The organism is Kiritimatiellia bacterium, from assembly GCA_018001225.1.
Lineage (GTDB): Bacteria > Verrucomicrobiota > Kiritimatiellia > CAIQIC01 > JAGNIJ01 > JAGNIJ01.
Genome location: JAGNIJ010000005.1, coordinates 57,672 through 115,342, shown reverse-complemented (window position 1 = coordinate 115,342; position 57,671 = coordinate 57,672). Strand labels below are relative to the sequence as shown.

Genomic DNA, 57,671 nt, shown 5'->3' with positions numbered 1-57,671 from the left:
GAACAGGCTGCTGTCATCGAGGTCCGTCACATTCGTCAGGGCCGTCCAAGCGGGGATCGTACCGGTGGATGCGTACAGCAGGCTGGAGCCAGCTCCCGGATTCGAACCGGGGACCCACTGATTACAAATCAGTAGCTCTGCCACTGAGCTAAGCTGGCGCGATTCGGTCGACACGGCTTCAGTCTAGCACGGCGATTGACGCGCGCAAATCCCTGCTTCAGGGCGCGGGCGATTCCGGTTCGGGATTGGCCGCGGGCGCTTCCGCGGGAGGGTCGGGGATCTCCAGCCGCGTCGCCTCGACGGGAGCCCCGAGCCCGGCAGCTTCCTCGCTCGCGGGAGGCTCGGCGGCCCGGCGCTTCTGCTCCGCCTTCTCCGCGGCCGCCGCGGCTTTCTTCTGGCGGGCCAACTCGCGGCGCTCCGCCCGGGTCAGGCGCCTGGGCTTTTCCTCCACGGGCGGCTCGACGGTCGCGGACGGCTCGGCCGGGGCCGGCGCGGGCGCTTCCACGGCCGGAGACTCCGGCGCGGACGGCTCCGCCGCCGGGGCTACGGCCGCCTCCGCCGGCTTCGCCGATGCCGGGTGACGGGCCACCAGCATCTGGAACAGGTACTCGGCCAGCATTTCCGAGGCCGTCAACTTGATCTTCTGCTCCTGCGCCATGATCGTGCTTCGCATCAGGCCGAGCGCCTGCCCATAGTGCGGCGAGCGGGGATCATACAACTCGGCCAGCGCCACGCCCTTCTCCTCCGCGTAGGCTACGTGCGCGCTCTCGGCAAGGGTCAGGATGTCGAAGACCGGCCGCAGGGCCTGGTTCTTCATGTACTCGGCCGGCGAGCCGGCGATCTGCGACCAGTCGAGCGTCAGCTCGCCCGCCTCCAGCGAGGCGGACACGCCGCGGACAATGATGTAGAAACGCCGCCCGTACTGGATCACCGTGCCGAGGAACTGGTACCGGCGGTCCAGCGGCAGGTCGTTCAGCGCGTTCACCAGTTCCGCCGCCACGTAACACTTGCCGGCCGTGACCGTGGAAAAAGATACGTAGCGCCGGTCGTCGAGCTTGACCAGGCCGCCGGCCGGATGCGTCCTCAAGGTGTCGGCGAAGACGAAGCTCCGGGCCCAATATTTCTGCGGGCTGCGGATCAGTTCGGCGGCTTCGACGGGCTTGGTGTCCTCCTGGGCCCGCGCCGGGAGAATGCCGCACAACACCGCCGCGAAGGCCATCGCTATCATCTTGTTCATTTCGGAAATCCTCTTCGCGCCATCCGCAGCGCATCCGCCAGCCTGCATAACCCGCCCCCCCGCAAAACGCAAGGAAAACCGGCCTCCAGCCGGTCGGCTCGGACCGAAACCGGAGTCACCGCCATCACACCTTCCCGGCTGACGGGCACAGGTCCCGGACCGGGCACCGCGGGCACTCCGGCTTCCGGGCATAACAGCAGCGCCGCCCATGGAAGACCATCGCGTGCGACCAGGCCCCCCAGTCCTTCTCCGGCACGATGGCCTTGAGGTCGAACTCGATCTTGTCGGGATCCTCGTGGTCGGTGAATCCCAGCCGCGCGGACAGCCGCTTGAAATGCGTGTCGACGATAATCCCGGGCCTGCCGAACGCGGAGACCAGCAGCAGGTTGGCGGTCTTCCGCCCGATCCCGGGCAGCGTGATGAGCGTGTCCAGGTCTTCGGGCAACTTGCCGCCGAACTGCTTCGCCAGCGCGGCGCCCAGCGCACGGATGTTCTTCGCCTTGTTGCGGTAGAACCCCGTGGAGCGGATCTCCTTCTCCAGGGTCGCCTGCGGCGTCCGGGCCCAGTCGGCCGCCGACCGGTACTTCCGGAACAGCGTCGGGGTGACCAGGTTGACCCGCTTGTCCGTGCACTGGGCAGACAGGATCGCGGCCATCACGAGTTCCAGGGGATTCGAGAAGTCCAGCTCGCAGTCCGCGTCGGGATATTCCGCGAGCAGGCGCTTCAGCACCTCGGCGGCGCGCCGCTTGAGTAACGCGGTGACTTTCATGATTCGAGCCTCGAGAACAGGGGAACAACCACAGAGGACACAGAGGCACGGAGGATGAACGGAGACGATCAGCGGCTGGATAGGCTGCTCTCTCCGTGTTCTCCGTGCCCTCCGTGGTTCAACCGTTTCCGGATCAGGACTTGGCGTCCTTCTCCTCGAGGGCGGCCTTGCGGCTCAAGCGGATCTTGCCGCTCTCGTCGACGCTCAAGCACTTCACCCAGACCAGGTCGCCGACCTTGACGACGTCCTCGGTGCGCTTGACGCGGAAGTTGGCCAGTTCGCTGATGTGCACCAGGCCCTCCTGGCCGGGCAGGATCTCGACGAACGCGCCGAATTCCTTCACGCCCGTGACCGTGCCCTGGTAGAGCTTGCCCGGCTCGGCTTCCGCCGTGACCATCGAGACCTCGCGCACGGCCGCGTCCATCGCGTCCTTGTCGGCGCTGAAAATATGGACGCTGCCGTCGTCCTCGATGTCGATCTGCACGCCCGTGGTGTCGGTGATGCGGCGGATGTTCTTGCCGCCGGGACCGATCAGGGCGCCGATCTTCTCGGGGTTGATCTTGAGCACGGTGATCCGCGGCGCGTACGGGGACAGGTCCGGCCGCGGCTTCTCGATCGCGCCCTGCATGATGTCCAGGATCTTCGACCGCGCGGCCCTGGCCTGGGCGAAGGCGCCCGCGACCAGTTCCCACGTCAGGCCGGGGATCTTCAGGTCCACCTGGAAGCCCGTGATGCCGTCCCGCGTGCCGGCGACCTTGAAGTCCATGTCGCCGCAATGGTCCTCGGCGCCCAGGATATCGGTGACCAGCTGGGCCTTGCCCGGGGCCGTGAACAGGCCGATCGAGATGCCGGCGACCGGCTTGGTCAGCGGCACGCCCGCGTCCATCAGCGCCAGGGTGCCGGCGCAGATGCTGGCCATGGAGGAGGAGCCGTTGGAGCCCATGATCTCGGAGACCACGCGGACCGTGTACGGGTAATCCTTGGGCATCATGGGGGCGATGGACCGCTCGGCGAGGGCGCCGTGGCCGATCTCGCGGCGGCCGACGCCGCCGAGGCGGCCGACCTCGCCCACGCTGTAGGGCGGGAAATTGTAGTGCAGCATGAAGCGCTTCTCGTCCGGGCCGCCGGTCAGCGCGTCCATCTCCTGGGCGTCGGACCCCGTGCCCAGCGTGATCGTCGCCAGGGCCTGGGTCTCGCCGCGGCTGAACAGGGCCGAGCCGTGCGTGCGGGGCAGCAGGCCGACCTCGGCATGCAGCGGGCGCAGCTGGTCGAACGCGCGGCCGCCGATGCGGCGGCCCTTGTCGAGGACCAGCGACCGGACGCATTCGATCTCCAGGGAGTCGAAGGTGCGCTTCCAGGTCACGTCGTCCAGGTCCGGCTTTCCTTCGAGCAGCTTGGCCTTGAGGGCGTCGCCGATCTCCGCGAGGCGGGCGCCCCGGGTCTGCTTGTCGTCGATGTCCAGCGCCTGCGCGATGTCCGCGGCCGCCAGTTCGCGGGCCTTCTGCAGGATATCCTCCGGCACGGGCTTGTCCTGGATCTTCTTCTCGGGCAGGCCGAACAGCCGGCGCAGCTCGAGCTGGGCGTCCACCAGCTTGACGACGGCCTCGTGGCCGAACTTCATGGCGGCGACGATGTCCGCGTCGCTGATCTCCTGGGCGGTACCCTCGATCATCAGCGGCAGGTCGCGCGAGGCGACATAGATCAGGTTCAGGTCGCTCTTCTCGATTTCGCTGTGCGTCGGGTTCAACACGAACTGGCCGTCGATGCGGCCGACGCGCACGGCGCCGACCGGCCCCCGGAAGGGCAGCTCGGAGAGCGTCAGGGCCGCGCTGGCGGCATTGATGCAGGGGATGTCCGACTCGTTCTCGCCGTCGGCGCAGAGCATGGCGTTGTTGACCTGGACCTCGTCGAAGAACCCCTCGGGGAAAAGCGGGCGGATCGGCCGGTCGGTCATGCGGGCCGTCAGGATTTCCTTCTCGGACGGCCGGGCCTCGCGCTTGAAGTAGCCGCCGGGGAAGCGGCCGGCCGCGTAGGTCTTCTCGCGGAACTCGACCTGCAGCGGGAAGAAATCGATCCCCTCGCGCTTGCTCTTGCCGGTCGTGACGGCCGAAAAGACGACGGTATCGCCGAGGCGGCACGTCGCGGCGCCCGCGGCCTGCTGGGCCAGTACGCCCGATTCGAACCGGATGGTCTTCCCGCCGACGGCGACGTCCACGTGTTTCTGTTGCTTGATGTTCATGTTCTCCTTGTCTTTCTACAGGGCTGGAAGGGCGGGCGGAGGCCCCGGGCCGGGCCTGAAAAGACCCCGGGCCGGGTTCGACTCGGGAATTCCATTACGGAAGGGGCTACCGACGCAAGCCAAGGCGCTCGACGAGCGTCTTGTACCGGTCCTCGTGCGTTCGCATGAGGTAATCCAGCAAGCGCCGCCGCTTGCTCACCATGACGATCAGGCCCCGGCGCGAGCTGTGATCCTTCGAATGGCTCTGAAGGTGCCCGGTCAGATCCTTGATCCGCTTGGAGAGCAGCGCCACCTGCACTTCCGCGGACCCGGTGTCCTTGTCGTGCAGCTGGTACTCTTGCTTGATTTCCGCCTTGATTGCGCTTGCCATAACCTTATTCCAGACCTGTTCTGGTTGTTACTTTCTTCTCTTTCCTTTTGCTTTTGTCGGGCACACCATACCGGCGCACTTGGAAGGTGTCAAAGGAAAAAGCATCCGGGAGAAGGAGTATGGCATGGACCGAATCCTGACGCTGGGCATCCTGGCCTTCCTGGGGCTGGCCCTGGTGGCGGCGCCGAGTCGCGGCGGCGAGATCGAGGATCCGTCTCCCTGGGTGCTGGTCTGGCACGACGAGTTCGACGGGCGGGCCCTTGACGGGGCCCGGTGGGACCACGACATCGGCAACGGGTATTACTCCTACGACGCCAACCAGTGGATCAGCGGCTGGGGAAACGCCGAACTCCAGTACTACACCCGCGAGCCCTCCAACGCGTTCGTGGAGGGCGGGCGGCTGCACCTCCGCGCGCAGAAGGAGTCGCTGCACGGCTGCGGCTACACGTCCGCCCGCGTGAAGACCCGCCGGAACGACGGCACGGCGCTGTTCAATCAGACGTACGGCCGGTTTGAATTCCGCGCCCTGCTGCCGACCGGCCAGGGCCTCTGGCCGGCCCTCTGGATGATGCCGCAGGACGACACCTACGGCACGTGGGCCGCCTCCGGAGAGATCGACATCATGGAGGCGCGGGGACAGGAGCCGCGCACGGTGCTCGGTGCCGTCCATTTCGGGGCTCGATGGCCCGCCCACACACAGGCGAGCTGGGAGTACAAGCTGCCGGACGAACAAACCATCGGGGAATTCCATGTCTACGCCATCGAATGGGAGCCCGGCGTGATCCGCTGGAGCGTGGACGGGCACACCTGCGCAACACAGGCGTTCTGGTGGAGCAGCAGCCAGACCGACGGAAGCAAGGGCGTGAGGCCCAGCCGCGAGGCGGACCTCAATCCATGGCCCGCCCCGTTCGACCGGCCGTTCTACATCATCATCAATCTGGCTGTGGGAGGGCACTTTGCGGGGAACCCGGACAGGAATACCCGTTTCCCCGCCGAAATGCTGGTGGATTACGTGCGGGTCTACAGGAAAAAAGCGGGCGAAGGGCCCCTCCCGGCGCGCGGGGAGGGCGAACTCCCCTTCCATGCCGGGAACGAATGACGCGGCGCGTTCGGGGGAACCCGGCCCGTGCGCCGGCGGCGGGGGCGGCTGAAGGATCAGGGCGGCGTCAGAGTCCAGGCGGGATCTGCTGCACGCTTTCCGGTCTCGCGTCTCCGCGCGCATGCAACATCTCCAGCGCGCTCCGCAGCACGAGGTCCGGGGAGATATGCCGCAGGCAGGCGAGGTCCTCGCGTTCGCAGGCCCGCTTGTAGCACGGGCGGCAGGGGCAGTCGTCCGCGAGCAGGACCCGGTGCATCGGCCCGTAGGGGCCGGTTCGGGCGGGATCGGTCGGCCCGAACACGGCGAGCACCGGCCGGCCCAGGGCGGCGGCGATGTGCATCGGCCCGGAATCCACGGAGATCACCAGGTCCATGCCGGCCATCCAGCCGCCCAGTTCGACCAGCGACGTGCGGCCGCACAGGTCGGCGATGTTTCCGGACAACCCCCGCTCGATCGCCGCGCAGGTGGCCTGGTCCTCCGGCGAGCCGAAGAGGAAGACCGACGCCCCCTGCTCCTGCAGGCCGCGCGCCACATCGTAGAACAGGTCCGGCGGCCAGTTTTTGGTCGGCCAGCGCGAGCACGGCACCAGCGCCACGCGCGGGCCGGGCAGGGGAAAATCGACCGGCGGGAACCGAACCGGGAAAACCGGAGTGGAGACCGGCAGGCCGAGATGCCGGGCGAGGTCCAGCCCCTGCTCCACCGCGTGGCGCGACCGGTCGGGCGGCCCGGCGCGCTCGGTGTAGAGGCGCGCCGAACCTTCACGGCCGCACGCCGGCCCGATGCGCCGCGGAGAGCGGGCCAGCCACGCGACCATCGCGCTTTTCAGCAGGCCCTGGAAATCCAGGACCATGTCGTAGGAGCGCTCGCGCAGGGCCCGGAGAAAGGTCAGCCCGCCGCGCGGGAATTCCCGGCGCGGGAAAGGGATCACCCGTTCGACGTCCGTGAAGCAGCGGACCAACTCCGCGTACTCGGTTTGGGTCACCCAGTCTACGCGGGCGTCCAGCCCCTCGCGGATCGCGCGGACCGCCGGCAGGGCGTGGAACAGGTCCCCCAGCGAGCTCAATTTGACCACGAGGACGCGGGGGGAGGCCATGCGGGGATCAGTCCTTTTCCCCGGCACCGCGCTTGCGCTGCTCCATCAGTTTGATCATGACCGCTTTCTGGATGTGCAGCCGGTTCTCGGCCTCGTCGAACACCACCGACTGCGGCCCGTCGATGACCTCGGCCGTCTGCTCGTATCCGCGAAGCGCCGGCAGGCAGTTCATGAAGATGGCGTCCTTGCGGGCCCGCTTCATCAGGGCGGCGTTGACCTGGAACGGCGTGAACTTCTTCACCCGCTCGTCGAGCTGGTGGGGAGGGACGTGGTAGCTCATCCAGGAATCCGTGTACACCACGTCGGCGTCGCGTATCGCTTCGCCCGGTTCGTGCGTGATCTTGACGGTGCTCTTCGATTTCCGGGCGATCTGGACGGCGTCCTTCACCACGCCCGCGTCCGGGCTGTACTCCTTGCCCGCCGGGCAGCCGACCCGGATGTGGAGCCCCATCTTGGCGCAGCCGTAGAGCAGCGAGTGCGTCACGTTGTTGTTCCCGTCGCCCAGGTAGGCGAGGGTCAGCCCCTTGAGCGTTTTCTTCTTCTCCTGGATCGTCATCAGGTCGCCCAGGATCTGGCAGGGGTGCGCGAAATTAGTCAGGGCGTTGATGACGGGCACCGTGGCCTGCCGGGCCATTTCCTCGATCTTGGCGTGCTCGAACAGCCGCGCCATGATCAGGTCCACGTACCGGCTGACGGTCTTGACCGTGTCGTAGACGCTCTCCTTGCCCGCGCCGAGGGGCGAGGTGCTGGTGTCGTAGAAGATCGCGTGGCCGCCGAGCTGGGTCATGCCGGTCTCGAACGAAACCCGCGTCCGCAGGCTGGGCTTCTCGAAGATCATGAGAAGGGTCTTCCCCTCCAGCGTCTTTGCGAACCGCGACGGGTTCTTCTTGATTTCCCGGGCCAGCGCGATGACGTCCAGGATCTGCGCCGGCGTCCACTCCTTCAATGTGATCAGGTTCTGCATGCCCGCCTCTCTGAAATAAATGCCCGTGTCTGCTACCCCGGCCTGCCGTTTTTGGCAAGCTGTTTCCTCAACAAACGCCGCCGGCCGGCCCGCCTTTTTTTATTCTCACACTTTTCGAAGTGTGAGACTAAACTTCATATAGTCATTTGCAGCTGTTCATTTGAAAAAAATCATATCTGCTTGTTTGAAAATATATTAGAATCGCACTGTCTGCGCTCATCCTGTTCTCACACTTTTCGAAGTGTGAGAATCAGGCGGGAGAGGCCAGCAGCGCCTCGACCTCGCGCAGGCTGCCCGCCCGAAGCATGCGCCGGGACAGTTCCTCCGCCCGCCGGAGGTCCAGATTCTTCACTACGCGTTGCACGGCCGGCCGGCTGCGCGGGTTCACGCTCAAGGTGCGGATGCCGATGCCGGCCAGGAACGGAATCATACGCCCGTCCGCCGCCATGTCGCCGCATACGGACACGGACTTGCCCTGCCGCGCGGCCGCCTGCGCGACGCGGTGCAACGCCCGGAGCACCGCCGGATGATGGCCCTGGTAGAGATCGGCGATACTCTCGTTGGTGCGGTCCACGGCGAGCAGGTACTGGATCAGGTCGTTCGTGCCGATGGACAGGAAATCCGCGTGCGCCGACAGCTCCTCCGCGATTTCCACGGCGGCGGGCACCTCGATCATGATCCCGAGCCGGGGCGCCGGCTCGTGCTCCGTTCCCTCGCGCGCCAGGTCCGCCGCGCACGCCCGCACGATCTCGCGAACCGCCAGCCACTCGTCCAGCGAGGCGATCAGTGGGAACAGGATCGAAAGCCCCCGCCCCGCGCCGGCGCGGAGCAAGGCCCGGATCTGCTGGCTGAACACGGCCTGGTTGCGCAGCGAGAAACGGATGGCCCGCAGCCCCAGGAACGGATTCGCCTCGCCCGGGGTCGGATAATAGGACAGCATCTTGTCGCCGCCGATGTCCAGCGTGCGGAACACGACCTCCTGCCCGGCCAGTTCGTCAAGCACCCGGGAGTAAATACGGTGCTGCTCCTCCTCCGACGGGAAATCGTGGCGCACGATGAACGGGAACTCCGTGCGATACAACCCCACCCCCTCGGCCTTCATCTCGCGGACGAGCAACAGGTCGCTCAAGAGGTTCATGTTGGCCATGACCCGGAACCGTTCGCCCGAGGCGGCCGCCGTTTCCAGGGTCAGGTCGGGCGGCGCCCCCGCGGCCGCCGTCACGCGCAGCGCTTCGTACTGCCGCAGCACCTCCGTGTTCGGCCGCACGAAGAGCGTGCCCTGGTGGGCGTCCAGCAGCGCCTCCGTGCCGCCCGGCACGCGCCCGAGCCGTTCGGCGCCGAGCAGGACCAGCGGCACCCCCAGCGAGCGGGCCAGCACCGCGACGTGCGCCGTGACCCCGCCCTTCCGCAACACGAGGCCCGCGACTTTCTGCGCCACGAGTTTGAGCATGCCCGAGGGCAGCAGTTCGTCGGCCACCAGGATGCAACCCGCGTAATCGGCCTCCGCCTCGTCCGCGCCGAGGAGATTCTGCAGCAGGCGATGGCCCAGGTCGCGGATATCCTGCACCTTCTCGCGGAGCTGGGGGTTCCGGCTCTTCTCGAACAGCGCGACGTACCGGTCCAGCACCGCCTGCACGGCCGCGGCGGGCGCCATCCCGCCCGCGATGGCCCGGTCCATTTCGCCGGAGAAGGCATCGTCCTTGAGGATCAGCAGGTGCGCGCTGAAAATCAAAGAGGCCACGTCCTCGAGCCGTTGCTCCATCTGCTGCTGCAGGTGCTCCAACTGGGACTCGGTCTGGCGCAGCGCGCGACGGAAATCGTCGAGCGTCCGCGCGGGCGCGTCCTCCGCCGGCGGCGGAACGGGCTGATCGAGGAACAGGAGCCGGCCCCGCGCGATGCCGACCGCCGCGGGCTGGCCTTTCAGGAACAGCATCCCGGTTTCCGGCCGCGGAACGGGCACCGGCGCGGCGGCGCCACGGGCCTCGAGCAGGAGCTTGGCGTTTTCGATCGCGGTGGCGAGCTGCGCGGCAATCGCCCTCAACGCGCGCGCGTCGTTGTCGTCGAAATAGTCCGGCTGCGGATCCTGCACCACCAGCGCCCCGACGCGGGTCAGGCCGCGCAGGATCGGGACGGCCAGGAAGGCCTCGAATTTTTCCTCGTCGATGTCCGGGACAGCCTTGAAATTCGGATTCCGGGAACCCCGGCCCTCGCAGATCGGCCGGTACTCCTTCACCGCCAGCCCCGTGATCCCCTCCCCCAGCGCGAGCCGGACGCGCCCTACGCTGCCCGGCCGCAAGCCCTGGTTCGCCGCCAGCACCAGGTCGCCCCGGTCCTCGTCGTAGAGGTAGATCGAGCAGACCGCGGCGCGCATGTGGTAGGCCACCGTGCTGACAATGGTGGCCAGGAAATCCTCAAGGCGGCGGCTGCGCTCGAACAGCGCGCCCAGCTCCGCGACGCTGCAGATCAGCTCGACATTGTCCTTTTTCCAGCGGCTCATGCGGTATTTCCGGTCCCGGAACCCCGTCCCAATTAGTATTGCGTTAAACGCTATGACTTGGTTAATTTAATCGTTTTATCGGCTCCCCACAAGCGGGGAGCACTAAGGATGGCCCCATGCCCCGAACCACGATCAAAGATATTGCGAAGGAATGCGGGGTGTCGTTGAGCACCGTTTCCCTGGTGCTGAACAACAATCCCCGGATCAGCGCCAAGACGCGGGAGACCGTCCTGGCCAGCGTCGAGAAGCACGGCTACCAGCCGAACGCCTCGGCCCGCAACCTGGCCTCCCGCACGAGCCGCACCATCTGCGTGGCGGTGCCGGCCTTGAGCCACGTCTTCGCCGACGTGTACTTCGGCGAGATCGTCAGCGGCATCTACGACCGCGCCTCCGAGGCCGGCTACAAGGTCATCCTCGACCTGGCGAACCCGAAGTTCGTCGAGAGCAAGGAGTACCTGAAGGTCCTGAAGTCCCGCCGCGCGGACGGCATGCTGTTCATCTCGTCGTCCGTCCACGACACGTACCTGGCGGACTTCGAGGGCGGGGCCCTGCCGTTCCTCCTGGTGAACCACTTTTTCCCCGGCCGCGACCTGAACTTCATCGCGGCGGACTACGAGGACACCGCCCGGCAGGCCGCCGACCACCTCATCAACCTCGGCCACACCCGCCTCGGGCTCATCAGCGGCACGAACACACACACGGGCCTCACCTTCCGCGACGCCTTCCTGCGCCACTGCAAGAGCCGCGGGCTGAAAGAGGAGAACGCGGTCTGGCTCGACAGCATGCGCGGCAAGGAATGGAGCCAGGAGGGCGGCTTCGACGCGGCCAACGAGCTGCTCACCCAGCACCCCCACACCACGGCCATCATGTGCGGCAACGACCGCCTAGCCATCGGCGTCATGCGCCACCTGCGCACCCGGCGCCTGCGCATCCCGGAGGACCTCTCCGTCGCGGGCGTGGACGACATCCCCGAGTCCACCTACACCAACCCCGGGCTGACCACCGTGCGGCACAACCTCTACCAGATGGGCAAAGTGGCGTGCGAGCGGCTGCTCGCGCTGTTCCGCGGCGAGCTCGCCGAGTGCCGCGAGATCCTGCCCGTCCAGCTGATCGCCCGCGAATCCACCGGCCCGGCCCGCCCCGCCTAAAAAGGCCTTTCACCGCGGAGGGGGCGTAACTACGAAACACGCGAACATCGCGAAAAAGCAGGGGCCGGGACTACTCCTTTCGCGCATTTCGCGTATTTCGTAGTTCCTTCCATATTATGCATGCCACGTGGCTGATCGTTGACGGGTATAGCCTGCTGCACCGCTTCGACCCGGCGGGGGCGCGGCGGCCGGGCGGGCTCCAGGCCGCCCGCCAGAAACTGGTCCGCCACGTCGAGGACCTCGCCGTCGGCCGGTACAATCGCGTGACCATCGTGTTCGACGGCAAGGAATCCGGCGGGGGCGAGGGCTACGAATCCCCGCACGTCGAGGTTCTGTTCTCCCCCGTCGGCCGCACGGCCGACACCGTGATCGAGCGGCTGGTCCACAACGCTCCCGACCCGGAATCCATCCTCGTCGTCAGTTCCGACCGGCTCGAGCGCCAGACCGTCTCCGGCCGCGGCGCGCAAACCGTCGGCTGCGGCGATTTCCTCGCCGAGGGCGACCAGCGCCGCGCGCACCGCCCCGCCGCCCCGCCCGGCCGCGGCGGCCGCCCGACGCTGGGAGAGTTCTTTCCGGACCGGTGACAAAACCAAGTCGTTCGGTTGACACGGGAAAAGGCTTCTGGTCGAATACGGGCCGAGGAATTGCCCATACCAAGGAGCCGCGATGAACAGTTTCCGCCGTGGATTCTGCCTGGGGTTCACCCTGTCCGTTTGCGTCGCGGCGATGGCACCCGCCGCGACCCTGTACGTGTGGACCGACAGCCCCTCCCCCGCGCCGCCGTTCGCCGACTGGGCCACGGCCGCGCACACGATCCAGGAAGCGATTGACGCGGGCGCGTCCAACGACCTGGTCGTGGTGACCAACGGCGTCTACGACACGGGCGGCGCGTGGATGCCGGGCTACAGCATTTTCTGCCGCGCGGTGATCACCAACGGGGTGCGGGTGGAGAGCGTGAACGGGCCGGCGCAGACGTTCATCGCGGGGGGCGGACCCATCGGCGGCAGCGGCGTGCGCTGCGCCTACCTGTCGCAGGGCGCCGCCCTGTCCGGCTTCACGCTGACCAACGGCCACAGCCTGGCCTCCGGAGCGAGCTGGTACGACATGAGCGGCGGCGGCGCCTTCATCCGGGACAGCGGCACGATCAGCAACTGCGTGATCACCGGCAACCGGGCCTCGCAGCGCGCCGGCGGCGTGATGTGCTTCAACGGCGGACAAGTCCTCAACTCGGTCCTGTGCGACAACCATGCCACGAACAATTCCGGCGGCGGGGTGTTCATCTACAACGCCGGCCTGGTGAGCCACTGCACGCTTCACGGGAATTCATCGTACTGGAACGGCGGCGGCGTGGAGGTCAGCGCCACCGGCCTGGTGACGCACAGCACCCTGTACGGCAACTGGAGCCAGGCCGGCGATGGGGGCGCCGTGGACTTGAGCTATGGCGGCGGGGTGAACCAGTGCGTGATCTACAGCAACCGGGCCGGCGGGACGGACGCCGAATACGACGGCGGCGGGGGGGTCCATTGCTTCTTCGGCGGCGGCGTGACCAACTCGGCCATCTTCGGCAACTCGGCGCCCGGCGGCGGGGGCGGCGGCGTGCGCGGCATCTTCGGCGGCTCGATCGTGAACTGCTCGATCTTCGACAATCAGGCCCTGGTCGGCGGCGGGGTGTTCTGCAACTACTACGTCTCCAACTACAACAACATCATTTACCACAACCAGGCCTTGAACCAGCCCAACTGGGCCACGAACGGCAGCGGCAACTTCTTCTGGGCCAACTGCCTGACCCCGTTGCCGGTCACCGGCGGCGGGAATATCACCAACGACCCCTGGTTGGCCGGAGTTAAGAACTGGCGCTTGCTGGCGGGTTCGCCCTGCATCAATGCCGGGTCGAACGTCTTTGCGCAGGGCATCGTCCTGGACCTCGACGGGGAACCCCGCCTTCAAGGCGCGGCGGTGGACATGGGCTGCGACGAGTTCAACCCGACCGGGCAGTCCGGCGGGCTGTCCGCGGCCCTTATCGCGGCTTACACCCAGACCGTGGTCAACATTCCGCTGACCTTCTACGCGGACACCACCGGGCAGGTCAGCCGCACGGAATGGCGGATCCAGACCGACGCGGGAACCCGGGCCTCGACCAACGCCTACGCCGAGACCCAAAGCTGGTCCGCGCCGGGCGCGTACGAAGTGGTGTTGAGCGCGTTCAACGATGAGGCCTACGCCGCGGCCACGGTGAGCGTCCAGGTGCTTTCCAGTTTCACCAATTACGCGTCGGAATTGAGCCCCGGGCCGGCCTGGCCGTACGCCACCTGGGAGACCGCCGCCACGAGCGTGTACCAGGCCGTGCAGGCCCTGCCGCCGGGCGGCGTGACATTGATTTATTACGGCAACTATCCGGAAGAGCATGAGATCGTGCTCGACAAGCCGGCGACCCTCATCGGCGAGTTCGGGCCGGCGGCCACCTTGATCAGCGGCCTCGGCGCGCACCGCGTGTTCCGGCTGACCGATCCGAACGTCGCGCTGCACGGCCTGGGCATCCAGAACGGATACGCGGGCGCCGAAGCCGGCGGCGGCGTGCTGATGCTTCAGGGCGGTGTGATCAGCAACTGCTGGATCATCGGCAACGTCAGCAGCAACGACGGGGCCGGGGTGTACATGAACGGCAGCGGATACCTGTACAATTGCGTGGTGGTCAGCAACCGGGGCCTCGCGTGGGGCAGCGACGGCGGCGGGGTGTATTTCAACCGGGGCGGTGTCGCCGAGGGGTGCCGCTTCGAGGGGAACTACTGCGTGGGGTATGGCGGCGGCGCGTATTTCAACTGGGGCGGAACGGCCAACGACGGGTGGTTCCTTTCCAACCTGGCCAGCAACGGAGGCGGCGGCGCGTACTGCAATTACCGGGGGACGCTGCGGAACGGCCGCTTCCTGGAGAACGCCTCCGCCTACGGCGGCGGCCTCTACGTGTACTACGGCGGGAGCATCCTCAATCCGCACGTCGCCGGCAACACGGCCTGGCACTCCGGGGGCGGGATGTACATCTCCGGCTACAGCCACAGCACAACGACGCATGCCACGGTCCAGGGCAACATCGCCGGCGTGCGCGGCGGCGGGGTGTATGCGAGTTCGGCCGGACTGATCCTCAACTCGATCCTTTACTACAACACCGCGCCGCTCGGGGAGAATTTCTACAACGAGTGGGCCGGCTACCGCTACGACACCTGTTGCATGACCCCCGCGCCCTCCTCGGGCGCGTTCAACATCCTGACCAACGCACCGCTCTTCGCCGGGATCCGCAACCCCCACCTGATGGCCGGCTCGCCCTGCATCGACGCCGCCTCCAACGCGCTCACCGCGGGCATCACCTGCGACGTGGACGGCGAGCCGCGCACGAACGGCGTCGCGGCGGATATCGGTTGCGACGAATACTGGGCCGGCGGCATGACCGGCACGCTGTCCGTGGCCATCCTGGCGACCTATACCACGGCGGTGGTGAACACGCCCCTGCCCTTCACGGCCGACGTGCAGGGCAAGGCCAATTCGATTACCTGGCAGGTCGGCGACGCCGGGGCCACGAACGGGTTCACCAACGTCCTGTCCATTCTCTACGCGTGGCCGAACCTCGGCGCCTTCCCGGTGGTCCTGACGGCCTTCAACGACAGCGAGACCGCCACGACGACCGTCACCGTCACGATGGTCGAGGGCACGACCAACTACGTGGACCTCGCCAATCCCAGCCCCGTCGCGCCCTACACCAACTGGGCCACGGCCGCCAACGGGATTCAGACGGCGGTGGACGCCGCGCCCGCCGGCGGGGCGGTGCTCGTGACCAACGGTCATTACCCGCTGGCCGCCGGGGTGGCGGTCGCCAAGCCGCTGCGCCTGGAGGCGGTCAACGGACCCGAGAGCGTGACCGTGGACGGCCAGGGCGCCGTGCGCGTGTTCACCCTGACCGCGCCGGGCATCGTCGTGGCGGGGTTCACCGTGACCAACGGGTACGCGGCGGACAACGGGGGCGGCATCCTTTGCGGGCCCGGCATGACCGTCACCAACTGCCGCCTCCTGAAGTGCGCGGCCGACGCCGCCGGCGGCGGGGTGTATTTGAACGGCGGAGGCACGGTGCTGAATTCCCGGTTCGAGTACAACCGCGCCGCCACGGCGGGCGGCGGGGTCTATTGCTCCGTGGGCGGATTCGTGCAAGGATGCGAGTTCTACAGCAACCGTACCACGACCACCACGTCCGGCGGGGGCGGCGGGGCATACGTCAACATGGCGGGCACCTTCCTGGACTGCGTCTTCACCAACAACAAGGCGGGGTACCGCGGCGGCGGCGCGGCGAGCTACTACAGCGGCGTGTTCAGCAATTGCCTTTTGGCCCGGAACGAAGCCCGCGGCGGCGCCGGGCTCTACCTTCAATACAGCGCGCTGGCCCAGGGCTGCACGATCAGCAACAACGTGTCCACCGAAAACGGGGGCGGCGTGATGCTGTATTACGGCAGCATCGTGGAGGACAGCCGGATCGTCACCAACCGATCCCAGGGCAGCGGCGGCGGCGTGTACGCGGACAGCGGGGGCACCCTGCGCCGTTCGATCGTGGAACGCAATTCAACGGACTGGAATAACGGCGCCGGCCTCTTCTTGAGCCGGGGCGGCCAGGCGGTCGAGTGCACGATAGCTTCCAACCGGGCCGCGTTCGGATCCGGCGGCGGCGTGTATATGGACCGCATGAGCGTGGGGGTTACCAACTGCCAGGTCAACGGCAACGCGGCCAATATCGGCGGCGGCGTGTACGTCAACGGCTACGGCGCCATCGTGGACAGCACCTTCACCGACAACCGCGTCAACTGGGAGGGCGGCGGCGTCAACCTCAACGGCGGCGGCAACGTGAACCGGTGCCTGTTCCGGAACAACAGCGCCCAGGCGGGAGGCGGGGTCCGAACGGCCAACGGCGGCACGGTCAGCAACTCGGTGTTCATCGGGAACACGGCGTACGAGGGCGGCGGCTTCAACGCCATCTTCGGCGGGCGGATCCTGAACAGCTTCCTGGCCGGCAACACCGCCACCAACGCCGGCGGCGGCCTTGCGCTCTTCAGTTGGGGCGAACCCACCGAGGTGCGGCACTGCACCGTGGTCGGCAACACCTGCTACAACCGGGGCGGCGGACTCTGGACCGACGCCGGCGGCCTCATCCGCAACACGATCCTCTACGACAACCTCGCGGCCTTCGGGAACAACTGGTTCAACGACGGGGGCGCGGCGCCGGCGTACGACCATTGCTGCACCACCCCCGACCCCGGCGGAGCGGGGCATCTCCTCGATCCGCCGTTGCTGGCCGGCCGGAACAACCCGCACCTGCTGACCAACTCGCCGTGCGTCAACGCGGGCGACGCGGCCTGGGCCGGCGGCGTGGATATCGACAACGAGGCCCGGATCGCCGGCCCGGCGCCGGACATCGGCTGCGACGAGGTGGACCCCACCAATTTCTTCAGCGAGATCCATGGCGCGATTGATCCGGCCGAGATCACCGTAACCGTCCAGACCCCCGTCACGTTCCAGTCCGACGTCGAGGGCCAGGTGGGCTGGATGGTGTGGGGTGTGCCGGATCCGGACGTGCCGGGCGGTTGGGTGCATTTCACCAATACCCCCTCCATCGCGCATAGCTGGAATACGCCCGGCGACTACACCGTGATCCTGTCGGCGTTCAACGGGATTTGGTACGGCGACGGCTTCTCCAGCGTGCACGTGACGGAGGCGCAGACCAACTATGTCGCGCCCGGCGGCCTGCACGTCCCGCCCTTCGCCTCGTGGGAGAACGCCTCCACCTCCATCGCGGAGGCCGTGAGCGCGGCGGCCTACGGCGGCGTGGTGCTCGTGTCGAACGGCGTGTACCGCGAGCAGCCCGCCATCCTGGTGGATAAGCCCCTGACAATCCGCAGCGTCAACGGCTGGGAACAGACCACGATGGACGGCCAGGGCACGTACCGCTGCTACATCCTGTTCGACACCAATGTCGTGATCGAAGGTTTCACGTTCAGCAACGGCTTCGCCAAGGCGGATATGTTCGGCGGCGGCGGGGCGGTGGTGCTGATCGGCGGCGGCACGGTACGCTATTGCCGGTTCCTCGACTGCCAGGCCGACCAGTACGGCGGCGGGGCGCTCTGCTACTACGGCGGCTCGGTGCAGAACAGTCATTTCACGGGCAACAGCGCGATGTTCGGCGGCGGCGCGCTCTGCTACTACGGCGGCGAGATCCTGAATTCGACGCTGGTCGGGAACCGCGCCTTCGCCCAGGGCGGCGGCGTCTATTGCGAAGGCGGCGGCGCCGTCCTGAATACGATCTCCTACTATAACGACGGCGCCATGGGGCCCAACTGGTTCAACGTCGGACCCGACATCACCTACGCCAACGTCTGCACCGATCCCCTCCCCCCGGGGCCGGGACACCTGACCAACGCCCCGGGCCTGGCCGGGATCAACAACCCGCACCTCCTGACCAACGCGCCGTGCCTCAACGCCGGCTCCAATGCCTTCGCGGCGGCCCTGGCGACGGACTGGGACGGCGAGACGCGCATCCTCGGCGGCCGCGTGGAGATCGGCTGTGATGAGTTCTATCCGCCGGGCCTGACGGGGACCCTGGCCGTCGCCATCGCCGGCAGCTCCTACGGCACCAGCCCGGGCTTCCCGCTGGAGTTCTGGGCCGTCGTGGACGGCAAGCCCGCGGGCACCATGTGGGCCATCGAGACCGGCGGCTTCGGCACGGCCGTCGAATACAATGCCCTGACCGTTTCCTACGCGTGGGCCGCGACGGGCCGCTACCCGGTGGTGCTCTCCGCGTACAACAACACGGATTACGCCGCCGCCACGGTCACGGTCACCGTGGCCGACGGCACGATCCGCTACGTGGACACGAACGGCCTGCACAACCCGCCCTTCCTGAACTGGGCGGATGCGGCGCACTCCATCTCGGCGGCCGTGGCCGTCGCCTCGGCCGGCGACACGATCCTGATCACCAACGGGGTGTACCGGGAGGGCACGGAGTTGATCGTCAGCAAGCCGCTGCATTTGATCGGCGTCAATGGACCGGAGGTCACTATCGTGGACGGCACCAACCAGCACCGGGTCTTCCGGCTGGAGCATTCGCTGGCGGTCCTGGAGGGGCTGGGCATCACGCGGGGTAACGCGGCGGCCAGCCCCGGCGGCGAGGGCGGCGGCGTGGTGCTCAACGGCGCCGGCCAGGTGATCAACTGCCACATCTTCAGCAACCAGTCGCCACAGTACGCCGGGGGCGTGCTGCTGTACGGCGGGGGCACGGTCACCGGCTGCGTCATCCGCCACAACCGCGCCGAGGAGGGCGCCGGGGCGGTGCTCTTCAATGGCGGCGTAGTGGCCGATTCCCTGCTGCTGGCCAACGAGGCGCAGACGCGGGGCGGCGGCGCGCTGATGATGATGGACGGCGTGGTCTCGAACTGCCGGGTCCAGCGCAATCTCTCCAACATGGAAGGCGGCGGCGTGGCGTTCTACGAGGGGGGTCTCTGCGTCGGCAGCCTGATCTCCTCCAACGAGGCCACGGAAGGCGGCGGCGCCTACTTCTACCGGGACGGCTCGCTGGTCAACTGCGTGCTGCAAACCAACTTCGCCTGGAGCATGGGCGGCGGCGTCCGGACGTACCAGGGCGGCCTGATGCGCAACTGCCTCTTCTACCACAACACCGCCGACCCGCAGTGGGGCTTCGGCAGCGGCGGCGGCGTGTTCCTGCGCCTCGGCGGGTTGGTCGAGAGCTGCACCATCGTGGCAAACCAGGCGGCGGTAGGCCGGGGCGGCGGCATCCTCTGCAACAGCGGCGGCACGGTGCTCAATAGCATCATCTACTCCAATCATTCCGAAAACCTGGTCAACCCCGAGCAGAGTGCGTTCAGCTACTGCTGCGCGGAGCCCGCGCCGGCGGGCCTCGTGAACTTCACCAACAACCCGCGCTTCGAGGGCTGGGCGGCGTGGGACTACCGCCTCGCCTCGAACTCGCCCTGCGTCGAGCAGGGGCTGAACCAGGACTGGATGACCAACGCGGTGGACCTCGACGCCACGGCGCGGCTTAAGAACCTGTACGTCGATATCGGCGCGTACGAGAGCGTCTGGACCAACGTGGACACGGACGGCGACGGGCTCGTCGTCGGCATCGAGCGCAGCTGGTTCGGCACGTCCGATTTCCTGACCGACACCGACGGCGACGACCAGGACGACTGGGAGGAAGGGATGATCACCGGCACCTCGCCCACCGACGGGTCGCTCTACTTCCGGGGGTTCGTCTCCGGGGCGGGCGGGCGTCCGGTCGTGCGCTGGCCGGGCATCACGGACCGGGTGTACGCGGTCGAGACGGTGGTGAACCTCGTCACCGGCCAGTGGGCCTGCGTGCCCGGCGGGTCCAACCTGGAGGGCCGCGCCGGTTTCATGTACTACACGAACGCCTTCGCCGACCCGATGCGGCATTTCCGGCCGACGGTGACAAGGACGAACTGGTAAGCCATGACACCCAGCCTCCTGCGTAGGGGCGCCGCTCGCCGGCGCCCGTTGAAAGGGCCGGCGATCCCGCGGCTGGTGCGGCGGGCATCGCAAGCGACGCCCCTACTCTGCCTGTGCGTCTCCCTCCGCGCCGCCACGCACTACGTCAACGTGGCCAACCCGACGCCCGCGGCGCCGTACACCAACTGGGCGACGGCCTCGACCAACATCCAGTTCGCCATCAACCAGGCGGCGGCGGGCGGGCTGGTCCTCGTAACCAACGGCACGTACACCGGCGCGGGGAAATCGGTCTCCCCCTACGGCCTGACCATGCTCGCGGCGACGAACGGCATCACCCTGCGCAGCGTCAACGGACCCGACGTCACGACCATCAACGGCCTGGGCAACAAGCGGGGGGTGATCATCAGCAACGCCACCGTCGAGGGGTTCACCATCACCAACTGCGTCGGCGACGGGTTCCTGACCTACAAGGGCGGCGGCGGGGCGCTGGTCGGAGGATGGGGGCGGCTGAACGACTGCATCCTGACGGGCAACCGGGGCGCCAACTACGGCGGCGGGGCCGCCGTCTTCTCGCTCGGCATCATCAGCAACTGCGTCATCCGCGGCAACCGGGCGACCACGGCGGGCGGCGGGGTCTGCATGTACGAGGGCGGGCTGGTGGTGAACTGCGTGATATCGAACAACTTCGTCGGCGGCACCGCGGGCGCGCGGGGCGGTGGCGTCGCTTGCGAGGTCGGCGGCGTGGTAAGCAACTGCCAGCTCGTGAACAACCTGTCCTGGATGCAGGGCGGCGGCATTTCGATCTTCACGAACGGGACGGCGGCCAACTGCCTCATCGCCGGCAACACCGCCAACACCAACAACCTCGAGGGCGAGGGCGGCGGGGCCTACCTGCACCAGGGCGGCCTGCTGGTCAACTGCCTCATCTCCAACAACTTCGGCCTGTGGCAGGGCGGCGGGGTCAAGTTCTACTACCGGGGCGGGGTGGTCCGCGGCAGCCTGATCCGGAACAACACCACGTTGAGCTGGGGAGGCGCGATGATGATGCGCACGGGCGGCCGGGCCGAAAGCTGCACGATGGTCCACAACACCGGCGGCGAATGCGGCGGCATCTACTTCTACGAAATGGGCGGCACGAGCCTCAATTCCATCGTCTACCACAACACCGGCGGCGACCTGACCAACGCCTACGGCGGCTCGGTGCTGTACAGCTGCGTGCCCAACTCCGGCTTCGGCGCGGGCACGGTCACGAACGACCCCGCGTTCGTGGACCTCGCCGGCGGCGACTTCCGGCTCTCGACCAACTCGCCCTGCATCAACCGCGCCACCAACCAGGCCTGGATGTCCGGCGCGCAGGACCTCGCCTTCAACGGCCGCCGGCAGAACGATATCGCGGACATCGGCGCGCTCGAATCGTCCCTCTGGAGCCGCTACGAGGACGCCGACGGCGACGGGCTTTCCGACGGCGACGAGGCCCCGATGGGCACGGACCGGCTCGATCCCGATTCCGACGACGACTCGATGAACGACGGCGACGAGGTCTATGCCGGGAGCCACCCGACGAACGCCTCCTCTTTCTTCCAGATCGAAACGCCGGACGAAACGCCGGACGAATTTCCCGTCGTCCGATGGGACAGCCTCGCCGGCCGGACCTACCGGCTCGAACGGACCACCAACCTGGCTTCGAGCGCGTTCAGCCCTTTCCAATCCGGCATCCCGGCCGACCCGCCGGTGAACACGCACACCGACACCACCGCCGCCGCGGAAGGCCCGTGGTTCTACCGGGTGGTCGTGGAGTAGAAGAATCGGCCCGCTCCGCCGACAGAGCGGCGGAGCTACAGCGTTTCTCCCCTGTAGTTCCGGCGCTCCGCCGCCGGGAAACAGGCGCGGCGCCGTTGCCGGCGCCGCGCCACCTTCACACCTTCAAACTTTCACACCCCGTCTCACACCCACCCGCGCAGGCTGACCGCTTCCGCGACGCGGCTGACCGCGACGAGGTAGGCGGCGAGGCGCATGTGGACCTTCTTGTCCTTGTGCATGCGGTGGACCGCCTGATAGGCGCCGGTCATCTTCTGGTCGAGGAGTTTGTAGACCTCTTCGAGGGTCCAGTAGTAGTTGTACGTGCCCTGCACCTGCTCGAAGTAGCTCACCGTCACGCCGCCGGCGTTGGCCAGGAAGTCCGGGATCACGTGGACGCCCTTGACGTGCAGTATCTTGTCCGCCTCGGGGGTCGTCGGGCCGTTGGCCAGCTCGCACAGGATGCGAGTCCGGACGCGGTCCGCGTTGGTCTCGGTAATCATGTTCTCGAGGGCCGCCGGGTAGAGCACCTCGACCTCGAGCTCGAGCAGGTCCTCGTTGCTGATCGGGTCGGCGCCGGGGAACCCCGTGACCTTGCCGGTCTTGAGCTTGAAGTCCACGATCGCGCGGGGGTCAAGCCCCTTCGGGTTGTAGACGCCGCCGCTGGTGTCGGAGACGGCGACGAGCGTGCCGCCGCCGAGGATCTCGGGATGCAGCAGCGCGGCGAACTGGCCGGCGTTGCCGAAGCCCTGGATCGCGAAGCGGCCCTTCGGGTTGATGCCCAGCGCCTTGCAGGCCTCGCGGACGCAGTAGACGCCGCCGCGGGCGGTCGCGTCGCCACGGCCCTGCGAGCCGCCGAGCGCCAAGGGCTTGCCCGTGATCACGGAGGGGTGGGCGCAGCCGGTGATCACTTCGAACTCGTCCATCATCCAGGCCATGATCTGGGGCGTGGTGTAGACATCCGGGGCCGGCACATCGCGGAAGCCCCCGAGCTCGCGGGCCATGACACGCATCCAGCCGCGGGCCAGGCGCTCCTTCTCGCCGTCGGAGAGCTTCTTCGGATCGCAGGTCACGCCGCCCTTGCCGCCACCGAGCGGGATATCCACGACCGAGCATTTCCAGGTCATCCACGCCGCGAGGGCGCGGACCGTGTCGATCGTCTCGTCCGGGTGCCAGCGGATGCCGCCCTTGTTCGGGCCGCGGGCGTCGTTGTACTGGACGCGGTAGCCGTGGAAGATCTTCGTCGAGCCGTCATCCATCTTCACAGGGATCGTGAACTGGTACTGCCGGCGCGGCCAGCGGAGCAATTCCCGCATCGCGGGCTCCAACCCCAGTACTTCCGCCGCCTCGTCAAACTGCGCTTGCGCTACCTTGAACGGATTGAGTTCCTCTGCCATGTCCTTCTCCTTATGTAAGCAGATGCCGCCACCCAACACAGCATGGATAAGACAACCGATTAATGCGAACAAACCGAAAACACATATTATGCGGCAATAATATACGATTGTATACGGCAGTATTGCCGTTGTTTTGGATTAAACCAAACGATTTCTGGCGCGAACTCGACTGCCGCTGGCACGGCCATGCAGGAGGTCATTGCAGAGGAGGACCAAAAAGGGGATAGTGACGCCTCGTGCGGGATTCGCGAGCGGCTAGCATGAACAGGCCTTGGGCTGACCAGATGAGCGTGAGTTTCAACATCGTGCAAAGCGCCTGTCCTTTGTGCGGCCATTCGGAAGGCGACATGCTGCTGGAGAGCCTTCGGGACGTGGAGAACCACATCCAGGGCGAGTACGCCATCTCCCGCTGCCGGCAATGCCGGCTCATCTACTTGTCCACCCGGCCTGACGAGGCGTCGCTGCCCGCCTGCTACGATGAGAACTACCACGTGCGGTTCAACCGGGCCGTCAATCCCCTGCTGCGCGGCCTGTTCAACGCGCGGTACAGGCTGCGGTTGCGCCGGCTTCTTCGTCACAATGGCGGCTCTCCCCCGGCGTCCCTGCTGGAGATCGGATGTGGAGACGGCAACCTGCTGGCATACTTGGAGCGGGCGCTTCCATCCTCGACGGAACTGGTCGGCATCGAGTTGAGCACCCGTAATATCCGGCTCCCACCCGGCAGCCGGATCCGCCTGCACGAGGCCGATTTCGATCGGATGGAAATGGGCCGGCAATTTGACGCCGTGGTGATGTACCACGTGCTCGAGCACCTGGTGCGCCCGGCGGAGACGCTGCGCCGGATCCGGGCGCTGCTGAAGCCCGGCGGCGTCCTGCTTTTCCAGGTGCCGAACTGGACGACCCCCTGGCGCCGGCTTTTCCCGCGGCACTGGAACGGCCTGCAGATCCCGCGCCACCAGTTCTTCCTCGATCCGGACAGCCTGCGCGCGCTGTGCGAGCGCGGCGGATTCCGCATCGAGTCCGTCGCCGGGCTCCTTGATCCCGGCGATTTCGCCGTGTCCGCCTGCAACTGGATCACGGACCGCCTGAACCTGCGCGCACTCCCGCGGAAGGCCTGGTTCTATATTCCCCTGGTGATCCTCGGCGCGGGCCTCGTCGCCGCGACCCATCTCGCCACGGGCCGGTCCGGCGAGATGGAAGTCCTGGCCCGGCTGGCGGAGTGAACCCGTTCCCGCGCGTCGTGGTTTTGCTTTCCCATGACGGGAAAAATCCGCTACCGTTTTCCCAATGATTGGAAATTCCCAGGCCGGATCCTGGCTGGACAGCCCCCGCTGGCTGCCGGCGCTGATCCTGGTAGTGGCGGTGGCGGTGGCCTACGGCAACGCGCTCGACGGGCCGTTCTTCTTCGACGACACGGAAAGCATCGTGGAGAACCCCGCCATCCGCCGGTTGTGGCCGCTCTCGGCCGCATTGAATCCACCGCCCGGCGAAATGACCTTCTGTACGCGCCCCCTGGCTAACCTGACCCTGTGCGTGAATTACGCGATGGGCGGGCGCCAGGTGCGCGGCTACCGGATCGCGAACGTCCTGTTTCATACCGCCGCCGCCTTGAGCCTGTTCGGCTTTCTCGGCCTCGCTTTTCGCGCCGCCGGCCGCGAGGAGAGCGAAGCCCGCCTGTGGGCCCTCTCGAGTGCGCTGATCTGGGCCGTTCATCCCCTGGCCACCTCGGCGGTGAACTATCTTTCCCAACGCCCCGAAATTATGATGGGCCTTTTTTTCTTTCTCACGATGTACATGGTGCATCGCTCGGTCACGGCCCGGCAGGGGCAAGGCTGGTGGCGACTCGGCGCCGTCGCGGCCTGCCTGCTGGGCATGGGAAGCAAGGAAAGCATGGCGGCGACGCCCTTCCTGGCCCTGGCCTATGATCGCATTTTCCTTTCCGCGTCCTGGAAGGAAACCCTCCGCAAGCGGGGCGTTTTCTACCTCCTGCTGGCCACCACACTGATCTGGCCCGTGGGCCGGCAACTGGCCTTCTCGCCACACCTGTCCGGCCAGAGACACGTGACCCAAGCCTTCTGGATGTATCCGCTGACCCAGGCCTGGAGCCTTGTCCACATGACCGGACTGGCGCTGTGGCCACACCCGCTCATCGTGGATTACGGGGTCCAGATGATAGACCGGCCGGCCGAGATATGGGTCTCTCTGCTGCTGGTGTTGCTCGCTCTTCTGGCCTTGGTCTGGGCGCTGAAGCGCCACCCCCGGCTGGGCTTCATCGGGTTGTGTTTTTTCGGGATACTAGCCCCCTCGTCCAGCTTCTTCCCGGTCATAGGCCAACCCGTCGCCGAGCACCGCATGTATGTCCCGCTGGCCAGCCTGGTGATTCTCTTCGCCCTCGGGATTTACCAAGCCCTTCACGTGTGGTTCCGGCAGCCGGCCGCGCAAACTCGAACCACGTTCGCGTGGATCATCGCTCTTTGGGCGCTGGCCCTGGGCCTGGCCAGCCGGCAGCGGCACCTTGCGTATCAGGACACCATCCGCCTGTGGAGCGACACGGCCCTCAAGCGGCCCGCCAACGGCCGGGCGTGGAGCAACCTCGCCCGGGCGTTGAGCAAGGCCGGTCGTGCCGACGAAGCGCTGGCGGCCGCCCGGGAAGGCGTGCGGGTGGCGCCTTATCTCGCGGAAAGTCACAACACTCTCGGGGTCATCTACTTCGACATGGGCCGACACGAAGAGTCCCTCGAGCACTACCGGGAGGCGATCCGTACAGACCCGACCTATGTCTCCTCCTACAGCAACTACGGCATCGCGCTGGACATCCTGGGCCGGACCGAGGAATCGCTGGTCCAGCATCGGATCGCCGTGCGCCTGCAGCCTGCTTTCGCCCAGGGGCACGTGAATCTCGCGACGGCCCTGGCGCGCAGCCAGCGCCTCGACGAGGCCATCGAGCACCTGCATCTAGCCCTCGGCCTGCAGCCGGACAATGCCTTGGCGCACAACAACCTGGGCAATTGCCTGTGCGAACTCCGGCGGAGCGAAGAGGCGCTGGCCCATTACAGGGAGGCGCTGCGCCTGGATCCCGACTTCATCATGGCGGCGGCCAATCTCGGATCCACGTTGATCGAACTTGGCCACGCGGGGGAAGCGATGGACCTGTTCGACGATTTTGCGCGGCGCCGAACCAACCCGATGGAGGCATGGAACGCCCTGGCCTCCATGATGATCCGCAAGGGCCACGGCGCCGAGGGCCTGGCCTTGAGCCTGCGCGTGCTGGAACGCCAACCGGATCATCCCCTCGCCCTGAACAATGCCGCATGGGTCATGGCGGTCTCCACCAACCCCGCCCTACGCGACGGGCCGAAAGCGGTCGCGATGGCCCGGCAGGCCCTGGAGGTTCTGGGCCATGAAAACGCCTCCCTGCTGGCGACGCTGGCCGCCGCCCACGCGGAGGCCAGCCAATTCAGCGAGGCCGTCGCCACGGCCCGCCGGGCGCTGAACCAAGCCCAGAAGCAGGGCGAAACCAACCAGATCGCCAAAGCCCGGGCGCGCCTCGACCAGTTCCGCGGCGGCCGGCCCTGGCGAGAGTAGGAAAGGAAATCCATGCCTTCCATCCCCTATCCGCCGCGGCCTGGACACAAACCGGCCCCCCCCTGCGCCACAGCATGAATGATTCCCTGGTGATGCTGCTGTTCGCCGCTCTCGCTTTAGCCATGACGGCGGCCGCGGTGGCCTTCGTCACCCGGTGGCATCACCGCCTGCGATCCCAGGTTGCCCGTGTCCTGGCCGGCAACCTGGTGATGGGGCTCTGGATCGCGGCCGTCGGCCTCCTGGTCGGCGAGTACATCTATCGCTACATCGTGGATACGACGGATGCGTTCGGATTCAGCCGGGTCCATCGGGCCTGGCTGGCACGCCATTGGATCGTCAATCCACAAGGCATGCGCGACAATTACTGGCCCTATACCCTCCGGCCGCCCGCCGGGAAACAACGCACGGTTTTCATGGGCGACTCGTTTACCGCCGGCCACGGCATCCGGAACGTGGAGGATCGCTTCTGCAACCTGTACCGGCGCCGGCATCCCGAACAGGAAGTGCACATGCTCGCCGAGAACGGCTGGGAAAGCGGGCACCAACTGGAATGCCTGCGCGACATGGCCCGGCAGGGCTATGTCTACCACACCTTGTGCCTGATGTACGTACTCAACGACATCAGCGACATCAACCCGGCGTGGACCCGGCTGGTGGCCGTCATCGAGGGCGCCGAACCCACCGGGCTTCTGCAGCACAGCTTTTTTCTCAACTGGCTTTTGTTCCGGATCAAGACGATCACCGACCCCCACTTCCGTCACTACGGGCACGAAGTCCTGGAGGCCTACGACGGACCGGTCTGGGAGGAGCAGAAGGAAAGGCTACGCGCCTTGCGGCGCGTCGTCGAATCCGGCGGCGGTCGCCTGGCAGTCGTCCTGCTTCCGTATTTCAGCTATCCCGCGGAACGATACCCGTATCGCGCCATCCACGAACAAATCGGCGCTTTCTGGCGCGCAGAGGGCGTAGCGTTCCTGGACCTCCTGCCCCTGCTCGAGGGGCGGAGCCCCCGGGAACTGACGGTGAACCCGTTCGACGCCCATCCCAACGAAAAAACCCACCGGCTCATCGCGGAACAGGTGGACGCCTTGCTGTCCGCGCCGCGGAATTGATCCCGTGAATCCCCTTTCCCCTTCCAGCGATGCCGCGGCCCTGCTGTACTTGATCCTCGCGGCCGGCGGGTCAGGCGGGTTGGCCTCGGTGTACTTCCGCCGATGGCATCGCCGCCTGCCCGCGCGCTGGATGCGGATCGCCGCGGCCAACCTGCTGCTCTCGCTGGCCCTGCTGTTCGCCGGCCTGCTGGCCGGGGAGATCTACTGCCGTCACTTTGCCGACGTCACCGATTCCTTCGGGGCCCACCGCATGGCCCAGACATGGCTATCGCGTTACGGGCAGCTCAACGCGCAGGGCCTGCGTGACGATGTGATTCAATATAGTCTGAAGCCGGCGATGGGCCGGCCGCGGATGATTTTCATCGGCGACTCGTTCACCGCCGGATCGGGCGTGCGAAACATCCGGCACCGGTATGTCAACTTGTACCGCGCCCGCCATCCCGAGCAGGATATCCAACTCTTCGCCCGAAACGGCTGGGACACCGGCCACCAGACGGAGAAACTGCGGCACCTCGTCGAGGGGGGATTCGAGTTCCGTACCGCCGTCCTGATGTACAACCTGAACGACATCAGCGACATCAACCCGGCCTGGCAGCGGATGATGGAGCGCATCCGCCGAACGTTCCATCCCACGGGCTATTTTCAGCACAGCTTCCTGCTCAATTGGTTCTATTTTCGGATGAAGATGCTGACGGACATGGAGGTCCGGAACTACGGGCGCGAGGTGGCGGCGGCGTATGCGGGTCCGGTGTGGGAAGAGCAGAAGGAGCGCTTGAGGGCGCTGCGCCAGACCGTCGAGGACGCCGGGGGCCGCCTGGTCGTCGCCACGCAGCCCTTTTTCAATTACGCAGCGGAATCCTATCCCTTCCGCGCCATTCACAAGCAGTTGGCCGAGTTTTGGGACGGGGAAGGCGTGCCGCACCTGGACCTGCTGACCCTTCTTGACGGACATGCGCCGCGGGACCTGATCGCGAGCCGCTTCGACGCGCATCCCAACGAGACGGCCCACCGGCTCATCGCGGAAAGGCTGGATGTCTTTTTGTCGGCGCCGTGAAGCCGCGGACCGCCAGCGGCCACGACGCCGGCTACGGCGGGTCGAGGCGGAAGACGTCGATCGCGCCGGCGGCCCGGCGGCCGCGGAAGTCGTATTCCGGCCTGATCCGGCGCGCGAGCTCCTCGTCCTTGTGAATCCAGGGCGGGAGCTTGTCCGGCTTCGACACGAGGCGACCGGCCATCGCCTTTCGCGCGCCCTCCTCGGAGAACCGGCCTTCGCGCATGAAGGTAAACAGGTGCGCCATTTCCGGGGTGTGCGGCAGGATGACGTGCGTCAGGCCGCGCTCGCGCGCGACCGCGCGGGCCTCCGCATCGCCGGGATCGGAAAAGAACGCCGTGGCCGCGGCCATGCCGTCCCGGTTTTCCCAGTAGAAGGACTCCACGCCGGACATCCCGCCGAAATGGTACAGGGGTCCCGCGAGATCCGGCTCGGTCAGCACGCGGAGCCGGCCGTCGGCATTCAACGCCGCGAGCCGCGCCACGAAGAGACGCTGCAGTTGCCCCCGGATCAGCGGATCGTAGGCCACCCGGCCGGCGGCGATGTCCGCGACCTCCCGGACCTGGAGGCGGGCCAGGAGAAGTGCCTGGAGGGCCAGCAGGACCAGGCCGGCGCGGACCGCGGACCGGAGCGCGGGACGCGCTTCGGACAAGCGCCACGCCAGGGCCAGCACGACGGCCATCAGCCATACCGAGGTCGCGCAGAACATCGACAGCCAGCGGACCTGCATCACGCCGGCGACCAGGAAGGCCAGCGGCGGGAGGAAGGACATCCAGAGGACGGCCCACTCATACAAACGCGTGTGCCTCGGCCCGGCGAGGGCGGGCGCCGCGAGCAGGAACAGGGGCAGCAAGCCGGCCTGCAGGAGCAGCGTCGCCAGGACACCCTGCCCGGGGAATTCCCGAATCGGCCGCGTTTCCCGGATGAACCGGGACATCCGCCAGGCCCACGGCTGGCGCAGGTAGTGCCACTCGGCCGGCCCCGCCGCGAGCAGGACCGGCAGCGCGAGCGCGCCCGCCACCAGCGCGCCGAGAATCCAGAGATCCTTTCGTTTCAACCGGGCCAGCCCCAGCCGCCACGCCGAAACGCGGGCCAGGATTTCGCCCACGCAGAACCAGGTCAGCGCGTACAACGGATGGTTGACCTCGAGGCGCATCGCGGCGTGGCCCGGCAGGTATTCCAACGCGTAGAAGGCGAGGCTGGTCGCGGCGCCCGTCACGCCCCACCGCCGCCACAAGCCGGGAACGTAGGCCGCCCTGTCCTGCCCCTCCTTCTTCAGGCTCGGGGGCATGAAGAAGACAAGCAGCAGCGCACCGACCGCCACCAGGCCGATCCCGAGGATCTGCACCGTGGCGCCGGTCCACAGTCCAAGGCCCCCGAGAAAGCCGGACAACCCGAAATAGAGGCGGGCCGAAGCCGCGTCGGGCCATTCAAGCGGCCGGAAGAAGGCGGGATTGCGCGCCGTTGCGGGACGCGTGGATACCCAGCCGAGGCCGCCCAGAATGAGGCAGGACAGGCTGCCGAGCAGGAGCGCGATGTGCAGGCCGTGGTGGTCCGGCCGGAGCGGATGGAACACCCATTGCAGGCTCTGCATTCCAGCCAGGGTCAGCACCGCCAGCCCCGCGGGTACGGCGCCCACCCGCCGATACAGCATCAGGCCCAGGGCGAACAGGAGGAGTATCCACTGCGCGGGCCCCGCGTACAACGCGCCCTTTTCGATCGCCTCGTTCCATCCTTCGCCCGCGAGGACATGCCGCAGCCATCCGGTCGCCAGCAGTATCCACGAAACGGACTGGTTCCAATGCACGGGGCGGCCGAAGGGGGCATTGTCCATGAAGGTATGCCGAATCCGCCAGGCGCCCGTGCGGACCATTTCCCGGGCGTGGGCGATCCAGAAATACGCGTCACCATCGAGGAAGACGCGGCCGCTCGTTTCGGGGGGAGGCGTTCCGCCGGGCACCGGGTCGAAATAGGACTCGTAGGTCCGCGCCGCCCGGTCCCAGGCGACAGAGATCCCGATCACAAAACCCACGGCGACGACCAGGCAGGCCAGGAAGAGCCACCGAGGCCCGAGGACCCGTTGCCCGCCCTCCGGCATTTCCGCTTGCATGCGGGCCAGCGTAGGGAAGGCGCGTCTCGCGGACAACCTTTTTTTATCGGCCCGGCTACAGGCCGTCTTCCTTCTCCCGGTCCGGCGGCGGGGCGCCGTCGTGAAAACGATCCGGATGCACGGTGAACACGTTAAGTGTGTTGAAGAACGGCGTCCCCGCGAAGGTGTAGCCCGGCTGGAGGAACTTCTCCAGTTCCCGGTCGCGGCGGATCCACGGCGGCAACTGGTCCGCCTGGGTCAGCAGGCGGCCGGCCATCGAATCACGGGCGCCCTTCTCGGAGAGGAAGCCGTGTTGGAAGAAATGGAACACGTGGGCCAGTTCGGCCGTCCGCGGGATCACGACGTGCGTAATGCCGCGTTCCTGCAGGATCCGGCGGGCTTTCTCGATGTCCGGCGTCGAGAAGAACTCCGTGGCGGCGCGAAGCCCGTCCAGGTTCTCCCAGTAGAACGAGGTGACGCTGGGCAGCCCGCCGTGGTAGTACAGGCGCGCCGCCATGTCCGGCTCGCACATCAGGCGGAAGATCCCGTTCGTATTCAAGGCGCCCAGCCGGGCCGCGAACTGTCTTTGCAGGATGCTCTTGACCAGTTCGTTGTCCAGGTGGCGCGGTTCCCGCCGGGCGGCCCGGCCCTGGACCTGGCCGCGCACAAAGAGGATCGGCTGCACGGCCAGGACCACCATGACCGCCAGGGCCAGGCGGCTCGCCCGGCCGCCCGCCGCGCGGTGCCGCGCCAGGATGGCCATGGCCACCATGGCCTGCAGCAGCAGCGCCCCGGCAAGAAAACCTATCCAGCGCGCCTGAACCTGCAGCAGGATTGCGTAGGCCAGGGCGGGCAGGAAAGCCATCCAGAGCAGGGCCCACTCATACAGGTTCGTTTTCCGGCTGCCGGTGAGGAAGGGGGCCGCCAACAGGAAAAGGGGCAGAAAGCCGAAATTCGCGAAAACCATCTGTGCGAATTTCAGGTTGTAGCTCCGGGTGTAAGGCAGGAATTCCAGGATATACGCATGCATGCGTTTCATCAGGGGATCGTGCATGACGTGCCACTTCGCGGGACCCAGCCAGATCATGGCCGGTAGGATCAGCGCCCTGAGGGCGAGCAGGACAATCATCGCGACCTCGCGCGCCGGCCGGCGCGCGCCTCGCGTTTTGAGATGCGCCAGGCGGGTCATGCCCTCGCCGCCACACAGCCAGGTGAAGGCGTAGAGCGGATGGATGACTTCGAGTTTAAGGCCGGAAAACGCCGGCGCGTATTCCACGAGGTACATCGCCAGGCTCGTGGTCGCGCCCGCGAGGGCCCACGTGCGCCAGAGCCAGGGTTGATACACCGCGGACGATTCCTCCTCCTTCATCCGGGGCGGCATGAAGAAGATCAACAGCATTGCCCCGAGGGCGACGATGCCGACGCCGAACAGCTGGACCGTGGCGCCGGTCCATACGCCGAGGCCGCCGAGAATTCCCGACGCGATAAAATAGGCTCGGGCCGTTTTCGCCGGCGGCAGCGCCAGGGGCTGGAACCACTGCGGCCGGAACGGAGGCCCCTCGGCGGCCGAGACCCAGCCCAGCCCGCCCAGCATCAGGCATAGCAGGCTGCCCAACAGGAACCCGATCTGCAGGCCATGATGGTCGGGGCGCAACGGGTGAAAATACCACTGGAGCGTGGTGATCGTCGCCAGGTTGAACATCCAGAGCACGGCCGGCACCAGGCCCATGCGCCGGAACAGGAGCCATCCGCTGAACAGGACCAGGAGCGCCATTTGAAAAGGCTCGACCCAGAGGGCGGCGCTCTCGATCGCGCCGGCGAGGCCCTCGGCGGTGCACAGATTCCGCAGATACCCCGCCGCCAGCAGGAGCCAGGAGACCGACTGGCTCCAGTGCACGGGCCGCCCGTACGGCGTATTGTCGATGTCGGTATGCCGGATCCGCCACGCGCCCGTGCGCGCCATCTCGCGCGCGTACGTGATCCAGTAGCAGGCATCGTTGTCGAAAAAGAGTCTTCCGTTTTCCACCGAGGCGAGGTCGTTTTCCACGACCGGCACAAACCGGCTTTCATACTCCCGCACGGACGCGTCCAACGCCAGGGTGTTGAGCGCCAGGTAGGCCAGCACGAGCACGCCCGCGAACGCAAAGGCTGCTTTCAGTTTGTTCATGACGCTTAAAATAAAAAAAAGAGCGCCCGAAGGCGCTCTTTTTTTTACCGAATTAGAATTCGGATTCTTACGCCGCGCGACGGCGGGCAAACCGGACAATCGCCAGACCGCCGAACGCCATCAGCGCCAGCACGCCCGGCTCCGGGATCACCGCGACCGACCCGTTGAGGATCAGGTCATCGCCCGCGACGGAGTTGCGGTAGGTGACGCTGCCGGTCGCCGCCGAGCTCGTCGTGCCGCTGGCGCCAGACGCGCCATAGGCCCAGAAACGGAACTCCACCGTGGACGTGGTGTTTTCGATGTCCGCGAAGTCCCACGAGCCGCTCGCGTTGGCGACGGTGACGCCGAAATCAGACTGATAGGTCCAGGCCCCGGCGCCAATGCGGTAACCCCACCGGCCGTTGCTCGGGCCCGTGGACGATGCATTGATGCGCGACCACGTCAGGTCGGTCAGGGTCAACCCGTAGCCCGAGTCCGCCGTCAGCGAGAAGCTCATGTAGTCGTCACCCTCGGCGAACGTGTCCGTGATATTCCAACCGTTGCCGCCGAAGGCGTTCGCCGAGGACGACGCGCCCAGGCCCGTCCGGGCAAAGCCCGAATTCTCGGTCACGTTCGCGGCCACGGTATTGGCCAGCTCCGGATCGGTGGTGGTGCCAGCAAAATCATAGCCCAAGATCACATCCGCCAGCGTCGCCGATGCCAAGCCCAACACCAACGCTCCAATCAATAGTTTCTTCATCCGATCATTCCTCCACTTTTTGTTTACCGACACGAAGGAAAAACCTCTTCCTTCACATAGCGCTAAAATAGAGGTTGGCAGGGTGATCTGTAAAGCTGTTTTTTGGATTTTTTTTCACGGAAATACACAGCGCGCAATTAATTTACTATCAATATGTTGCAACACTACGCGCGAGCGGCTTAAGCGTTAAGGCCTGAAAGGGGTACCTGGAGCCCGGGTATCTTTCCTTATTAAGGGGAAGAAAATATGACCGTGCCGGGGTCCAGTCCGATCCGGGAACAGCGCCGGCATCGCCGCCTGAAGTTCGAGCGGCCGGCGGAGGTGCTGGTCGTGCGCGGCCCGGACGGCGGCACGCCGGCGGGGACCCGGCTGCGCGGCATGCTTCGCGACGTCTCCGCCGCGGGCCTGAACTTCGCCTGCGGGCAGACGCTTTCCGTCGGCGCCACCGTGTACGTGGACATCGCCCTGCCGGAGCGCGGCCGGGTCTTCAAGCTGGCGGGCCGGACGATCCGCTGCGACCGGAAGGCGGACCGGTTCGAGATCGGCATCGAGCTCGTGGACCGGTTCCGCCGGCGGACGGCCGCGTGGGAACGGCTGGTCTTCGACGCGCTGCGGGAACTGAACGATCCCGTGTGAGCGCCGGGCGCGGAGTCCTGCGCCGGCCCCCCCCAAGCCCGCGGATCACGCTGATGCACGCGGAGGGAAGATGGAGTTTTTTAACGCCAAGGCGCGAAGGGCGCAAAGGAGCGCAGAGAGACTGACGCGCACAGAACATGATGTGGCGCCGAGCCTGTGAGGGCGAAGGCCCTGTTCGGTGTTCGCGGGCGCCGTCTTGCGATTCGAGGCTATCTGCGATAGTATTGCGTCTATGAGGTGATCCATGACGACACAGGCGCAGCAGGTTCTTGAGAAGGCCGTCGGGCTTCCTCCCATTGAACGAGCCGAACTCGTTGAAGGGATTCTCTCCAGTTTCGACTTCCCCTCCCGCGAAGCTATTGACGCAGCATGGGCGCGAGAGGCGGAGGACCGGATTGACGCCTACGAGCGCGGCAACATCGCAGCGATTCCTGCATCCGAGGTGTTCGAAAAGATTGAGAAGAAGTACTCCTCGTGAAGGTGGACTTCCTCCAAACCGCCGATAGCGAATTCGCCGAGGCTATCGCGTACTACAACCTCCAGAGCGAGGGCTTGGGATTGGAGTTCGCGGCGGAGGTCAAACGCGGCCTCCGTCGCATTCTCCAGTATCCCGCTGCGTGGACAACGTTATCCCGACGAACACGGCGGTGCCGCTTGAACCGCTTCCCGTACGCACTGCTCTATCCAGTTCGCCAAGACCTCATTCTGATCGTGGCGGTTCAGAACCTGCACAAGCATCCAGATTCATGGAAATCCCGCCTCAGGCCTGACGAGGCCTAGCACCTTTCCTTTCTCTGTCCCCTCGGGGGCCCGAGTACGTCATTATCCGGAAGTTGGCGTCTTGTCAGTCGGGCGGTTCGGAGAAGCACATCCGCGACCTCCGGGGCAGGTTGGACCTTTCCGGGGACCTCATCCGCCGACCGGATTTGAAAGAGCACATCCGGGAGCGCGGCCTTGAAAAAGAGTGGGAGCGCGCGGAGTCTCTCCGGCTCTGAAACGGCGGGATCGTGCGGTCTTGAAGCGGAGGAAGCCCGCGGATCACGCCGATTCACGCGGAGGGAAGATGGAGTTTTTTTAACGCCAAGGCGCGAAGGGCGCCAAGGAGCGCAGAGACGATGCAGAGGGGGCGTAGTGATTTGATCTTGACCCCTTGTTATTATCATATATGATAATAATGTGAAAGCGGTCTCCGGGCAGATCAGGGCGCGCCGCCGGGCACTGGGCTGGTCGCTGGGGGAACTGGCCCGGCGCGCGGACACGTCGGCGCCGGCCCTTTCCCGCTACGAGAACGGGTGGGAGCGCTTCGAGATCGCGACGCTCCGGAAGCTGGCCGGTGCGCTGGGATGCGAACTGCGCATCGAGCTGGCGCCCACCGCGCCCGCGCGCGCCGGGGCCCGATCCCAGCGGGCGCTCGTGCGGCGCTTGCAGCGGTTGTTCTGGGATCACCGGCTTTCGGAAGACGACCTGGACCGGCATCCGGCCTGGCTGACGGAGCGCGTGCTGGAATACGGGCAACTGGAGGACGTGCGGGCGCTGTTGCTCCTGTACGGCCGCCGGCGCTTCCTGGACATCGCGGCCCGGGCCACGCGCCTGACCCCGCGGACAGCTTCGTTCTGGTCGAGTCTATTGAAGAAGGAGGGCCCCTCATGCACGAAAAAGTTCTCCCGGCCCACAGCCTGGCCGTATTGACCTCGCTGGAACAGGACCCGGCGCCGGAATGGCGGGGCTGGATCCTGGCCGGCGGCACGGGCCTGGCGATTCAAAAGGGCCACCGCCGGTCCGACGACTTCGATTTTTTCCGGACCGACAGGATGGATGCGCGACGGCTGCACCGGGCGCTTTCAAAACACGGCCGATACGAAACGCTCCAGGAAGCGGATGACACGCTCACGATCCTGACGAGGAAGACCAAGCTCTCGTTCTTCTGTGTCCGGGACCCCTTTCTCTTCAAGGCCCAGCCCTATCGCTTTTTCAAGCTGGCCGACCCGCGGGACATCGCGCTGATGAAACTGGCCGCCATTTCCGGGCGCGGCAGCCGAAAGGATTTCGTTGACCTCTATACCATCCTGCGCGGACCGCCGGACCTGGCCGAGTATTTCAAGTTGCTTCCACGGAAATACGGAGAGAGCCGCATCAACACCTATCACATCCTGAAAAGCCTGACGTATTTCGCGGACGCCGAGCGGGAGCCTCCACCGCGCATGCTGGAACCGTTCAACTGGAAGGAGTGCAAGGCGTTCTTCGTCCGCGAGGCGCACCGGATCGCGTTGCCCTGAAACTGAAAGAGGATGATAACCGCGAAGGAAGGCGTAGCGGGGAGGGAACGCGAGGCCAGGGCGCGACGGCTGTCCGTGCGCGGAGCGCCCGGGCCACCTGTACACGGCGAAACTGCTTTGACCCCATTCGCGGTGCCGCAACCGGCGTTCAGTCCGGCGCGGGGGGCTCGGGTTCGACGCGCGCGAAGGAGACGCCTTCCTCGCCGACGGAGACCACGCGCCAGCGGTACTCCCGGCCGCCGTACACGACGGAAACCGTGTCGCCGGCGCCGACCACCTGGCCGTTGACCATGGCCACGTGCGAGGACGGGCCGGTCCTCATGATCCCCTGCACCGCCACCGTCTTGAGCGCCTCCTGCCACTGGAGCGTGGCGGAGACGGGCACGGCGCCGGTCGGGGAGACGGCCTCCTCCGGCCGCGGCGGAGGCGGGGGCTCGTAGCCGACCGGCCAGAACGGATCGCGCACGGCGGGCGGCGCTTCGGGCGGGACCATGTCCGCGGACAATTCGGCGGGCGCCACCGGGTCGTCCGGGGACGGATCCGGGAGGTCATCGGAAGGCGGGGTCTCGGGCCACGGCGAGGACACCGCCGGCGCGGCGCCCGTGTCCACCATCATCGGCACGATCTCCGATTCCACGAACTCGACGAAAGCCGGGGCCGGGGATTCGGATTGCGCCGAAGCCACCCCGGCCAGCCCCACCAGCACCGCAAGTGTGGCGATCGCTTTCACGGCCGGCAGCATGCCTTCTCGGACAGAAAATTCATAGAGTAAATTACTACACAGCACAAGGCATGCCCGCGAACACGCGCCGGCAGCAAGACGGAAAGGGACGGAAAGGGGACAGAGCGGAAAGGGGACAGAGAGTAAACCCCGGCAAAGAAGAAAAAGAGAAGAAAAAGGGACAGAGAGCAAACCCGCCAGCCAGCCGTCTCATTTTTGAGAAATAAACAAAACCTATGACTGAAAAGTGCGGATTTTTCGTGTGTTTTCGCGAAGGGGACAGAGAGCTTCTCTTTTCCGGCCGAATATTGAGCCCTGCCGGTGAAAGGTATGAATTCTGCTGTAAGTGAGATGGCGGTGTGTCGGGTATCGGATGGAAGTGAAAGGGTGGCGATGATCGCACAGGGCACAACGGGTGGGCGGACAAAAAGCGCGGGGTTCACGCTGGTCGAGGTGATGATCGCGGTCGTGCTGGTGCTGCTGGCCCTGGGCGGGTCGTACATGCTGATTGTGCATGCGGCGCGGGTGAGCCGGGCGGGGCGGGACCACTACGTGGCGGTGAACCTGGCGAAGAACCACCTTGAGCGGGCGCGCAACTACCGGTACGCGGACCTGTACCTGCTGGCGGAGGACAACCTGGTGATGAACGAGAACGGCGGGCCGGACAACCGGGGTCGGTTCCGGCGCACCACGGCCGTGAACGACGATCACTCGCCGGGCATGACGGAGATCACGGTGACGGTGCATATCCGCAACCGGCGGACGGGCGAGTTCGGCGACGAGAAGGAGTCGATGTCCTCCCTGTTCACGGAGTACCTGACACCGGAGATCGAATGAGCCCCCGGGAATCCAGAGGCGGTTTTTCGCTCACGGAGATTCTGGTCGCCGTGCTGATCCTGGCGCTGACCATGGCGGGCGTCATCGCGGGCTGGCTCTACGTGGTGCGGGGGGAGCGGATGAACTCGATCCAGCACGAGTTGGACATGGACGTGCGCAAGTCCCTTGAACGGTTGAAAGCGGAACTGCGCCTCTCGACGATGGACGAGATCTACTTCCACCCGGCGGGCGTGGGGCCCTACCAGGCCATCAGCTTCCCGATGGCCCGGGACGACAACGGGGACGGGCTGGTCGAACTGGACGAGGACGACCGCGTCATCTGGGACCAGACCGTGGTTTACCACGTGTGGCAGAGCACGCCGCACCAGTTGCGGCGGACGGTGTTCGACCCGCGGAACAACGAGCTGACGCCGGCCCAGCGGCAGGAGCAACTGGACGCCGTGGTCAGCGCGGGCAACGGCTCCGGGACTCATAACGGCGGGCACGCGTCGACGACCGTCCTGTTCGAGAACCTGTTTACGTGGCAGATCCTCGGCAAGGGGGCGGTGTTCGACGCCTACCACCCGACGCTGAACCGCATGGTCGGCGTGAACCTCGGCTCCTTCCTGCTGTCGCCCGGGGCGCACTCGTTCCAGTTCTCGGTCATCGGCAAGAACCCGTCGAGCGGCGGGCACAAGATCGGGCTGGACTCCCTGATCGTCTCGCCCAGCGGGCTGGAGCGCGAGGCCGAGGCCCAGACGGTTTCCGCGCAATCCGGCGCGACGGCTTCCGCGGACTATCGCTCGGCGGGGGGGTGGAGCGGCAATTACCAACTCCTGTTCCCGGCGTCGGCCGCGGGGAGTTCCCTCACGCTCGCGATGGAGAACGACCGGTGGGAGGAGACGAATTTCCGGGGCACGGGCTCGCTCTGCGACAACACGATCGTCGTGTTCGACGACTCGTACAGTCCGAAGGACTTCGTGGCGCGGCTGCAACCGCCCAACACCACGTGGCTGGCCCAGGACCAGACGCTGGATCTCGAGAGCGGGTCGACGACGAACCAGTTCCTCAAGGGCTGCGCGGTGCGGGTGCTGGTCCGGGGCGGCAGCCAGCCGGACGGCGGCGCGATCCAGAACAGCGGCCCCTTCAACTTCGCCCTGTTCTATGCCGCCGCGCAGACCCGCCTGCACATCACGAAGGCGTACATCGCGGAGGCCGCCGATCCCTTCTCCTACACGCCGGACATCCTGCCGGAGACCAGCCGGCAGCTGTTCTTCAGCGGCAATGAGCAGGTGAACATCCCGGAGGGCTCGTACGCCATCGGCTTCCTGGGCTCCGGCCAGTCGCTGGAGATCCGGAACGACCGGAGCTACCTCGTCAGCTTCCAGGTCATCGATGCGGAGTCCGGCTACACGGACGCCCGCGCCTGGACGGAGTTGCACCCGGCCACCGAGACCAACCCGGCGCCGCCGGGCAGCTACGTCCTGCGGGGCGGGACCAACCTTCCGTCCGACGTGCTCACCCAGGTCTCGTGGGCCGGGTACCCGGGGTTCGAGACGCACGAAAAGCTGTACTCGCTGGAGCGCATCTACGTGCTGGCCCCGAGCAACGGCACGTTCACGTCGCAGATCGCGGACACGAAGCTGGCGGCCCCGGTATACCAGACCATGACCTGGAACTCCGTCAAGCCCTCGGGCACGTCGCTGGGGCTGAAGATCCGCACCGGCCACCAGCCCGACCTCTCGGACGCGGCGGCGTTCAGCAACCTGACCGCGATGACCTCGGGCGGCGCCATCAATCCCGGGAACAAGCGCTACGTGCAGTTCCAGGCCGTGATGACCCCCGGCTACGGCGGCTGGTACGTGCCCAGCCTGAAGGACGTGACGATCAAGTGGACGGGCGAGAACCGGCTGGCGGACATCGGCGGCGCGATGACCGTCGGCCCGGACTACGGGATATGGGAGTTGAAGATCGACGGCCAGGTGCTGACCAAGGGCGTGACGGTCAACCTGACGATTTTCAGGGACCTGATGTCCATCGGCGGCGGCGGCAGCAACCGGTTGACCTCGGCGTCCGCGATCGAAGTGGAACCGCGAAACACAGGAAAGTAGGAGGTGTAACATGAAGGCGACGTACAGGACGGAAGCGGGAAAGCAGGGCGCGGCCCTGGTGACGATGATGATCGTGCTGTTGTTGGTGTGCCTGGCCAGCGCGGCGCTGGTCGCGTTCGCCACGCAGCAGAGCCACGCGGCGGGCCGGATCCGGGACTACATGAAGGCCCAGGCCTACGCCGAGGCGGGCATCAACGAGGCGTACAACACCATCAAGACCAACTTCTCCCTGGCCTCGAACGCGGGGTTGTTCCCCGCGACCGATTTCGAGGACGGGGGGTACGACGTGACGGTCACGACGGTGGGAGACGACCAGGCCAGCCTGGTGTCGGTGGGCACGTGCGGCGACGCCACCATCACGGTCAAGGCGGACGTGAAGAACTTCGGCCGGGGCACGGCAGGAAGCGAGCCCCAACCGACCGACCCGTACGCCTACACGTGGCTGGTCAACGGGGAGATGCGGATGAACGGGACGAGCGAGTTCGTCGGGTACCTGCACGCGAACAATAACATCGACGTCAACGGGACCAGCGACTGGGGCACCCCCACCGGCGAGGTGTACGCCTCGGCCAGCGTGGACGTCCGATTCAGCGGCCCCTGCACCCTGTACGGCGAGATCCGGTCCCCGGCGATCGACGGCAGCTTCTCGCCGGGCTCGGCCATCGAGACCGCCTCGCCGCTGGTGCCGATCCCGGAGTTGGACCTGACCGCGTTCTACAACATCGCCCTCGCCAACGGGCAGGTCGTGGGCTCGCAGACCATCAGCTCCGACACGATCTGGACCATCCCGGGCGGCGTGAAGTGGGTGAACGGGAACCTGACGGTCAAGAGCAACCGGAAGCTGACGTGGACGGGCTGCATCATCGCGACCGGGTCGATCGACTTCAAGGGGCAACTGCACGCGACGCAGTACCTGGACTATCCGACGATCGTCAGCCGCGACAGCAGCATCACCGTGAGCGGATCGCACACGTTCAACGGCCTGATGTACTCCGGCGGCGACATCACGTTCAACGGGGCCGGGACCTGCCGGGGCACGATCCTCTGCGGCGGGAATCTCCGCTTCAACGGATCCGGGGCCCGGTTCTCCTACGTTTACTGCGGGCCCGGGGCCGGCGGCGGCCAGCAGGCGGAGGAAGCCGATCGCGTCGTGATCACGGCCTGGCAGAAATAGGCCCCGTCCTGCGGGCACGCGGCTTGTCCCCGGCGGCGGGGCGGTGTAAACTCTGAACGAATACCCCCCTTGGGGGGAGATGGGATTTTCATGTTTTCGTTCAAGCGAGCGGATGCCGACCGGCCGCGCAAGAGCCCGTCCGACCTCGTGGGTCTGGATTTCGGGACCTCGGGGATCAAGGCCGTCCGGATGCGGCGGAACAAGGAGGGCGTGACGGTCCTGAAGGCGGACCTCCTGCCGCCGCTGGCGCCCGCCGGGGCCGGCCCGGAGCGCCCTCCCCTGCCCCGCGGCCTGCTGACGCACTACACGGCGCTGGCCGTATCGGGCGCCCGCTCGTCGGTGCGCATCCTCGGCATCCCGGGCCGTTTCGAAACGGGGGCCGCCCGGGACCTCCAGGTGCGCGAGCACGCGGGCGCCGCGGAGGGCCAGCGGCTGGGCTACGCGATCATCACGCCGCCGAAGCTGCGCAACGAGACCCGGCTGCTGGCGGTGACCCTGCCGGAGGAGGAGGCCCGGGCCCTGTTGGACCTCTTTGCCGTCGGCCCGCCCGCCCCGGTCTCCCTCGAGGTGTCGGGGCTCGCGGCGATCACGGCCTTCCTGCGCGGCCCCGGCCGCGCCCACGAGCAGGGCACGGTCGGCGTGGTCGAATCCGGGGACCGGCTGACCGTGATGGCCCTGCTGCACAAGAACCTTCCCGTCCTGGTCCGGAAGTTCGACCTGGGCATGCAGACGGTGCGGGAGCGGGTACAGCAGCGGCTCGGGGTGGACGCGGAGACGGCGAAGGGCATCCTCGCGGACGGTTCGTTCGACATCTCCCAGACGCTGCACGAGGTGGTGGACCCCTTCCTGCGCCAGCTTTCGCTCTCCAAGGAGTTCATCGAGCGGCGCGAGGAGTGCCGCCTGGAAAAACTCTACGTGTCCGGCGGCATGAGCCTCTCCCGGTTCTGGGTGAACGACCTGAAGGCGGCCGCCGGGGTGGACGTGGAGCGGTGGAACCCGTTCGACGGGCTGACGGTGGCCCCGGAGGCGTTCCCCGCGGCGCTCGAGGGGCAGCAGACCCGGTTCGCCGCGGCGGCCGGGGCCTGTCTGGGGGCCTGGGAATCGCCATGACGGCGCGCATCAATCTTCTCCAAACCACGGAGTACCGGCGGCAGGGGCTGGTGAGCACGGCGTTCACCATCCGCGTCTCGATCGTCACGGTGCTCGTCTTCTCGGGCCTCTTCGGGGTCCTGGCGCTGCTCCGGCACCGGAACGAGCGGCAGATGCTCTTCGCGGCGCAGGAGCTCTGGAGGGTGCGCGAGCCGTTGTACCGCAAGACCCTGGACATGAAGCAGGACCTGGCCACGAAGCGGAAGCTGGACCAGGAGTTGGGCGGATGGCAGGCCTCGCGGATCGCCTGGACCGGCCCGCTGGAGGAACTCCGGCTCATCGCCGCGCCCACGCTGCAGTTCCGCCGGCTCAACATCCGGGGCGAGATGGACATCCGCGTCCCCAAGACCAAGGCGCCGAAGGCCGGCGAGGGCAAGCCGGCGGGCGGGGCCGCCCCCGCGCCGGCCGGGACGCCCGCCCGGCGCTTCTTCCTCCTGGTCGAGGGGCGCGCGGTGGGAGACAAGGCCGAGGACAGCGTGCTGCAATTCGACGCCGCCCTCCGGCGGGCCGCGGCGTTCCGCGGCCTGCTGGAGTCCGTGCGCCTGCAGAAGCTGGAAAGCGAGGAGGCCGGGAAGGGGCCGGCGGGCCAGGCCTTCGCCATCGAGGCGGCCACCCCCCGCCGGGAGATGCCGTAGCCATGGCCACGCTGAAGAAAGAACAGATGCAGTTGTTGCTGCTGATCGGCATCTGGATCGTCGGCGGCCTGATCGCGCTCTACGTCTGGGTGCTCGGCCCGGCCCTGCGGACCCGGAGCCGGAGCACGGGCGAACTGGAGCAGTTGAACGAGAACATCCAGAAGGCCAAGCTGGCCATGCAGGGGGAGTCGAAGCTCCGGAAGGAATACGACGAGGCCATCGCCGGGATCCGGCGCGCCATGGAGCAGCACATCGTGCCTCCCGACAGCCCGCTCTCCTGGGTGACGGAAAAGATCTATGCCGCCGCGCGCAGCGTCGGGGTGGAGGTGCGCGGCGTGACCCCCGTGCGGATGCCGGACAGCGCGTGGGACGGGCTGGTCAAGGCCGGGCGGTTCGTCCGCCCCTACGCCGTGCAGATCAGCCTGGAATGCAGCTACGCGAAACTGCTGGCGCTGGCGGAAGCCTTTGAGGCGAGCAACCCCTACCTGTGCATCACCGGCGTCAACGTCCAGGGGCAGGACCAGGACGTGACCCGGCACCAGGCGATGCTGCAGGTCGAGTGGCCGATGTGGGGCCGGGCGCTGGGGATCGAGCTGCCGGAGGCAGAAGAAACGCCGGCGAAACCCGGGGCGGAGGACCGCGGATGACGCGGATATTTGCAAACGGCGGCGGATGGAGCGGGATTCAACAGAGGTGAGCCCATGAAGACGAAGCACACGACGTGGCGGCGGTATTTCCTTTTCGCGATGGCGGCCCTCGCGATCGTGGCGGGGCCGGGCTGCGAGACCGACGACCACGTCGACAGCAGCCGGGTCGGCGACTACTTCGAAGACAACCCGTACACCTCGCTGGCGCGGCCCGAGGCCGACCGCTACCTGCGGATCACGCCGGCGGAGGCCGAGGTGACGTTCATCGGCCAGACGGTGCGGTTCCAGGTGGACGGCGGCACCCCGCCCTTCGATTGGACCGTCGCGCTGCCGGCGGTGGGGTCCATCGGCTCCCCGCGGGAGAACGAGGCGATCTACACCGCGAGCGCGGTTGAGCCCAACAACGTGCTGGTCTTCGACGCCTCGGGCCGGTCGGGCGTCGCCGCGATCAACGGCGGCCTGGAGCCGGACACGCTGACGGTCAGCGCCGATCCCGACACGCTGCTCCTGGACGGCGGCCGCGCCGTGGTCAACGTCACCGGCGGCGTGGCGCCCTACCGCTGGAGCGTGCAGAGCGGCGCGCTGGGCTACCTGGACCGGACGAGCGGGGAGAGCGTGGTCTACACGCGCTCGTCGGCCGGCGACAACTCCGTGCGCGTGACGGACAGCCAGGGCAGCACGGGGGCCGTGGTCATCCAGCAGCCGTCCGCGACCGGCGGCCCGCTGGCGGCGTCCGCCAGCCCCTCGGTCCTCAACAACAACGGCGACCGCGCGACGCTCACCGCGACCGGCGGCCTGCCGCCATACCGGTGGTATTTGCAGGACGCCGCGCTGGGCAGCCTGGACACCGACGGCGGGGCCAGCGTGACCTACACGCGCAACCGCCCCGGCGATAACTCCGTGCGCGTGACCGACGCCAACGACGACACCGTGACCGTGGTGATTCAGCAGCCGTAAGGAGAACGCCATGAAAGCGCGACGCATGCTGCGCGCGGGCCTAGTGGGGATGCTCTTCCTCGCCGGCGCCGCGCAGGGGCAGATCCTGTTCCCGACCAGCGGCAACGTGACCGCCGGGGACACGTTCCCGTTCCTGGTCACCAACCTGAACGAGGACACGAACGATCCGCCGACCAAGATCTACCTGTTCTCCGAGGATCCGGACCGCCTGGCGGTGCCCTCCGACCCGATCACCCAGATCACGCTCTACGACCCGGCCACCTCCAACTTCTATTACCGCTCCTGGCTGGACGGGGCCGAGGGGATTATCGCCGCGGGGTTGAAGCAGGTGGACGGGCTGTTCTCCCCCATCCGCGTGCACTTCGTCGGCGTGCAGTACGGCATCGTGTGGTCGGACTACGCGGACATCACCGTGGTCCACCCGACGTTCTCCTATAATCCCGCCGCCCCGGCGCTGCGGGTCGGCGACACCGTGCCGCTGGTCATCCGGCGGACGATCGACGCCCACGCGACGCTGGACTTCCAGGTCCAGAGCGCCCGGCCCGCGGTGCTCGGGCTGGGCACCAACGCGTTCGGGCTGCAGACCAACGCCAGCCTCAACCTGCGGTTCGGGGTGTTCGAGCTCTCGCGGACCATCTATGTCTCCGGCCTGGCCATGGCGCTGGAGGCCGGCTCGACCAACGTGACCATCACCGCGCGCGTCGGCAGCTACGCGACGAACGTGGCCTGCCTCGTCAGCACCAACGCGGGGCTGATCCTCTCGCCCGCGTCGCCGGCCGTGGCCGCGGGCGACGCCCTGGCCATGACCGTCACGCGGGGCTCGGTCACCAATGTCTCCGCGCTGACGGTGACGCTGACCAGCGACGACCCGGCCGTCGTCGGCGTCCCGACGAACGTCGTCATTCCCCAGGGCGCCCAGAGCGCCGTGTTCTCCGCGAAGGGACTGAAGCCGGGCTCCTCCTTCGTCCGCGCCACGGCGGTGGGCGTCGAGCCCGGCCCGGACAGCGCCCGGCAGGTTAACGTCGGCAACCCGATCCTGGCCTTCGATCCCGACCCCGCCGTCGTGCCCGACGGCGAGTTGCGGGTCATCACGGTCCGGCGGCCGGCGGTCGAGGCCGGCGGCGAGCTGACGGTGAACCTCGTCAACAACGCGCCGACGCTGTTCGAATTGTCGGTCACGAACGTCACCATCCCGGCGGGCTATGCCTCCACCACGTTCGCCCTCCTCGGGCTGTCCCAGGGGAGCGGCACCCTGTCCGCGCGATCCGGCGGCTACCAGACCAACCTGGCCGTCACGATTTCGGCCGCGACGAACGACGACGATCCCGACGGCGACGGGATCCCGACGGCTTGGGAACTGGTCCTGGGCTCCGACCCGTACGACGCCTACTCGCTCGACCCCGGGCTCACCCTGAACGACGGCGAGTGGGATTCCGATGGCGAGGGGTTGAGCAACTACGAGGAAATCATCATTTACGGCACGGACCCGCTGCGGCGCGACACGGACGACGACGGGGTGGACGACCGGACCGAGGTCCGCGACGACATCACCAGCGCGCTGCACCCGATGAGCAGCCGGCTGTACCGCGAGCGGAGCCTGGACCTCGGGGCGGTGCCGGCCGGCGGGATCACGCTGCCCGACCCCTCGCGCTTCTACGTCCGGACGAACGGGTGGACGGTGGAAAGCTGGGTGCGGCCGCAGGGCGACGGCGGCGGGCGGATCTTCAGCCTGGAGGGCGCGGGGGCCGGGCAGAGCTTCTGGGTCGGCCTGGAGGACTTCCGGCCAAAGGCGGAGATCCTCTCCGGGGCCAGCGTGATCGCCTCGGCGGGCGGGATCGGCCCGGAGGGCTCGATCCAGCGGCTGCCGACGAACGAGTGGTCGCACGTGGCATGGGTCTGGGGCCCGCAGGACAACAGCCTGAAGATCTACATCAACGGCGTGCTGCTCATCGCCCAGGAGACGCTCGTGGCGCCGGACTTCGCGGCCGGGACCGGCGTGCTGGCGCGGGCGTTCACGGAGGGCCACCTCGACGACGTGCGGTTCTGGAACTACGACCGGAGCTGGGAGGAAGTGGATTACTGGAACAACCGCTTCTATCCCTCGCCCGGCGGCTACGTCCGCCTGCCGACCTACGGGCAATCCCTGCGGATGTACTACCGCTTCGACGACGGCGGCTCGAACACCGTGGACTTCGCCTTCCTGAACCGGGAAGAGTATTTCCTGCCGGAAACGGAGACGATGGTCGTCACCAACCCGTCGGTGGCGTTGCTGGGCCGGGACGACGAGGACGGCGACCTGCTGCCCGAGTGGTGGGTCACGATGCACAACCTGGACCAGTATCCCGAGTTCGAGTACGGGCCGCAGTTCGAGTACATCGAGGTGCCGGGCAACTGGGCGCGCATTTCGTATTTCCGGACGTTCCGGGCGTACACCTCGATCGGCAACACGGTGGGCTGGGCCCAGGAATCGGACAACCTCTTCCACGAACCGAAGGACCAGGGGTTAGGACACGACGGGCGCCACTCCGCGTTCACGAAGTACGTGTACCTCTACAGCACGCCGAAAAGCGCCACGCTGGAGGTCTTCACGCCCGGCATGGAATCCACCCTCGTCTACGTCAACGGGGAGCTCCTGACGACGACCAACGACACGGCGAACACGGAGCAGAGCCTGGACGTCGCAAGCCGGCTGAAGATCGGGCGCAACATGATCTTCGTCCGGTGCGTCAGCAGCTTCGACACCTGGCTCGATGAAGCCCGGACCCAGCCCGTCGCGGTCACGGATCCGCCGGTGCAGTACGAACGGGCGCTGGGCAAGTTCGATGCCCGGCTCACGGTGGACGGCATCGAGCACATCGTTCGCGGCGACACGAGCCGGAACGACCCGCGCGCCGTCTGGTTCGCCCAGACCTGGTCCACGTTCTGGCAGATCATGTACGGCCACGACGCGACCCCGACCCGGCCCGACCAGGAGAACCGGTTCCTGCCGGGCAACCCGGACTACGGCCTGCCCTTCGACGCCGACACGGACGACTTCAACGCCTGGTACGAGTACCTGTGCGGCTCGAACCCGCGCGACGACGACTCGAACAACAACGGCATCCCGGACGGCCTGGAGGATTTCGACGGCGACGGGCTGGTCAACCGCGACGAGCAGGAGCGGGGCACGCACCCGCTGCTGGCGGACACGGATGACGACGCGCGCGTGGACGGCGCGGAGGTGGCGGTCGGCGAGGACCCGGCCAGCGCGCAGAGCCCGGCGATCTCACGGGCCCTGTCGTTCTCGACCAACGGCTCTGATTACGTGGAGATGCCCATGCAGCGGCGTTTCGCCCTGGACAGCTGGACGCTCGAAAGCTGGGTGCGGCCGGACCCCGCCGAGGCGGACGGCGGCATACTGGTTCAGCGGCTCGTCGGCCCGACCAACGGCGTCAACTACGAGCTGGGGCTCGGCGACGGCGTCACCGCGCCGGCCAACGTGCCCTACGTGCGGTACGTGTCCGTGGACGGCTTCACGGTGCAGGCGACGGGCAGCGTGGCGCTGGCCGGCGGCACCAACTGGACGCACGTGGCGGGCACCTACGACGGGTACCTGCGCGAACTTAAACTGTACATCAACGGCGCCTACACCAGCACCGCGCCCCAGGCGCTCCAATCCCCGGCCATCTACGCCGGCGGCCCGGTGCGGCAGCGCATCGGGCAGGGCCTGCATGGCGCCGTGGACGATGTCCGCATTTGGAACGTCGCCCGGACGGCGGCGGAGGTCGCGTCCGCGTACAACAAAGCCCTGCAGGGCAGCGAGGGGAACCTCGTCGCCTACTATCGAGCGGATGACAGCACGAGCTACCGGACCAACCCCCTGGTCGGAACCAGCGCCAACAACGGCACCAACGGGACCGTCAACGTGATGCCCTGGGCCTGGGGCCAGGTCCAGGATTACGTGCGCGGGTACTCCGGCGATTGGTGGGACAAGTGGACGCACGCCGCGACCCTGCGCGGCGGGACAGATTACACGGCCGACGGCGACGGCGCCCTGATCATTCCCCCGTCCCTCCGCGTCACCCTCCTTCCGCCGGCGGCCGTGGACGACGGCGCCCAGTGGGCCATCCAAGGCCTCGGTTCCTGGCGGGACAGCGGGATCACCCTGTACGAGGACCTTACGGAGGGGATCAGCACCATCCTGTTCAAGTCCATCGACGGATGGACCGCTCCATCCAATCGAACCGTGGCCCTTTCGAACGGCATCCTGACCTCCGTCACCGCCACGTATATCCAGAACGGCGCCCTCCGCGTGGAATTCAGCTTCGCCGACGAGGCCAACCACGGCGCGATATGGCCGACGACCAATGCCCAATGGAGGATCGGCAGCGGGGTCTGGCACGACGAGAATGAAACGGTGGATAACCTGACGCCGGGCGAGTACACGGTGCAGTTCCTGGACATCCCGGGCTGGGTTCCCCCGAGCCCCATCCAGGTCACTATTCTGCCCGGGGAGACGACATTGCTGCTGGGCCAGTACGTGCCGGCGGTCGGGTCGGTGCGCGTCTGGATCGAGCCGGAGATCGCGGCCACCAACTGGGGCGCCTGGCGGGTGGATTCCGGGGCCTGGAATCCCAGCGGGTACATCGAGCCCAACATCCCCGTCGGAGAGCACACGATCAGCTTTTCCACGAACAGTCCGCCTCTCTGGTACGCGCCGGGCAACCAGGTCGTGCAGATCACCACGAACCTCCTGACTCTCACGGGCCGGTACACCCAGGTCACGGGCATCTACGTCGAGTTCATCCCGACCCATGCCGTCGCGACGGGCGCCCTGTGGCGCGTGACGGGCGGGCCGTGGACCAACGCGGACATGGCCATCGAGTTCGCGCCGGGCGATTACACGGTGGAATTCATCGAAATCCCCTACTGGGCCGACCCGCCCGACGTCCCGACCGCCGTGACCAGCGGCTTCACGACGGTCATCCAGGCCTACTACTGGCCCATGCAGATCTACGGGCCGGCCGGCGAGACGAACGCGAGCCTGACGCTGTCGCTGACCCGCCCGCGCGGCCTGGCCTTCGACGCGCTCCGGCGGCTCTATATCGCCGACAGCGGGCAGGATCGGATCGTCGTCCTCGACACCCGGATCACCAACCTGCCCGCCGCGGTGAGCACGATCGGCGCCGCCGGCACGGGGTCGGGGCAGTTCAACCAGCCCTTCGGCGTCACCGTGGACCCGGCGACCAACGTCTACGTGGCGGACACGGGGAACAACCGCGTCCAGCGCCGGACCCCGGCCGGGGCCTGGACGGTCTGGGGCGGCACGTCGCCCGGCAGCGCCGTCGGCCAGTTCAACGCGCCGTACGACCTCGACGTGGACACCTTCACCAACCTGTATGTCACGGACCGGAGCAACTACCGGGTCCAGAAGCGCACGCCGGCCAACCTCTGGTCGGTCCTCGTCTCCAACGGGGTCGAGGACGCCTTCGTCCGGCTGGCCAAGGGCGTGACGGTCGGGGCCTCCAACTACATCGTGGTCTCGGACTACGACGCGGGGACGGCGTACACGCGGATCCAGGGCTTCACGACGAACGGGACATTCCTGGGCCGCATCGGCAGCAGCACGAACACCGAGGGCGGCCTGAACCGGGCCCAGCGCATGGCGTTCGGTCGCACCAACGACTTGTTCGTCGCGGACATGAACAACAACCGCATCGTGCGGCGCATCGATCCGGGGGCCTGGTCGACCGTGCTCGCCGGCAACATCGTGGACCATCCGGAAGGCGTCGCCTGGGACGACCGCGGGTACCTGTACATCGCCGACACGGGCCACGACCGCATCCTGCGCGTCGAGATCGGCCTGTCCACGAATATCCCCCCGGTCTTCATGCAGACCCTGCCCGGCCCGGGCGGCGTGACGATCAGTTGGATGGGCGCGATGGGCTGGTTCTACACCGCGCAGTACACGGATGATCTCATGAACTGGACCAACGTTAATACGGGGATCGGCCTGCCGGGCGTGGACTCCATGATGAGCTGCACGGACACCAACAACACCGGCTTGCCGTTGAGGATCTACCGGGTGGTGGCGTATTGAAACAAGGCGGGGCGCCACCTCCCTGCTTGAACGGGAGCCGAGTTTGAAGTACTTACGAAGGGACCGCACTATGAAGAAACGAATACTGGCGCAATGGATGATGACGTTCCTGCTGGCCGCGGCGGCGCGCCCGGCGGCGGCCCAGGAAGAAGCGCCGCCCCCCGAAACCCCGGCGGCCCCCGAGTCGCTCGCCGAGCAGGCGGCGCTGCCGGTCCCCGAGGCGCCGGCGGCCGAACCCGCCGCGACGGCCGCCGTCGAACTGGTGGAACTGGTGACCGAGCGGGAGACGCCGGGCGTGGAATCGACGAAGGGCGAGTTGATCACCATCACCCTCGACAACGTGCCGGTCCAGGATGCCATCCGCATGTTCACCCGCATCTCCGGGGCGAACATCGTCTCCGGCAAGGATATCAAGGGCAACGTCACCGTGAGCCTCAAGGACGTGGAGTGGGAGCCCGCCCTGCGCATCATCCTGGACAGCGTGAACCTGGCCCTGGTGGAAAAGAGCCCGGGCATCTACACGGTGCTGTCCAAGGCCGACCTGGCCCTCGAGCCGCTGACGATCGAGACCTACACCCTGCGCTACCAGACCATCAGCAACATCCTCCCCATCGTCCAGAAAATGCTCATCGCCAGCAACGCGTCGGCGGCCGGCGCCTCGGGCGTCAACACGCTGGTGGTGCGCGAAACCGCCGACCAGCTCGGTAAGATCCGCGAGGTCATCGGCAAGATCGACAAGCCCCGGCCCCAGGTCTTCATCGAGGCCAAGTTCATCGAGCTCAACGACCAGGCGATCAAGGACCTGGGCATCAACTGGCAGGCCCTGCAGGGTTACACCATCGGCGCCGGCGGCATGACCTGGACCCTGAACGATTCGCGCACCCGCACCAAGGACACCTTCACCGGGTACGCCGAAACGGAACGGCGGGCCCAGTCGGACCTGATGGGCCAACTGTACGACCAGTACGGCGTGTCCAGCCCCGCCGGCACGGAGATCGGGTCGGGCGAGGCCGGCTTCGTGAGCGTGCCGGAAGGCCTGGACAAGAAGGACGACTCGCTGGGCCTCGCGGGCCGGGGCACCATCGATGCCATCTCGCGGGCGCGGACCTACGACCAGTCCACCGTCGACCAGTACAACCGGACCCTCACCGACGTCCGCGCGGCGGTGCTGTCCGCCAGCGATTTCTCGCTGGTGTTGAGCGCCCTGAAGCAGAACAGCGGCGTCAGCATCATCTCGAATCCGAAGATCGTCGTCGCCAGCGGCGAGACGGCCTCCATCCTTGTCGGCAGCAAGCGGCCCAACGTGTCGGCGGTCCCGCTGCGATCGGATTCCGAGGGCATCGTCCAGTTCCTCTACCGCCTCGACGGCTACCTGCCCGTCGGCGTCCTGGTGGACGTGACGCCCATCGTCAACACGGAGAGCAACATCACCGTGCGCATCATCCCCGAACTCTCCCGCGCCCCGCGGTCGGAAGACGAGGTGATCCCCCAGACCGGCCAGCGCTTCCCGGTGATGACCATCAGCCGCGTGGACACCGAATTCAACGTCGAGAACAACCGGACGGTCGCCATCGGCGGCCTCTCCCTGACCGACGACGAGGAGAAGATCATCAAGGTGCCGGTGCTCGGCGACCTCCCGCTGATCGGCAAGTACCTCTTCACCCACACCAAGACCCAGAAGGTGCAAAACGAGATTGTCATCTTCGTCACGGTCGCCCTGGCCAACCCGGGCACGATCTATGAACGCTCGGGCATCCCCTCCGAGAGCCAGCTGATCCACCGCCACCTGACCGCCCGCGAGGCGCAACAGGTCGAAACGGGTAACGGGACGCAAAAGGCCAACGGGAAAAAGAAGTAGCCCCGGCACCGCCCCTGTCATTCCGAGCGCGGCGAGGAACTTCCTCCCCGCCGGGGCCTGTGTTCAAGAGATCCCTCGCTGCGCTCGGGATGATACCAAATCCGGGTGAATGCGGGTAGATTTCGGGCTCGCAGGAGCTCGCCCCTCCATGATTCCTGCCACTGGAGGGCGGAGCTCTGCGACGCCGTTCGTACCGCCTCTCACCCGTACCTGGTAGGACAAGTCCCGGCGGCGGGCCTACAGGCTGACGTAGTGGAAGCCCAGCTTCCGCGCCCGCTCGCGCGGGAAGAAGTTCTTCACGTCCACGATCACGCGAGTCCGCATCTTCTTCCGCAGGGCCGGCAGGGCGATGGACTTGAACGCGTCATGGGCGTTGATCAGCACCACCGCGTCCAGGTTCCGGGCCCGGTCGAAGGTGAGCGTGTCGACCCCGAATTCCTTCTTGATCTGGCCCGCGCTCACGAGGGGCTCCCAGGCGTACACCTGCGCCCCGTATTTCTTCAGGTAGGCCACGACGTCCACGGCGCGCGTGTTGCGGAAATCGGGGACGTTCTCCTTGAAGGTCATGCCCAGCACCCAGATCCGCGCCTTCCGCGGCAGCACGCCCGCGTGGACCAGTTCGCGGATGGTCAGTTCGCCGACGTAGTCGCCCATGCCGTCGTTGATCCGGCGGCCGGCCAGGATCACCTCCGGGTGGTAGCCCAGCTGTAGCGCGCGGTGGGTCAGGTAGTAAGGATCGACGCCGATGCAGTGCCCGCCGACGAGGCCGGGATGATAGCGGTGGAAATTCCACTTCGTCGCGGAGGCGGCCAGGACCTCGTTGGTATTCAGCCCCATCCGCGCGAAGATCTTGGAGAGTTCGTTCATCAGCGCGATGTTCAGGTCGCGCTGGACGTTTTCGATCACCTTGGCCGCCTCGGCGGTCATGATGTTGGGCGCCTTGTGGATGCCCGCCGCGATCACCGCGCCGTACGCCGCCGCGCAGCGGTCCAGGGCTCGGGCGTTGTGCCCGCTGACGACCTTCACGATGCCCGACACGGAGTGCTGCTTGTCGCCCGGGTTCACGCGCTCCGGCGAGTACCCCAGGTCGAACTGGCCCAGCTTCAAGCCCGATTCGCGCTCCAGGATCGGCAGGCAGTACTCCTCCGTCACGCCGGGATACACGGTGCTTTCGTACACCACCATCATGCCCTTCTTCAGGATCTTCCCTACCGCGGTCGAGGAGGATTCCAGCGGGGTCAGGTCCGGCTCGCGCGATTCGTCGATCGGCGTCGGCACGGCGACGATGATGAACGTGCAGCGCCGCAGCGCGGCGGGGTCCGAGGTGAAGGTCAGCCGCGGGTTCTTCAGGTGCGCCGGGTCCGCCTCGCCCGTCGAGTCGCGACCGGCCCGCAACTCCTTGACGCGGGCCTCCTTGATGTCGAACCCGATCACCTTGAACTTCGTCGCGAACGCCGTGGCCAGCGGCAGCCCCACGTAGCCCAACCCCACGACGCCGATGACTTCCCTCTTTTGCTTCTTCATTATCGCCTGCCGGTTGAAGGTTGAATTGGGCGGTTCTTATAAGCGCTTTGCCTGAAAAAGCGAAGCACAAAGAGAGCGAGCATCCGGCTCAAGCGCCCGCGTTCGAGGCCCGGGCCAGGGCCTCGAGCTTTTGCCGGGCCGACCCGCTATCCACCGAGCGCGCGGCGGCTTGGAGGCCCTCCGCAAAGTCCGCCGCCCGGCCGCCGGCGACGATCGCGGCCGCCGCGTTGAGCAGCACGATGTCGCGCCGTGGCCCCTTCTCCCCGTCCAGCAGCGCGCGGACCAGGGCCGCGTTCTCCTTCGCGTCGCCCCCGCGCAGGTCCTCCGGCCGGGCCTTCGGCAGCCCGAACTGCGCCGGGCGGATCGTGTACGTCCGCACCGCGCCGCGGTCCACCTCGGCCACGAAGGAATCGCCCGTGGTGGTCAGCTCGTCCAAGCCGTCCGCGCCGTGGACGACGAACAGGCGCTGCGCGCCCAGGCTCGCGGCCGCCTCGGCCAGCACGGGCACCAGGTCCCGGTGATACACGCCCAGCACGCCGTAGCGCGCGCCGGCCGGGTTGGACAGCGGGCCCAGGATGTTGAAGATCGTGCGGATCCCGATCTCGCGCCGGGGCCCGATGGCGTGCTTCATCGCGGGGTGCAGCACCGGCGCAAACAGGAAGGCGATGCCGACGTCGCGCAGGCACCCGGCCATGATCTCCGGGGCGCAGTCGATCTTGACGCCCAGTTCGGCCAGCACGTCGGCGCTGCCGCACTTGCTGGAAACGCTCCGGTTGCCGTGCTTGGCCACGGTGATCCCGGCCCCGGCGGCCACGAACGCCGCCGACGTCGAGATGTTGAACGTGTGCGCCCCGTCGCCGCCCGTCCCGCACGTGTCCACCACGATCTCGCCGGGCGCGGGGATGGCCGTGAACTTCTCTCTCATCGCCGCCGCGCTGGCGGCGATGACGGCCGGGCTCTCGCCGCGCAGGCGGAGGGCCGTGATGTACGCGGCGATCTGCGCCGGCGTGGCCTCGCCCGCCATGATCTCCCGCATGGCCGCGAGCGCCTCCTCGCGGGACAGCTCCCTGTTTTCCGCCAGCTTCGCTATGGCTTCACGGATCATGGTCTTTCACTCCTTCCGCGGCTCGCGGGACGCTCGCCCTCCAGTTTCATTTTCCCGATCCAAACCGAACCGCTGAAATTCCTCCATCGCATACCGGTCGGTCATCCCCGCGATGTAATCGCACACCGTCCGCCACAGGCCTTCGGACTCCAGCCGGGCGCGCGCCTTGCGGCCCATGGCCTCCGGGTGCGCGATGTAATGGAGAAAAAGGCGCCGCATCATCCGGACCGCCGCCTGGCTGTCGTGGCTCACGGCGGGATTGTAGTACAGGCGCTCGAACAGAAAAGTCCTCAATGGCGTCAGCAGCGCTTTCATCCGCGGGCTGAAATCCGCCGTTTTTTCCGGCGCCCGCATCACCCCGGCGGGCGAGGCCGGCCGATGCCGGTCGAGCCGCTCCGCGCTGGTCTGGAGCACGTCCTCCACCTGCAGGTCCAACAGCGCGCGAACCGTGGACCGGGCGGCGGCGCCCGGCTCCTGGCGGGTGCGCTTTTCCGCTTCCCTCCAGATTTCCAGACCGGCCAGCTCGGCAGGCGTAATGAGGCCGGCTTCCAGTCCGTCGTCCACATCATGGGCGTAATACGCGATATCGTCCGCCACGTCGGCAAGCTGCGCTTCGAGGGATTGGCGCGGGCCAAGCGGATGTCCGTCGAGCACGGCGCCCGGCTGGGCGGCGAGGTGTTTGCGCAGGCCGGCCCGGACCTCCCAGGTCAGGTTCAGGCCGGGAAAGTCCGGGTACGGGTGCTCGATAAGTTCCACGGCGCGGCAGCTCTGGAGGTTGTGGTCGAAGCCGCCCTCCTGCTTCATCAGTTCGTCCAGCGCCTCCTCCCCCACGTGGCCGAAGGGGCTGTGGCCGATGTCGTGCGCGAGGGCGATCGCCTCGACCAGGTCCTCGTTCGCCCGCAACGCGCGCGCCAGGGTCCGGCCGACGGCCGTCATCTCCATCGTGTGGGTCAGCCGCGTGCGGTAGTGGTCGGCCGTACCGTTGACGAAGACCTGGGTCTTGTACTCGAGGCGGCGGAAGGCCTTGGAGTAGAGCACGCGGTCGCGGTCGCGCTGGAACTCCGTCCGGACGTCGTGCGGGGGCTCGGGGTACAGACGGCCCCGGCTGGCCGCGCTGCGCACGGCGTAGGGCGCCAGGCAAGCCTCCTCCAGTTTTTCTCTTTCTTTTCTCGAATGGAGCATCGGTTGTATATTAGGCTGATCCGGTCGATTGGCAACGACGGAGGAAGGGTTCGTCGCGTGGAAGAGAAAACCTTGACATCCAAATGGCTGTACCGGGGCCGCATCCTGGGGATCGAGGTGCAGGATGTCCAGTTGGCGAACGGGCGTCAGGCCGTGCGCGAGATCGTGCGGCACGGGCCCGCAGTGGCCGTGCTGGCCCGCCTGCCGGACGGCCGGTTCCTCTTCGTGCGCCAGTTCCGCAAGCCGGTCGAGCAGGCGCTGCTGGAAGTCGTCGCGGGCCACCGCGAACCGGGCGAGGACGCGGAGGCCTGCGCCCGCCGGGAGATGGAGGAAGAGACCGGCCACCGCGTCACGCGGCTGGAGTCGTTGGGCTTCATCTACCCCTCCCCCGGCTACGTAGACGAGCGCATCGACCTGTTCTTCGCCGAGGTGGAGGCCGAGCCCGGCGCGACGAAACAGGACGAGGACGAGAACGTCGCCTCGGTCCGGCTGACGCAGGCCGAGGCGCGGTCCGCGTTGAAGGAGCGGGTCGTGGATTCCAAGACGCTGGCGGCCTGGCTCCGGGCGGAGCTGGCCGGCTTGTGCGGGGGCGATTGAGCGCGGGGAGGCGGACATGGCCACAGGCTTGAAAGAAGGTTGGCGGCGGTTCAAGAACTTCCTGTTGCACGGCATTTGGGACGCGGACTTGAGCGCCCTGCCGCCGGGCCGCAGCCTGCCCATCCGCATCGTCCGGATCGGCCAGCTCGTGGTCAAGGGGTTCGCCGAGGACGACCTGGCGATCCACGCCTCCGGCCTGACCTTCGTGACCTTGATGTCCATGGTGCCGATGCTGGCGGTGATCTTCGCCCTGCTCAAGGGATTCGGGTTCGGCCAGGAGCGCATCAACCAGATGATGGACTGGGTCAGCGGCATGCCGCCCGAGTTCCAGACTTTCGTG

40 protein-coding genes and 1 tRNA gene (1 of these 41 only partly in view) are annotated in these 57,671 nt (G+C 67.1%); 25 read left to right on the top strand and 16 right to left on the bottom strand.

The window, feature by feature from the left end; genetic code table 11:
- Positions 1–83 precede the first annotated feature (83 nt).
- The 5 genes from KA248_03220 to rpsO all read right to left on the bottom strand — a co-directional run bounded on the left by KA248_03220 (position 84) and on the right by rpsO (position 4,615).
- Positions 84–158 (bottom strand) — tRNA-Thr (locus KA248_03220).
- A 59-nt stretch (positions 159–217) separates the two neighbouring features.
- Entirely contained in the window at positions 218–1,237 is a 1,020-nt protein-coding gene (locus KA248_03215; protein MBP7828910.1) for a hypothetical protein, read from the bottom strand.
- Positions 1,238–1,361: 124 nt separating this feature from the next.
- The gene (gene nth, locus KA248_03210; GenBank protein ID MBP7828909.1) at positions 1,362–2,006 is read right to left on the bottom strand and encodes an endonuclease III; all 645 of its coding nucleotides are present in this window, start codon (positions 2,004–2,006) and stop codon (positions 1,362–1,364) included.
- Between the two features lie 133 nt (positions 2,007–2,139).
- A complete protein-coding gene (locus KA248_03205; GenBank protein ID MBP7828908.1) occupies positions 2,140–4,239 on the bottom strand; it encodes a polyribonucleotide nucleotidyltransferase in 2,100 nt (699 codons plus the stop codon).
- 112 nt (positions 4,240–4,351) lie between these two features.
- Entirely contained in the window at positions 4,352–4,615 is a 264-nt protein-coding gene (gene rpsO / locus KA248_03200) for a 30S ribosomal protein S15 (GenBank protein ID MBP7828907.1), read from the bottom strand.
- Between the two features lie 124 nt (positions 4,616–4,739).
- Here rpsO and KA248_03195 point away from each other — a divergent pair, with 124 nt between their 5' ends.
- Positions 4,740–5,714, top strand: coding sequence for a glycoside hydrolase family 16 protein (locus KA248_03195; GenBank protein ID MBP7828906.1), 975 nt, complete (start codon positions 4,740–4,742; stop codon positions 5,712–5,714).
- A 67-nt stretch (positions 5,715–5,781) separates the two neighbouring features.
- On the opposite strand, the gene KA248_03190 is transcribed toward KA248_03195, so the two are convergent.
- The 3 genes from KA248_03190 to ptsP form a co-directional block, all read right to left on the bottom strand.
- A complete protein-coding gene (locus tag KA248_03190) occupies positions 5,782–6,807 on the bottom strand; it encodes a glycosyltransferase family 9 protein (protein ID MBP7828905.1) in 1,026 nt (341 codons plus the stop codon).
- Positions 6,808–6,814: 7 nt separating this feature from the next.
- Positions 6,815–7,771, bottom strand: a complete 957-nt coding sequence (argF, locus tag KA248_03185; GenBank protein MBP7828904.1) for an ornithine carbamoyltransferase — start codon at positions 7,769–7,771, stop codon at positions 6,815–6,817.
- A gap of 250 nt (positions 7,772–8,021) precedes the next feature.
- Positions 8,022–10,268 carry a phosphoenolpyruvate--protein phosphotransferase gene (ptsP, locus tag KA248_03180; protein MBP7828903.1) on the bottom strand — a complete coding sequence of 749 codons (2,247 nt, stop codon included), beginning with the start codon at positions 10,266–10,268 and terminating at the stop codon, positions 8,022–8,024.
- 116 nt (positions 10,269–10,384) lie between these two features.
- On the opposite strand from ptsP, the gene KA248_03175 reads away from it, so the two are divergent.
- The 4 genes from KA248_03175 (at position 10,385) to KA248_03160 (ending at position 21,730) form a co-directional block, all read left to right on the top strand.
- Positions 10,385–11,416: a LacI family DNA-binding transcriptional regulator gene (locus KA248_03175; protein MBP7828902.1), complete on the top strand. Its 1,032-nt coding sequence runs from the start codon at positions 10,385–10,387 to the stop codon at positions 11,414–11,416.
- 116 nt (positions 11,417–11,532) lie between these two features.
- Positions 11,533–12,000: an NYN domain-containing protein gene (locus KA248_03170; GenBank protein ID MBP7828901.1), complete on the top strand. Its 468-nt coding sequence runs from the start codon at positions 11,533–11,535 to the stop codon at positions 11,998–12,000.
- An 82-nt stretch (positions 12,001–12,082) separates the two neighbouring features.
- Positions 12,083–19,930 carry a hypothetical protein gene (locus KA248_03165; protein MBP7828900.1) on the top strand — a complete coding sequence of 2,616 codons (7,848 nt, stop codon included), beginning with the start codon at positions 12,083–12,085 and terminating at the stop codon, positions 19,928–19,930.
- Positions 19,931–19,933: 3 nt separating this feature from the next.
- Complete coding sequence (locus KA248_03160; GenBank protein MBP7828899.1) at positions 19,934–21,730, top strand: hypothetical protein; 1,797 nt, start codon at positions 19,934–19,936, stop codon at positions 21,728–21,730.
- Positions 21,731–21,873: 143 nt separating this feature from the next.
- On the opposite strand, the gene KA248_03155 is transcribed toward KA248_03160, so the two are convergent.
- Positions 21,874–23,124 carry a Glu/Leu/Phe/Val dehydrogenase gene (locus KA248_03155; GenBank protein MBP7828898.1) on the bottom strand — a complete coding sequence of 417 codons (1,251 nt, stop codon included), beginning with the start codon at positions 23,122–23,124 and terminating at the stop codon, positions 21,874–21,876.
- A 260-nt stretch (positions 23,125–23,384) separates the two neighbouring features.
- Between KA248_03155 and KA248_03150 the strand changes: the two genes are divergently transcribed.
- The 4 genes from KA248_03150 to KA248_03135 all read left to right on the top strand — a co-directional run bounded on the left by KA248_03150 (position 23,385) and on the right by KA248_03135 (position 28,872).
- Positions 23,385–24,347, top strand: coding sequence for a class I SAM-dependent methyltransferase (locus KA248_03150; GenBank protein MBP7828897.1), 963 nt, complete (start codon positions 23,385–23,387; stop codon positions 24,345–24,347).
- A 64-nt stretch (positions 24,348–24,411) separates the two neighbouring features.
- The gene (locus KA248_03145) at positions 24,412–26,709 is read left to right on the top strand and encodes a tetratricopeptide repeat protein (protein ID MBP7828896.1); all 2,298 of its coding nucleotides are present in this window, start codon (positions 24,412–24,414) and stop codon (positions 26,707–26,709) included.
- A 74-nt stretch (positions 26,710–26,783) separates the two neighbouring features.
- Positions 26,784–27,818, top strand: coding sequence for a hypothetical protein (locus tag KA248_03140; protein ID MBP7828895.1), 1,035 nt, complete (start codon positions 26,784–26,786; stop codon positions 27,816–27,818).
- Between the two features lie 4 nt (positions 27,819–27,822).
- Complete coding sequence (locus tag KA248_03135) at positions 27,823–28,872, top strand: SGNH/GDSL hydrolase family protein (protein MBP7828894.1); 1,050 nt, start codon at positions 27,823–27,825, stop codon at positions 28,870–28,872.
- Between the two features lie 31 nt (positions 28,873–28,903).
- Here KA248_03135 and KA248_03130 read toward each other — a convergent pair whose 3' ends face one another.
- From KA248_03130 to KA248_03120, 3 genes are all read right to left on the bottom strand, one after another.
- Positions 28,904–30,979, bottom strand: a complete 2,076-nt coding sequence (locus KA248_03130; protein ID MBP7828893.1) for a hypothetical protein — start codon at positions 30,977–30,979, stop codon at positions 28,904–28,906.
- A 55-nt stretch (positions 30,980–31,034) separates the two neighbouring features.
- Complete coding sequence (locus tag KA248_03125; GenBank protein ID MBP7828892.1) at positions 31,035–33,125, bottom strand: hypothetical protein; 2,091 nt, start codon at positions 33,123–33,125, stop codon at positions 31,035–31,037.
- Positions 33,126–33,192: 67 nt separating this feature from the next.
- Positions 33,193–33,864 carry a hypothetical protein gene (locus KA248_03120; GenBank protein MBP7828891.1) on the bottom strand — a complete coding sequence of 224 codons (672 nt, stop codon included), beginning with the start codon at positions 33,862–33,864 and terminating at the stop codon, positions 33,193–33,195.
- 246 nt (positions 33,865–34,110) lie between these two features.
- Here KA248_03120 and KA248_03115 point away from each other — a divergent pair, with 246 nt between their 5' ends.
- From KA248_03115 to KA248_03095, 5 genes are all read left to right on the top strand, one after another.
- Complete coding sequence (locus tag KA248_03115; protein MBP7828890.1) at positions 34,111–34,500, top strand: PilZ domain-containing protein; 390 nt, start codon at positions 34,111–34,113, stop codon at positions 34,498–34,500.
- A 244-nt stretch (positions 34,501–34,744) separates the two neighbouring features.
- Complete coding sequence (locus KA248_03110) at positions 34,745–34,978, top strand: addiction module protein (protein MBP7828889.1); 234 nt, start codon at positions 34,745–34,747, stop codon at positions 34,976–34,978.
- Entirely contained in the window at positions 34,975–35,280 is a 306-nt protein-coding gene (locus KA248_03105) for a type II toxin-antitoxin system RelE/ParE family toxin (GenBank protein MBP7828888.1), read from the top strand. Before KA248_03110 ends, KA248_03105 begins: the two co-directional genes overlap by 4 nt.
- Before the next feature lie 396 nt (positions 35,281–35,676).
- Positions 35,677–36,189 (top strand): helix-turn-helix transcriptional regulator, encoded by a 513-nt coding sequence (locus KA248_03100; GenBank protein ID MBP7828887.1) that lies wholly within the window; start codon positions 35,677–35,679, stop codon positions 36,187–36,189.
- A complete protein-coding gene (locus KA248_03095; protein ID MBP7828886.1) occupies positions 36,147–36,776 on the top strand; it encodes a nucleotidyl transferase AbiEii/AbiGii toxin family protein in 630 nt (209 codons plus the stop codon). Before KA248_03100 ends, KA248_03095 begins: the two co-directional genes overlap by 43 nt.
- A gap of 148 nt (positions 36,777–36,924) precedes the next feature.
- Here KA248_03095 and KA248_03090 read toward each other — a convergent pair whose 3' ends face one another.
- Positions 36,925–37,506 carry a hypothetical protein gene (locus KA248_03090; protein MBP7828885.1) on the bottom strand — a complete coding sequence of 194 codons (582 nt, stop codon included), beginning with the start codon at positions 37,504–37,506 and terminating at the stop codon, positions 36,925–36,927.
- A gap of 378 nt (positions 37,507–37,884) precedes the next feature.
- Between KA248_03090 and KA248_03085 the strand changes: the two genes are divergently transcribed.
- From KA248_03085 to KA248_03045, 9 genes are all read left to right on the top strand, one after another.
- Positions 37,885–38,334 (top strand): prepilin-type N-terminal cleavage/methylation domain-containing protein, encoded by a 450-nt coding sequence (locus tag KA248_03085; GenBank protein MBP7828884.1) that lies wholly within the window; start codon positions 37,885–37,887, stop codon positions 38,332–38,334.
- A complete protein-coding gene (locus KA248_03080; GenBank protein MBP7828883.1) occupies positions 38,331–40,424 on the top strand; it encodes a hypothetical protein in 2,094 nt (697 codons plus the stop codon). Before KA248_03085 ends, KA248_03080 begins: the two co-directional genes overlap by 4 nt.
- A gap of 10 nt (positions 40,425–40,434) precedes the next feature.
- Positions 40,435–41,598 carry a hypothetical protein gene (locus tag KA248_03075; GenBank protein MBP7828882.1) on the top strand — a complete coding sequence of 388 codons (1,164 nt, stop codon included), beginning with the start codon at positions 40,435–40,437 and terminating at the stop codon, positions 41,596–41,598.
- 90 nt (positions 41,599–41,688) lie between these two features.
- A complete protein-coding gene (locus KA248_03070) occupies positions 41,689–42,708 on the top strand; it encodes a hypothetical protein (GenBank protein MBP7828881.1) in 1,020 nt (339 codons plus the stop codon).
- Positions 42,705–43,382, top strand: a complete 678-nt coding sequence (locus KA248_03065) for a hypothetical protein (GenBank protein MBP7828880.1) — start codon at positions 42,705–42,707, stop codon at positions 43,380–43,382. The genes KA248_03070 and KA248_03065 overlap by 4 nt, the downstream gene beginning before the upstream one ends.
- A 2-nt stretch (positions 43,383–43,384) precedes the next feature.
- A complete protein-coding gene (locus tag KA248_03060; GenBank protein MBP7828879.1) occupies positions 43,385–44,029 on the top strand; it encodes a hypothetical protein in 645 nt (214 codons plus the stop codon).
- A 54-nt stretch (positions 44,030–44,083) separates the two neighbouring features.
- On the top strand, positions 44,084–44,986 hold the full coding sequence (locus KA248_03055; protein MBP7828878.1) for a hypothetical protein: 903 nt from the start codon (positions 44,084–44,086) through the stop codon (positions 44,984–44,986).
- 10 nt (positions 44,987–44,996) lie between these two features.
- Entirely contained in the window at positions 44,997–51,065 is a 6,069-nt protein-coding gene (locus KA248_03050) for a hypothetical protein (GenBank protein MBP7828877.1), read from the top strand.
- A 70-nt stretch (positions 51,066–51,135) separates the two neighbouring features.
- A complete protein-coding gene (locus KA248_03045) occupies positions 51,136–52,923 on the top strand; it encodes a hypothetical protein (protein ID MBP7828876.1) in 1,788 nt (595 codons plus the stop codon).
- 237 nt (positions 52,924–53,160) lie between these two features.
- Here KA248_03045 and KA248_03040 read toward each other — a convergent pair whose 3' ends face one another.
- The 3 genes from KA248_03040 to KA248_03030 form a co-directional block, all read right to left on the bottom strand.
- Positions 53,161–54,447 carry a nucleotide sugar dehydrogenase gene (locus KA248_03040; GenBank protein ID MBP7828875.1) on the bottom strand — a complete coding sequence of 429 codons (1,287 nt, stop codon included), beginning with the start codon at positions 54,445–54,447 and terminating at the stop codon, positions 53,161–53,163.
- Between the two features lie 88 nt (positions 54,448–54,535).
- Complete coding sequence (trpD, locus tag KA248_03035) at positions 54,536–55,552, bottom strand: anthranilate phosphoribosyltransferase (GenBank protein MBP7828874.1); 1,017 nt, start codon at positions 55,550–55,552, stop codon at positions 54,536–54,538.
- A gap of 6 nt (positions 55,553–55,558) precedes the next feature.
- Positions 55,559–56,734 carry a deoxyguanosinetriphosphate triphosphohydrolase gene (locus KA248_03030; GenBank protein ID MBP7828873.1) on the bottom strand — a complete coding sequence of 392 codons (1,176 nt, stop codon included), beginning with the start codon at positions 56,732–56,734 and terminating at the stop codon, positions 55,559–55,561.
- Between the two features lie 72 nt (positions 56,735–56,806).
- On the opposite strand from KA248_03030, the gene KA248_03025 reads away from it, so the two are divergent.
- Both KA248_03025 and KA248_03020 read left to right on the top strand, forming a co-directional pair.
- The gene (locus KA248_03025) at positions 56,807–57,331 is read left to right on the top strand and encodes an NUDIX hydrolase (GenBank protein MBP7828872.1); all 525 of its coding nucleotides are present in this window, start codon (positions 56,807–56,809) and stop codon (positions 57,329–57,331) included.
- 16 nt (positions 57,332–57,347) lie between these two features.
- On the top strand, positions 57,348–57,671 hold the 5' portion of the coding sequence (locus KA248_03020; protein ID MBP7828871.1) for a YihY family inner membrane protein. It continues 1,005 nt past the right edge of the window; 324 of the gene's 1,329 nt are visible here — the first part of the coding sequence; the start codon lies at positions 57,348–57,350; the stop codon falls past the right edge of the window.

Excerpts from the sequence above, each read along its gene's own strand:
- KA248_03030 (MBP7828873.1), bottom strand. The coding sequence starts at position 56,734 with ATGCTCCATTCGAGAAAAGAAAGAGAAAAACTGGAGGAGGCTTGCCTG.
- KA248_03095 (MBP7828886.1), top strand. The coding sequence starts at position 36,147 with ATGCACGAAAAAGTTCTCCCGGCCCACAGCCTGGCCGTATTGACCTCG.
- KA248_03170 (MBP7828901.1), top strand. The coding sequence starts at position 11,533 with ATGCATGCCACGTGGCTGATCGTTGACGGGTATAGCCTGCTGCACCGC.
- KA248_03160 (MBP7828899.1), top strand. The coding sequence starts at position 19,934 with ATGACACCCAGCCTCCTGCGTAGGGGCGCCGCTCGCCGGCGCCCGTTG.
- argF (MBP7828904.1), bottom strand. The coding sequence starts at position 7,771 with ATGCAGAACCTGATCACATTGAAGGAGTGGACGCCGGCGCAGATCCTG.
- KA248_03060 (MBP7828879.1), top strand. The coding sequence starts at position 43,385 with ATGGCCACGCTGAAGAAAGAACAGATGCAGTTGTTGCTGCTGATCGGC.
- rpsO (MBP7828907.1), bottom strand. The coding sequence starts at position 4,615 with ATGGCAAGCGCAATCAAGGCGGAAATCAAGCAAGAGTACCAGCTGCAC.
- KA248_03195 (MBP7828906.1), top strand. The coding sequence starts at position 4,740 with ATGGACCGAATCCTGACGCTGGGCATCCTGGCCTTCCTGGGGCTGGCC.
- KA248_03065 (MBP7828880.1), top strand. The coding sequence starts at position 42,705 with ATGACGGCGCGCATCAATCTTCTCCAAACCACGGAGTACCGGCGGCAG.
- KA248_03050 (MBP7828877.1), top strand. The coding sequence starts at position 44,997 with ATGAAAGCGCGACGCATGCTGCGCGCGGGCCTAGTGGGGATGCTCTTC.
- KA248_03190 (MBP7828905.1), bottom strand. The coding sequence starts at position 6,807 with ATGGCCTCCCCCCGCGTCCTCGTGGTCAAATTGAGCTCGCTGGGGGAC.
- trpD (MBP7828874.1), bottom strand. The coding sequence starts at position 55,552 with ATGATCCGTGAAGCCATAGCGAAGCTGGCGGAAAACAGGGAGCTGTCC.
- KA248_03125 (MBP7828892.1), bottom strand. The coding sequence starts at position 33,125 with ATGAACAAACTGAAAGCAGCCTTTGCGTTCGCGGGCGTGCTCGTGCTG.
- KA248_03115 (MBP7828890.1), top strand. The coding sequence starts at position 34,111 with ATGACCGTGCCGGGGTCCAGTCCGATCCGGGAACAGCGCCGGCATCGC.
- KA248_03145 (MBP7828896.1), top strand. The coding sequence starts at position 24,412 with ATGATTGGAAATTCCCAGGCCGGATCCTGGCTGGACAGCCCCCGCTGG.
- ptsP (MBP7828903.1), bottom strand. The coding sequence starts at position 10,268 with ATGAGCCGCTGGAAAAAGGACAATGTCGAGCTGATCTGCAGCGTCGCG.
- KA248_03140 (MBP7828895.1), top strand. The coding sequence starts at position 26,784 with ATGAATGATTCCCTGGTGATGCTGCTGTTCGCCGCTCTCGCTTTAGCC.
- KA248_03175 (MBP7828902.1), top strand. The coding sequence starts at position 10,385 with ATGCCCCGAACCACGATCAAAGATATTGCGAAGGAATGCGGGGTGTCG.
- KA248_03055 (MBP7828878.1), top strand. The coding sequence starts at position 44,084 with ATGAAGACGAAGCACACGACGTGGCGGCGGTATTTCCTTTTCGCGATG.
- KA248_03045 (MBP7828876.1), top strand. The coding sequence starts at position 51,136 with ATGAAGAAACGAATACTGGCGCAATGGATGATGACGTTCCTGCTGGCC.
- KA248_03040 (MBP7828875.1), bottom strand. The coding sequence starts at position 54,447 with ATGAAGAAGCAAAAGAGGGAAGTCATCGGCGTCGTGGGGTTGGGCTAC.
- KA248_03215 (MBP7828910.1), bottom strand. The coding sequence starts at position 1,237 with ATGAACAAGATGATAGCGATGGCCTTCGCGGCGGTGTTGTGCGGCATT.
- KA248_03130 (MBP7828893.1), bottom strand. The coding sequence starts at position 30,979 with ATGCAAGCGGAAATGCCGGAGGGCGGGCAACGGGTCCTCGGGCCTCGG.
- KA248_03120 (MBP7828891.1), bottom strand. The coding sequence starts at position 33,864 with ATGAAGAAACTATTGATTGGAGCGTTGGTGTTGGGCTTGGCATCGGCG.
- KA248_03150 (MBP7828897.1), top strand. The coding sequence starts at position 23,385 with ATGAACAGGCCTTGGGCTGACCAGATGAGCGTGAGTTTCAACATCGTG.
- KA248_03155 (MBP7828898.1), bottom strand. The coding sequence starts at position 23,124 with ATGGCAGAGGAACTCAATCCGTTCAAGGTAGCGCAAGCGCAGTTTGAC.
- KA248_03165 (MBP7828900.1), top strand. The coding sequence starts at position 12,083 with ATGAACAGTTTCCGCCGTGGATTCTGCCTGGGGTTCACCCTGTCCGTT.
- KA248_03070 (MBP7828881.1), top strand. The coding sequence starts at position 41,689 with ATGTTTTCGTTCAAGCGAGCGGATGCCGACCGGCCGCGCAAGAGCCCG.
- KA248_03075 (MBP7828882.1), top strand. The coding sequence starts at position 40,435 with ATGAAGGCGACGTACAGGACGGAAGCGGGAAAGCAGGGCGCGGCCCTG.
- KA248_03110 (MBP7828889.1), top strand. The coding sequence starts at position 34,745 with ATGACGACACAGGCGCAGCAGGTTCTTGAGAAGGCCGTCGGGCTTCCT.
- nth (MBP7828909.1), bottom strand. The coding sequence starts at position 2,006 with ATGAAAGTCACCGCGTTACTCAAGCGGCGCGCCGCCGAGGTGCTGAAG.
- KA248_03080 (MBP7828883.1), top strand. The coding sequence starts at position 38,331 with ATGAGCCCCCGGGAATCCAGAGGCGGTTTTTCGCTCACGGAGATTCTG.